Genomic DNA, 57,671 nt, shown 5'->3' with positions numbered 1-57,671 from the left:
CAGCCATTGACGAAGATCAGCACGCGATAGGCGACCGGGGAGCGCGGCTTCGACGTGTCACCGAAGGCGAGGCCGATCGTCGCGTCCTGGCCCTTGGGCACGGCAAGATCGAAGGCGGTGCGGTACCAACTGGTGCCGGCCGCGGCCTGCGCGGCGGGGACGGTGGCCGGCTTCCAGCCCCGGTCGTCGAAGGCGGGGAGAGTCCAGCCGCGGCGCTCGCCATCGAGGCCGCCATTGTTGGGCACGCCGCGGACCGGATCGAACAGGTCCTCGCTGCGGCCGTTGATCTTCCACGTGATCGGCACCGAGAAGCTGTGCCCGGCGACCGGCTCGATCGAGGCCGAGACGATGCCGCGCGCTTCCTTGTGGAAATCGTCGGCGTCGAGGTCCCAATTGTGGCCGTTGTTGCGGACCATCACCGACAGGACATGCTCGCCGGGCGCGCGGGCGGCGTCGGGCAAGGTGAAGCTCGGCGCGCCGGTGGTGAGCGGGCGGGGGAGGCCGGCGGGGATCTCGTCCTGGCCTATCAGCCTGCCATCGAGGAACACCTGCACCAGTCCCGAGCCGCCGGCGCCGTAATGGATCCTGAGCCGCTGGGCGTCGGGCGTGCCGGCGAAGCGGCCGCGATACCAGACATCGCCTTCGTGGAAGCCATAGGCGTCCATCAGCATGTTGGGCTGGCCATCGGCGCGCGCGGTGATGCTGGCATAAGCGCGATTGTCGATCTTCGCCCAGTCGCGGTCGTCGAAGCCGGGATCGGCCTCGGGCGCGCCGCCTGCGACGCGCCAGTCGGAGAGCGCGGGCAGGGCGAAGTCGGCGGGGCCGGGCAAGGTGGCGCCGGAGCCGGTCTTCGCGCCGTTCCAGGTGATGCTGCGGACGCTGGCGGGTGCCCAGACTTCGAGCGGGGTGGCTTCGCGCGTGTCGCCGGTGAGGGCGAGGTTACCCTTGCTCGTCTTGGCGCTGCGGACCAGCGCGGGGCCGCGGACGAGGACGTCGCCGCTGTGCCAGAACTTCGCGCCTTCGGCTTCGTCGCCGATGAGGAGCAGCAGATCGGGCCGGCCGCCGCCGGTGATGCGCACGCGGGTCAGGCCGCGATGGGCGTAATTGAGCTTGAGGTCGCCATTGGTGTTGAAGGTCGAGGTCGCGCCGCCTTCGAGCACCGTCACTCTGGGCTCGCTGGCATAGCGCAGCACGGTCTCGCCGGCCTCGCCGTCGCGGCCATAGAGCAAGACGATATCGCGACCGCCCTGCTTGACCAAGGTCTGCAATTCCGAGGTCGAATAGACCAGCCGCTGGCCACTGAGATTGACGCCCGCGACCAGCCACTTGGCGTCGAACCCGTCGAGCTGCATCGGCAGCGTGTAGCGGCCGTCGGGCAAGTCGGCGGTGACGGTGAAGCGGTCATTGGTCTGGCCGTTCGAGGGCTTGTGCGTCACCAGCAGGAAGCGCGCGTCGGTCTCGGGGCTCTTGTTGTGATAGACCTGGATCTTGTCGGTCGAGATCTCGACCGGGCCGGCGGGGATCATCCCGGCGAGATCGGGCACCGCCGCGATCAGCCCGCCGAGCTGCTTGAGCTCCTCGGCCTTGGGACGCACTTCGCGCGCTTCGGAGAGCGCGGCGCCATAATCATAGCTGGTGAACACCACCGGCGCGGGGAGCCAGCCCCAGCTGGTGCCGCCATAGCCCATGTAGAAGCTCTGGATGCCGATGCCGTTGGCGAGATTGGTGCCGTAGAAGACGCGCTGGAAACGCTTGCCGCGCTGAATCGCGTTGCACTCGTATCCGCCGTTCGAGCCCCAATAATCGAACCAGCCGCCGCCGAACTCGGCGAGGAAGCCCGGCGTGTTGGGCGAGGCCGAGGCGCCGCCTCTTGCGCCGCCCGGGCCGTAATAGCCCCAGTCGGGCGCCGCGCTGCCGCGAGTGGGCTTGCCGTTCACCGTGCAGGTGCCGCCGGGATAGCCGTCGAACGCATACATGTCGTTGGGACCCGCGACGGTCTTCTCGACCTTGCTATCCTCGGGCACCCAATAGCCGTTGCGGCCCTGATCGTTGTGGAAGATCGGCACATTGATCCCGTCCGCCCGCACCTTGGCATGGAGATGATCCATGTAGCGGCGCTGCGCCGGGGTGGTCAGCGCCAGCTCGTTCTCGATCTGATGGAGGATGACGTTGCCGCGATTGCCCTTGCCGTCGCCGTTGATCTGGTGGCGCGCGATGATCGCGTCGACCTTGGTCAGCCATTCATCGGCGGCGGCCATGTACTCAGGATCGTCGGTCCGCGCGCGGCCGCGCTGGTTGACCAGCCAGCCGGGGAAGCCGCCGCGGGTGAGCTCGGCGTTCACATAGGGGCCGGCGCGAGTGATGACCCACAGGCCTTCTTCCTCGGCCATGGTCAGCAGGCGATCGATGTCGCGGATGCCGCTGAAATCGTAGACGCCCTTTTTGGGGCTGTGGAAGCCCCAGTCGAAATAGAAAGCGACGGTGTTGAACCCGCTCGCCTTCATCTTCTGGAGCACGTCGCGCCACAGATCGGGCGAGGGCAGGCGGAACGCGTGCATCTCGCTCGACCAGATGATCGTGCGCTTGCCGTCGATCATCAGCGAGCGCGCGTCGTAGGAGACGCGGCCGAAGGTCTTGACCGGCGCGTTGAAGTTGGCGGTCTGCCTTGCCTCCTGCGCGGCGGCGGGGAGCGCGAGCAGCGATGCGGCGGCGAGGAGGGCGGCGCGAATCATGCGAGGTGGAACACTGGCTTGAGCGCCCATTCCTTCGGCTTGTTGCCCGGTTCGACTTCCATCAGCGGTGCCATGTAATCCCACCACTTCTTCATCACCGGATGCTCGGGCAGCGCTTCGCGACTATTGTCGTCGGTGAGCTTGAGGACGGCGAACAGCGACAGCGTCTCCTCGTCGAGGAAGATCGAATAGTCGCGGATGCCGCTGTGGTGGAGAAGCTCGGCAAGCTCGGGCCAGATCGCGTCGTGCCGCGCCTTGTATTCGTCGACGACGCCCGGCTTCAGCTGCATCTTGAATGCGTGGGTGGTCGTCATGCCCTCTCCTGAGCCCATTATGTGGGATTGTAATGCAACATTTGGATAGTCGAATGGCGTGACGGCGTCAAACCTCGGCAGGCCAATATTGCGCATCCTCGGCGCGCGCAGGCGCATCGTCGAGCAAGACCGGCGGGCGCGCATCGGCGGCTTCGCGCGACAGGCGCAGTTTCTTGACTTCGAGCCCCGTCACATGCCGTGCCCAGAAGCCCCAGGCGGGGGTGGGGCCGAACATGCTCGGCTCGGGATAGGCATCGGCCAGTTCAGGCGGGTTCGCCGGCACCTCGTCGAGACCGCCACGGAACGAGAGGTCGATGTCGCGCAGCTGGACGCATTCGATCGGATGCTCGCGAAGCCCGGCGAGGATCGCGGCGAAGCGCGGATCGATTCCGGTCGCCTTCAATCCGCGCACCTCGATGTTGCGCATCGCGCCGGGCTGCGTCCCTTCGGGTCCGCGCAGCCGCGCGCCGAGGCGGAGGAACAGCGGGGCGGTGGTGACGTCATCCATCTCGATATTCTCGGCGAGGACATCCTCGATCGTGCCGCCGTCGACCGTCTCCATCGCGAGTCCGCGGCTGCGCTCGAACCGGCAATTGGCGATGCGGATGCGGCGGAAATCGCCGTTGCTCTCGGTGCCGAGCTTGATCCGGCCGGTGACGCGGTCGCGATCGGGCGAAAGCTGCTGGGTGCGCTGGCGGGTGCCGTCGAGCATCGTGCCGAGATCATAGCCGCTGACGGTGCAATCGCGGATCGCGATGTCCTCGCAATTCGATCGCCGGCCGAGCCCGAGGCTGGTCTTGAGCACGATGGCGTCGTCATTGGGGGTGTTGACCCGGCAGCGCTCGACCCGCGCGTTGCGGACGCAGTCGAGGTCGAGTCCGTCGCGGTTGGTGTCGATGGCGAGATCGGTGATGTCGAGCCCGTCGACTTCGCTCGCCAGCAACGCGAAATGGCCGCCCTTGAAGATACTGAAGCCGTCGAGCTTCACGCGGTTGCAATGGGCGAGCGCGATCGCCTTGTTGCCCATGCCCTGCATCGCCGCGCGATTGCGCTCGAGCTTGCCGACATCGGCGGCGGGCATCGCTGCCATCGACAGCGGACGCTCGCCCGCCTGCTTGCTCCACGGCGTGCCCGGGCCGTTTCGGGTAAGGCCGAGTCCGTGGATCCGGCCCTTGCCGATGATCGCGATATCCTCGGCATGCTCGGCCCAGATCAGGCTGTTGTGCCAATGGCTGTGGCCGAAATCCTGGTAGAGCTGGGGGCCGCGCTCTTCGGGCAGGTCATAGGCACCGAGCGGGCCCTTCTCGGCGGCGATCAGCGTCGCGCCTTCTTCCAGCACCAGCGTGACGCGGCTCTTCAGGCGCAGCGAGAAGCTGAGATAGTCGCCGGGAGGGAGGATCACCATGCCGCCACCGGCCTTCTCGGCGGCGAGGATCGCGGCGTTGATCGCCGGGGAATCGAGCGCGACGCCGTCGCCGCGTGCGCCGTGATCGCGGGCGTCGAAGGTGTTGCCGGTGCGCATCTAGATCCTCCCCCGGAGGGGGAGGGGGACCGCGAAGCGGTGGAGGGGTGTTGGCCACAGGCCACGTTGCTTGGGGAGACTACCCCTCCACCAAGCTGCGCTTGGTCCCCCTCCCCCTCCGGGGGAGGATTGTGTGCGGCGCGCCATCAGCTCCCCGCGGGCCGGACGTCGCTCTCGGCGAGGCTGGGGGCGATGGCGCCTTCGTCGAGCTTGGGGTTGGCGGCGTCGAAGCGCCGCGCCGCCGGCTTGAGGTGCGCCGCGAGTTCAGGGGCCTGCGCCGCGATCTCCGCCGCCACCGCGCGGGCGAGGAACCAGGCGCCGGGGTTGTTGTGGTGCGTCCGATCCTTGCCGCCGTCGTTGAACAAGGTCGCGGCCTTTGCCTCGCCGAGCGCCTCGTAGAGCGCGACGGTGCGTTCCTGCAGATCGAGCAGCGGGATATTCTCGTCGCGCGCCACCTTGCGCGCCGCCTCGCCATATTCGGCGAGCGATCGCTTCACCTTGCCGCCGGGCGTGTAGTTGCGCCGCTCGGGCGAAGTGACCAGCACCGGGTGCGCGCCGCGCCGCCGGGCCTCGGCGATATAGGTGCGCAGCCAGGCGGGGTAGGTGACCGCGGGGTCGGCATAGGTCTGCGGCCACTGCGCCTTCTGGTCGTTATGGCCGAACTGGATCAGCAGCCAGTCGCCGGGCTTCACCTGCGAGAGCAATTTGTCGAAGCGCAGTTCGGTGACGAACGATTTGAGCGTCTCGCCCGATTCAGCGTGGTTGGCGACTGCCACGGCCGGCTCGAACAGGTTCGGCAGCATCTGGCCCCAGCTTGCCGCGGGCTCGGCGCGCTGGTCGGTGACAGTGGAATCGCCGGCGAGGAACACCGTCGGCACAGTGACCGGCTCGATGTCGATCGAGGCGACGCGCGGATCGCCGAGGAATTCGAGCGTCAGCTTGTCGTCCCAGCTATAGCTGTCCTTCTCGCGACTCTTGAGCTTGACCTGACTGCCGCCCGGCGCGTTGGCCGGGGGCGGGGCGAGCCGGGCGTTGCGGACGTTCACGATGAAGCTCGCCGTGACGTACTGGCCCGGTTTGGTCGTGACGTCGCGCAGCATCAGCCGGCGTGACTCCGCCTTCACCGTCACATGACCGCCGAGCCGGACGGTCACCCGGTAATTGCCCTCGGGCACCGCGGCGGAGAACAGGAACTCCCTGCCCCGGCGCTGCGGCTCGTAGCCATAGCCGCCGGCCTCGTACGGCCTGTCGGCCGCGACCGCGACGCGCCCCGTCGCGCGTTTGGGCGGCTCGAGATCGAAGCGGAGCGGGGCCTGCGTCATCGCCATCTGCAGCGCGATTAGCAGCATGGCGTCACTTTGCCCCGAGGAAATAGGAGGTGTGCGGCGGCTGGTTGTACGCGGTGTTCTGCCACGCCACGCCGAGGCGATAGACCGGATCGTGCATCAGCGTCACGATGCGTTCGCCCGTTGGAATCGGCGTGGTGTAGATGCGCATTTCGCTGCTGTCCGCGCTGGGAACCACCAATTCCTCGCGCCAGTCGCCGAGGATGTCGGCCGAGAGCGACGGGTTCGCCTTGGTGCCGTTGTTCGAGACCACGCCCGCCGGATCGAGCAGCACCTGCTCGCTCGCGGTGTTCCAGTCCCATTTGGTGATCTTCTTGCCGTCGAGCAGCTCGCGCAGGCGATCGCCGTCCCACCAGATGCCGAAATTGGCGGCGCGCGGGTGCCCGCCGGGGATGACATTGCCCTTCACGTCGTAGAGCTCGCGCGAATTGCTCGCCCAGGCCTCGGCGCCCGGGTGGCGCGGGTCGATGTCGATCGCGATGCCGCGACCGGTATCCTTGTCGGCCGGAGTCGACCAGAGGATCGCGCCGGTCCTGGCATCGAGCATCGCCGCGCCGCGATTGCCGCTCATCCGCATCACTTCGTGGACGCCGAACTTTTCGAGACCGGGATGGGTGGGATCGAGATCGGAGAGATGCATCGCGTCGCCGTGCCCGAGGCCCGACGACCACAGCCCCTTGCCATTGTCGTCGATCACCATCGAGCCGTAGAACACCTCGTCCCGCCCATCGCCGTCGACATCGGCGATTGAGAGCTGGTGGTTGCCATTGCCGCCATATTTCTCGTTGCCCGGCGTCGCGCTGTCGAACAGCCAGCGCATGCTGAGCTTGCCGTTCCGGTAATCCCATGCGGCGACGGTCGAGCGGGCATAATAGCCGCGGCCGAAGATCAGGTTGGGCTTGTGCCCGTCGAGATAGGCAACACCCGCGAGATAGCGTTCGGAGCGGTTGCCGTAACCGTCGCCCCAGGTCGCCTTCATCTGGTCGTAGCCAGGATTGTCGCCGCTGGGATCGCGCGCCGGGGCATAGGGCGCGGTGGCGAGCGCGCGCCCGGTCATCCCGTCGAACACGGTGAGATATTCGGGGCCCTTGAGGATGCGGCCCTTGAGCTCGGAGACCTTGCGCCCGTCGGGCAGGACCTTGGCGCCGGTGCGGTCTTGAATGTCGACTTCGCCGTCGCGGCTGGTCCAGTTGGCATGCGGATCGCCGATCATCCGGTTGGCCCCGTCGACGGTGCCGTCGGCGGTCTTCATCGCGATCTCGGCCTTGCCGTCGCCGTCGAGGTCATAGACCATGAACTGGGTGTAGTGCGCGCCCGAGCGGATGTTGGGCCCCAGGTTGATCCGCCACAGCTTCTTGCCCTCCAGCGTATAGGCGTCGATCAGCGTCGCGCCGGTATAGCCCGAAAAGGCATTGTCCTTGGCGATCGACGGATACCATTTGACGATCAGCTCGTAGCGCCCGTCGCCGTCGAGATCGCCGACCGAGGCGTCGTTGGCGGAATAGCTGTAGGCCTCGCCGTCGGCGCGGCCGTCGGCGGGCTTGTCGAGCGGGATCGAGAGATAGCCGTTGGTCCACGTGACTGCGCCGGCGTCGCGCGCGGCGAGGGCATAGCGCGAGGTCGCGGTGCCGGTCTTGTCGAGATAGCTGGTCGCCTGGGCGCCGCCGATCTTCGCGATCGCCTTGCCGTCGCGATAGAGCGTGAAGCGCGCACCTTTGCCGTCGGTGGCGAGCAGCCGCCACGACACGTGATTGCCCCCGTCCGCCGCCGGCACCGCCACGAGCCCGCGGTCGAGCCGCTCGACTTGCCGTCCCGCCACCACGGGCGCCGCGTGCGCCGCAAGCGCCGATGCGATGATGAGTGCCGTCAGCATGCAACCTCTCCCCGATCTGTTTTGCGCGACGCTGCGCCGGGACCGGGAAGGAGTCAATATCGTCCCAACAAATGACACGATGATTTACATTTCGGGATCATGTCTACGCCGGGGCGCGACGCAAAACGGGCCGCGATCGCCGATCGCGGCCCGTTTCCCCCTTGTCGGATCGTCTCAAAGAAGCGGGCCGCCGCGAACGACGGCCCACAGGGGAGGCAAGGCTCAGAACTGGAAGTTCACGCCGAAGTTGAACGTCCGTCCGATCCGGGTCTGGAACAGCGTGTCCTTGCGCTCGCTGTCGATATAGAGGTTGTTGCGCTCGTCGGTGAGGTTCTGCGCCTCGAGGATCACCTTGATGTTGTCGGTGATCGCGTAGGACGCCGAGGCATCAACGAACAGGTTCGGCGAATTGCCCTGCAGGTTGCTGCCCGGCGAGGCCGGGATGCCGCGGATATAGCGGTCGCGATAGCTCGCCGTGCCGCGGATGCTGAACTTGCTGTCTTCGTAGAACAGCGTGCCGCTGGCAGTGTTCTTCGACAGGCCGACCAGATCCGCGGTGGTGGTCACCGTCGGCACCCCGTTCACGCTCGCCAGCACATATTGGATCTGCGAGGTGACGTGCGTGTAATTGCCCAGCACGCCGAAATTGCCGAGGAAGCCGGGCAGGAAGTCGAGCTGGATCTGCGCGTTGACCTCGAAGCCCTCGAGCGGGCCGCCGGGGGTGTTGACCAGCTGGCCGACGGTGAAGATCTCGGTCGGCGTGGTGTTGGTGCCGGTGAGCAGCGCGTCGGGCAGGCCGAGCTGGTTGAACGGAATCTGGCTGGTGACGCGCTGGATGTAGGTTTTGATGTCCTTCTTGAAATAGGCGACCGACAGCAGCGAGCCCGGCTTGAAATACCATTCGAGCGCGGCGTCGAACGTGTCGGCGCGGATCGGGTCGAGATACGGATTGTTGATGTTGCCGGTGCGCGTCGTCGCGGTGATGCCGCTGGTCGGCGCGAGGTTGCCGAGCTCGGGGCGCGACAGCACCTTCGCCGCGGACAGGCGGAGGATGACGTTGTCGACCGGCTCGATCGCCACGTTGCCCGAGGGCAGCCAATCGTCATAGCCGCGCAGCACCTGGGCATATTGGCCACGCAGGTTGGTCGGAGTCGAACCCGCCGGCGCCGAGACCGAGATATAGCCGGCCGCGAGCATGTCGGTGCGGACATAGCGCACGCCGATGTCGCCGCGCAGCTTCACCGGGAGCGCATCCTCGGTGTTGAACGTGGTCATGACATAGGCGGTCTTGACGTCCTCGCGGATCCGCGAGGCGCCCGCGCCGCATTCGGTGCGGCAGAAGCGCACCGCGTCGAAGTCGAACGTCTCGTCCCATTTGTCCGGATCGATCGCCGCCCAGCTCGCCGGCGCACCGCGGCCGAACAGCTCGTCGAGCCCGCTGATCTGGCGGGTGATGCTGGCGAGGCTGGTGCCCGCCGGCAGCGCGCGGACGATCGTGTCGGCGGTGTAGGGGCTCGAGGTGAAGGCGTTATAGTCGCTGCGGCGATACTGGCCGCCGATCTTGAGCTTAAGGCCCTGATCGATATCCCAGTCGGTGTTGATCTCGGCGGTGAGATTGTCGGTCTGGTTCTTGGAAGGCTTGCCTTGGAAGCTGAACCCGCCGAGCACCGTCGTGCCGCCGCCCGTCGAGGGCGCATAGTTGAAATTGGCCGGATTGGCGACGTCGAAGCCGAAGCCGAGGATCGGCGTGGCGCCGCCGTCGCGGAAATCGATCGTGAAATTGTCGGTGTCGATCGCGTCCATGAAGGTCTGGAAGCGCTTCGGACCCCACCATACCGACTGGTTCATGCCGAAGAACAGGCTTAGCTCGAACTTGTCCGTCAGCTTACGGCGGAAATTGAAATTGCCCTGCTTGAAGTCGGAGATCCAGTGGTCGACCAGGCCTTCCGAGCGGACGTCGACGCCGTCGAACACGCCATAGACTAGCGAGCCCTTGTCGTCGAACTGGGCTTCGCGAACCGACACCACCGGCTGGCCGAGATTGGTGATGCTGCGGCCGAACGAGATACCGGCGATATAGTTGTCGCGGCGCTCGACCTCGTAGCGCGAATAGATCGCGTCGACGCTGATATCGGTATCGTCATCGGGCGAGAATTGCAGGCTCAGCGTGCCGCCGATGCGCTTGGTGTCCTGCTCGGAATTCACATAGCGCGGCAGGCGCGGCAGGAAGGCACCGCTGCCCGGGGTGTTGGGCAGATCGGCACGGCGCAGATTGAACACCGCGGCATAGGCGGCCTGGGTGCTGGTGCGCGGATTGCCGGTGCTGCAATTGGCCGCGGACGCGCCGATGTTGAAGCCGCCCTGCAGGAAGCCCGGGGTCGGGCTCACATAGGTCACGCCGTTCTGCACGAACCCGCCGACCGGGGTGCAATAGGGCAGGATCGGGCTCGGGCCGGCGGCGCCATCGGGATCGAGGCCGTTGGTGTTCGCCGACAGGACGTCGACCGCCGAATAGCCGACTTCGCGGATATGGCGCTTCTGATAGGCGATCGAGGCGAGGACGCCGAAGGTGCCGTCGGCGAACTTCTTGGCGACGAGCAGCGAAGCGCGCGGATCGACCTTCTTGCTGATCTGGTTGTAGACGCCGCGCGCAGTCGCCGAGAGCGTGAAGTCCTTGCTGAAGTCGAGCGGCTTGGGCGCCTTGAGGTCGACGGTCGCGCCGAGCGAGCCTTCCTCGACGTCGGCCGAGGTGGTCTTGCGGACGGATAGCGCCGAGAAGATCTCGGTCGGGAAGACGTTGAAGTCGAAGCTGCGGCCCGAATTGCCGGCGCCGTAGATATCCGACGAGCCGGTCTGCGAGCTGCCTTCCATGCCGTTGATGCGGACGCGGGTGAACTGCGCGCCGAGGCCGCGCACCGCGATGTTGCGGCCCTCGCCGCCGTCGCCGCGCGACAGGGCCACGCCCGGAATGCGCTGCATCGATTCAGCGAGGTTCGAATCGGGGAACTTGCCGATGTCCTCGGCGACGATCGAGTCGACCGCGGCGGTCTCTTCGCGCTTCTGGTTGAGCGCGCTGTTGAGCGATGCGCGGAAGCCCTGGACGACGATCTCGCCTTCGTCGGTTGCCGCGGGGGTGTCCTGCGCGGCGGCGTCGGCGGCGGGCGCATCCTGCGCCATCGCTACCGGTGCCCAGGCCAGCGCTACAGCCAGCGCGGACGCCGAAATCCCGGCGCCACGAACGCGCGAATACGAAACAAGCCTCATGCTAATCCCCTCCTCTGGTCCCGCGTGACCGCCGCGCTTTGCGCGCTGATCGGTCTCATTTCTTGTTCTTGTATCCCACTATATATGACGCAACTAAAGGGTCCCGCCAATCCCCCTTTTGCCATTTGTCCGACCAATGTGGGGTTTCGGTCACACTTCAGACACGAGTCGTCATACGAGAGGGTGCGCGACTATGCCACCGGTGTCAATTTGCGCGCCACCTGCGCGCCGCGTGATCGATCCGGACCGGCGCGGAGATGCGCCGGGGATCGGCTCAATGGCAGGCGAAGCTGCCGAGCGGGCGGGTGCGGACGAGGTCAGGGCGCTCGGCGAGGACCTTCTCGGCCACCGGCACCTTCAGCCCCTTCAATTCCTGCGCGACCAGATTGGCCATCGCGCGGGCGCCGAGCTCGCTGAAATGGGTGTCGTCGGCGATCCCGTTGGGGAAGGCGGTGAGCTTGTCAGCCGGGGTGTAGTGGAGATAATATTTCCTCGCGCCCGCCTCGCCGGCGCCACTGACCAGATCGAGCGAGCGCGCCTCGAGATCGATCAGCGGGGTGTTGGTGCTCGCCACCAGCTCGCGCTCGACCTGCGAATATGCCGCGAAGTCGGCCTTGGCGCGGGCGCCGTCGAATGAGCGGCGCGCGGGGGGCGTGACCAGCACCGGGATCAGTCCGTGCCCGCGCGATTCCCAGATCATCCGCAGCAGATTGTCGCGATAGAGCGTCGCCGCGGGGGCATAGCGTTCGGGGCGCGAGGCGGTCGCGTCGTTATGGCCGAACTGGATCAGCACGACATCGCCCGGCTTCGCCTCGGCGAGCAGCGCGTCCCATTTGCCTTCGGAGAGGAAGGTGCGCGTGCTCCGCCCGCCGACCGCGCGGTTGATCACCTCGACATCGGGCTGCAGTCCGCATTTGAGCATCATCCCCCAGCCGGTCTGCGGATATTTGTCCGCGCCATAGTTGGCCGCGGTCGAATCGCTGGCGATCAGGATGCGCTGCTGGGCGTGCGCGGGCAGCGCGGTGGCGAGCAGTGCCGCACCCGCGGCGAGCAGCGCCCTCACTGCAGGTTCACGAAGGCGCCGCCGTCGACGAGCAGCGCCGCACCGGTGACATAGGCGGCCATGTCCGAAGCGAGGAAGACGATCGGGCCGGCAAGATCCTCGGCCTCGCCGAGCCGGCCGAGCGGGATGCGGCCCTCCATGTACTTGCGCTTCTCCTGGTCGGCGAGATCGTCCTTGTTGATCTCGGTCAGGATCGTGCCGGGCAGCACCGAGTTGCAGCGGATATTGTGCCTGCCCAGCGCGATCGCAGTCGATTGCATCAGCGAGTGGAGCCCCGCCTTGGTCGGGGTGTAGTGCGTCTGATACTCGCCGCCGACCAGCGCCGAGATCGACGAGACCGCGATCAGCGCGCCGCCATGGCCCTGCTGCACCATCTGGTTGGCCGCGGCCTGGCACATGAAATAGCCGCCGAGCAGGTTGACCTGCATCGTCCGTTGGACCGTCTCGACCGGCATGTCGAGGAAGCTGTGGAAGGGGCAGATGCCGGCGTTGGAAACCATCACGTCGACCTTGCCGAACGCCTCGACTGCCTTGCGCACGAATTCGGTCGCGGTCTCGGGTGCGGCGACGTCGCCCTTGACCGCGAGCCCGCGCTGGCCAGCTGCCTCGATCTCGGCGACGCAGGCCGCGGCATCGGCGTCGCGGCTGTGATAGTTGATCACCACGTCCGCGCCCGCCTTCGCCGCGCCCACCGCCGCCGCGCGGCCGATGCCCGTCGATGCGCCCGTGACGAGCACGGTCTTGCCTTCCAACAGCTTCACTTCACTCTCCCGGGGTCAATTATCTGCGTGAACGGCGCGGCGGGCGCACATCGGGGCTCCAGCCCAGATCGGTGCTGATCTGCTGCGCGGTGTCGCGGACTTCCGAGCTCAGCTCGGCCATCCGCTCGTCATCCATATATTGCGCCGCGCTCGACACGCTGATCGCGGCGACGATCTTGCCGGAAACGTCGCGCACCGGCGCGGCGACGCAGCGGATCAGATCCTCATTCTCCTCGAGGTCATAGGCATGGCCCGCCTCGGCATAGCCGCGCATCCGCTCGAACCACGTCTCGCGGTCGGCGCGCGGCGCGCCCTGTGCCTGGTCGCTCTGGAAGATGCGCTCCCACTCGGCTTCGTTGCCGTCGATCAGCAGCGCCTTGCCGAGCCCGGTCGAGGTGAGCGGCTGGCGATCGCCGATCCGGCTCGAGATCTCGACGCGCCGCCGCCCGGGGATCTTGTCGAGATAGAGCGCGAGCTCGCCGTCGAGCCGGCCGAGATGCACCGTGTCCTCGGTGCGGGTGGCGAGCTCCTCCATGCGCGGGCGCGCGATCTGGACGATGTCGGCCTGGCTCTGCGCGAGGAAGCCGAGCTGAATGAGTTTCGGGCCGAGCTGATAGCCGTCGCGCGGCAGATAGGTGAGGAAGCCCCGATCGATCAGCGCGTTGGCGAGGCGGTGCGTGGTCGAGCGCGTCAGCCCCATGCGCGCCGAGAGCTCGGCGAGCTTGATCGGGCCGTCGATCACCTTGTCGAGCATGTCGAGCCCGCGGATCAGCGTTTGGCTGCCCTGCACCTTGGGCCCGGCTTTCTTCTCGGCCGGATCCGATTCAGCGTTTGACGTGTCGCGTCTCATCTCGTAACATCCTATCCCATAAAGTGAGAAAGTAAAGCATCAGGAGGGGTGCGAAGCGGCGGAGCATTTCGGCTACCACCGGACCCGTTCATCAAGGCATTGCGGCGCGGCGTATCACATGATGGTATGCGTTGCTCGCATTTTTTCACATTATCAGGCGGCGTACCCGGATGTGGTACGTTTGCTGCAAAAGGGATCAGTCGACGTGGCGGCAGCCGGCCTTTCGAAGATCAAGCACGTTCGTGCCTTCACCGTCCGCGGCGGCGGCGCCGACTATCACGATCAGGGCGAAGGCCATTGGATCGACAACCACATCGCCACGCCGATGGCGCGCTATCCCGAATATCGCCAGTCGCGGCAGAGCTTCGGGATCAACGTGCTCGGCACGCTGATCGTCGAGATCGAGGCCGAGGACGGCACGATCGGCTTCGCGGTGACCACCGGCGGCGAGCCCGCGGCGTTCATCGTCGAGAAGCATCTCGCGCGCTTCCTCGAGGGCCGCGATCCCCGCGAGGTCGAGAAGATCTGGGACCAGATGTACTTCTCGACGCAATATTATGGCCGCAAGGGGCTGGTGGTGAACGCCATCTCCGGCGTCGACCTCGCGCTGTGGGATCTGCTCGGCAAGCTGCGCGGCGAGCCGGTCTATCAGATGCTCGGCGGCGCGGTGCGCGACGAGCTGCAGTTCTACGCGACCGGGGCTCGGCCGGACGTGGCCAAGGAACTGGGCTTCATCGGCGGCAAGCTGCCGCTGCATCACGGCCCGGCCGAGGGCCTCGAGGGGCTGCACAAGAACATCGCCGAACTGGCCGACATGCGCGCCAAGGTCGGCGACGATTTCTGGCTGATGCTCGATTGCTGGATGAGCCTCGACCTCGACTACGCCACCCGGCTCGCGCACCGCGCGTACAATGAGTGCGGGCTCAAATGGATCGAGGAGGCGCTCAGCCCCGACGATTACTGGGCCTATGCCGCGCTCAAGCAGAACGCCCCCAAGGGCCTGCTCGTCACCACCGGCGAGCACGAGGCGACCCGCTGGGGCTTCCGCATGCTGATGGACATGGATTGCTGCGACATCATCCAGCCCGATGTCGGCTGGTGCGGCGGCGTCACCGAGCTGATCAAGATCGCCAATTACGCCGACAGCAAGGGCGTGCTGATGATTCCGCACGGCTCGAGCGTGTACAGCTATCACTTCGTCATCACCCGGCATAACTCGCCCTTCGCCGAGTTCCTGATGATGCACCCGGGCCCGACCGAGGTCGTCCCGATGTTCCACCCGCAATTGATCGGCGAGCCGGTGCCCGTGAACGGGCGCCTGCACGTGAGCGCGCTCGACAAGCCCGGCTTCGGGGTCGAGCTCAATCGCGATCTGCCGATGCACCGCCCTTACACGCACTAAAAGCGAGAGACCGACCCCCATGAAACTCTGCCGATTTGGACCCACCGGAAGCGAGCGCCCCGGATTGATCGACGCCGAGGGCGCGATCCGCGACCTGTCCGGCGTCATCGCCGATGTGGGCCCCGCCGAGATCTCGCCCGACGGGCTGGCCAGGCTCGCGGCGATCGATCCGGCGTCGCTGCCCAAGGTCGAGGGCAATCCGCGCTACGGCGCCTGCGTCACCGGCACGCGCCAGTTCGTCGCGATCGGGCTCAACTTCGCCGATCACGCCGCCGAATCGAACCTGCCGATCCCGGAAGAGCCGGTGGTGTTCCAGAAGTGGGTCACCTGCATCCAGGGCCCGAACGATCCGGTGACGATCCCCAGGGATTCGAAGAAGACCGACTGGGAAGTCGAGCTGGGCGTGATCATCGGCAAGCGCGCTTCCTATGTGTCGGAAGCGGACGCGCTGAGCCATGTCGCCGGCTATTGCGTGATCGACGACATCTCCGAGCGCCACTGGCAGACCGAGCGCGGCGCGACCTGGGACAAAGGCAAGGGCTTTCCGACCTTCGGCCCGATCGGCCCGTGGCTGGTCACCGCCGACGAGGTCGGCGATCCGCAGAACCTGTCGATGTGGCTCGACGTCAACGGCGAGCGCAAGCAGGACGGATCGACGAAGACGATGATCTTCACCGTCGCGCAGATCATCGCCTATCTCTCGCAGTTCATGATCCTCGAGCCGGGTGACGTGATCACCACCGGCACGCCGCCCGGCGTGGGTCTCGGCCAGAAGCCCGAGCCCTGGTATCTCAAGGCCGGCGACGTCGTGACGCTGGGCATCGAGAAGCTCGGCGAGCAGCGCCAGGAATTCGTCGCCTGGTCGGAGGCACGCGCTTGACGCTCTATCCGGATCGCTTCGCGGGCCGCACCGCGATCATCACCGGCGGCGCTTCCGGGCTCGGCCGCGCCGTCGCGAGGCGCTTCGTCGCCGAGGGCGGCAAGGTCGCCCTGTGGGATGTCAACGCTGACGCAATCGCCGAAGCAGCCGCCGAGGTCGGCGCGACGCACACCGCCGCGATCGACGTTTCGAACGCTGCCGCGGTCGCCGCTGCCGCCGACGAGACCGCCAGGGCGCTCGGCCGGGTCGACGTGCTCGTCTGTTCGGCGGGCATCACCGGCGCCACCGCGCCGGTCCACGAATACCCGCTCGACAGCTGGGCGAGCGTGATCGCGATCAACCTCAACGGCCTGTTCTATTGCTGCCGTTCGGTCGTCCCGCACATGCTGGCGAACGGCTATGGCCGCATCGTCAACGTCGCCTCGGTCGCCGGCAAGGAAGGCAATCCCAATGCCTCGGCCTATTCGGCCTCCAAGGCGGGCGTGATCGGCCTCACCAAATCGCTCGGCAAGGAGCTGGCGGGCAAGGGCATCATCGCCAACGCGCTGACCCCGGCGACCTTCGAGAGCCCGATCCTCGATCAGCTCCCCGCGAGCCAGGTCGATTACATGCGCTCGAAAATCCCGATGGGCCGCCTCGGCGAGGCCGAGGAGAGCGCCGCGATGATCCTGTTCATGGCGAGCGAGGAATGCAGCTTCACCACGGCGTCGACCTTCGACACCTCGGGGGGGCGGACGACGTACTGAACCATATCCTCCCCGAGCTTGCTCGGGGAGGGGGACCATGCGCAGCATGGTGGAGGGGCGCCGCGTAGCGGCGTATTTGCGGAGCGGGCTCCGGCGACTGCGTCGCCGCCCCTCCACCACGCCGCTGCGCGGCGCGGTCCCCCTCCCCCAGGCGAGCTGGGGGAGGAATTGGAGGACCAATGGCGCGCGATCTGCCGTTCATCGATGCCCATGCGCATCTCTGGGACCTCGATCGCATCGCCTATCCCTGGCTGACGCCGCCCTTCGCCGATGACGGCCCCAACGGCAGCGTCGCGCCGATCGCCAGGACCTATCTGCTCGACGATTATCTTGCGGATGCCGAGGGTTGGGACGTGCGCGGCATCGTCCATGTCGATGCCGGCGCCGACGCCAGTGCCGCGCTCGCCGAGACCGCGTGGCTGCAGGGCCTGCACGACGCGCGCGGCATGCCCAATGCGATCGTCGCCTTCGCCGCGCTCGACGATCCCGGCGTCGAGGCGCTGCTCGACGCGCACGCCGCGCACCACGCCGTCCGCGGCATCCGCCATATCGTCAACTGGCATGCCGATCCGCGCCGCAGCTACACGCCGCGCGACGTCACGCAGGACGAAGCCTGGGCGCGCGGCTTCGCCTTGCTCGGCAAATACCAGCTGAGCTTCGATCTCCAGGCCTATCCCGGCCAGTTTCCGGGGCTCGCGAAGCTGATCGCGCAGCACCCCGAAACGCAAATCATCATCAATCACGCCGGCATGGCGGTGCCCGGCGAATGGGAGCAATGGCGCGCCGGCATGGCCGCGCTCGCCGCGCTGCCCAATGTCGCGACCAAGCTCTCGGGAATGGGTTTCACGCACCGGCCATGGAGCGTCGATCAGGCACGGGCCTATATCCTCGAGGCGATCGACCTGTTCGGCACCGATCGCGCGATGTTCGCCAGCGATTTCCCGACCGACAAGCTATTCGGCAGCTTCGCGCAGCATCTCGATGCCTATGACGCGATCACCGCGGACTTCAGCGACGGCGAGCGCCGCGCGCTCTGGGGGCGCAACGCCGACCGCATCTACCGGCTCGGGCTGGATATCTAGGGAGGGAATGTGAGCGAGACGCAGGATCACAAGTGGCGCGATACCATCCTCGCGGGCCTCGCCAATTATATCGATGCGGGCAGCATCGTCGCGGGCTCTGTCGCGCTGGCGCTGTGGAAGGAAATCTACGGGCTTTCCGATAGCTTCATCGGGCTGATCGGCGCGTTCAGCGCCAATGCGATCTCGGCCGGCGTCGGCGCGCTGATCGGCGGCATCCTGTGCGACAAGTTCGGGCGCAAGAAGATCTACCAGTACGACATGCTGTTCTACGCGTTCGGCATGCTCTTCCTGATCTTCGCCTCGCAGCCATGGATGATCGTGCTCGGCTTCGTGCTCGTCGGCCTCGCGGTCGGCGCCGACATCCCCGCCTCATGGTCGCTGATCGCCGAGCAGGCGCCCGACGACCAGCGCGGCGCGCATTCGGGCGTCGCGCAGATGCTCTGGTATCTCGGCCCGGTCGCGGTGCTCGTCGCCGCCTATTTCCTTCAGCCCTGGGGGATCACCGGCATCCGCTGGCTGTTCGCGCACCTCGCCATCCTCGCGATCGCGCTCACCTTCCTGCGCTCGCGGATGCGTGAATCGCAGCGCTGGGAAGAGGCGCAGGCCGAGAGCGCCGGGCAGGCGCTCAGCCAGAACTGGCGCGAGCTGTTCAGCCCGCGCTATCTCGGCGCGATGCTGTTCCTCGCCGCGATGTACGGGCTGTGGAACCTCTGGGCGGGCTATAACGGCTTCTTCACGCCCTATCTGATCGCGCAGAACAATCTGCCGGCATGGACCGCGACGATGCTCCCGGCGAGTTACTTCCTGATCGGGATGATCTCGATCCTGACGATCTTCATGACGCTGTCGGATCGGGTGAACCAGCGGCTGCTGTTCGGCATCTCGGCAGCGATGCACGTCGTCGGCATGGCGCTGCTGGCGATCTTCGGGTTCAAGCTCGAGATCGTCATCCTCCATGTCATCATCATGGGCATCGCCGGCGGCTTCGGCGCGCAGAGCTTCTTCCAGCTCTGGTCGGCCGAGCTCTTCCCGACCGCGATCCGCTCGACCGCGCAGGGCGCCACCTTCGCGATCGTCCGCATCGGGCTCGGCATCTGGAGCCTCGCGGTGCCCACGCTCGCCGCGCACGACTTCACCACGCTGGCATGGATCCTCACCGGCTTCCTCGTCGCCTCGGGGGTGATCGGGCTGATCTGGGCGCCGCGCAACGAAGGCAAGTCGCTCGAGGAGATCGCAGCGGCGCGGGCGGCGGCGTGATGCGGGTAAAGCCGCTGATGGCGGCGCTGGCCGCGCTTGCGGCGGCTCCGGTCGCTGCGCAGCAAAAGCCCGTCGAGGCGTCGCTGCTGCTGCCGCAGATGCAGCTCCACGATCCGTTCATCGTCGCCGACAAGGCGTCGCAGACCTATTATCTGTTCACCCGCAACGAGGCGGCGATGACCGGCGATCGGCGGCTCGGGACGATGGTCTATACCAGCAAGGATCTGAAGCGCTGGACCCGCCCGCGCGTGGTGTTCGCGCTCCCCGAGGGGATCTGGGCCAAGGGCGGCGCCTGGGCGCCCGAAGTCCATGCATGGAAGGGGAAATGGTACCTGTTCACCACCTTCCACGACGAAGCCGCGACGCTGCCGCCCGAGGGCAAGCGCAAGCCCTATCGCCGCGGCACCATCCTCGCGGTCGCCGACAAGGTCGACGGCCCATACCGCGCGGTGCGCAACGGCGAGCCGATCGCGCCGAAGGACCTGATGACGCTCGACGGCACGCTGTACGTCGATACCGCGGGCAAGCCGTGGCTCGTCTATGCGCATGAATGGCTGCAGACCACGGTGGGGACGATCGAGGCGATCCCGCTCAACGACGATCTTTCGGCTGCGGGTGCGCCGCGAGTGCTGTTCCGTGCCAATGAGGCGGGCTGGGCGAAGGGCCAGCGCCAGGCCGATGGCGACAGCGTCTGGGTCACCGACGGCCCCGAATTCCATCGCACCGCCGCCGGCACGCTGGTGATGCTGTGGTCGAGCTATGGCGAGCGCGGCTATGTCCAGGGGATCGCGCGCTCGAAATCGGGCAACCTCGATGGGCCATGGGAGCAGCTCGATCCGCTGGTCCGGCGCGACAGCGGCCACGGCATGCTGTTCCGCGCGTTCGACGGGCGGCTGATGATGGTGCTCCACCGGCCCTTCACCATGGCGCTCGGCAAGCTCTACGAGATGAAGGATGTGGGCGACCGGGTCGAAGTGGTGCGCGAGGCGACCGAGCTCGATCTCGAAGCCTATCCGACTCATCCGTGCGTCCAGCCGCACACGCCGAGCGAGCGTCGGGTGGAGTGCTGAATCCAGATCCTCCCCCGGAGGGGGAGGGGGGACCGCGAAGCGGTGGAGGGGTAGTCGCCGCGAGCGGCGTCGCCCGGTAAGAATACCCCTCCGTCAGCCTGCGGCTGCCACCTCCCCCTCCGGGGGAGGATCGATTACTCCGGCAACGCCAGTCGCAGCACCTGCGGCTCGGGCACGGTTTCGCGCGGCACATCCCGGTTCGCCGGGAGCGTCGGCCAGGCGATGGCGATTCCCGAGGCGTCCTCGAGGGTATTGAGCTGCATCCCCACCGGCACCGCGATCCGTTCCCCCAGCCGTTTCGCCAGCGTCACGCGCGGCCGCTCGCCGATCCGCGCCAGCGTCGCGCCGTCGAGCAGCAGATCGATCGGCTTGCCGTCGCGCACCACCGGCACCACCAGCCTCTTGCCCTCGGCTAGCGGCGCCGCGACGCGCAGCCGGAAGTCGAGCGATCCCATCCCGCCGAAGTCCCAGCGAAAGCCCGGCCAGTCGCTCGCCTGCGCGACTCGCCAGCCCTTGTCCGTCCGCCGCGCGACGAAGACCTGCGTATTTCCTTCGGGGTCGAACTTGTGGAACGCGATCACCGGCCGTCCGGCGGCGTCGAAGCCGATCGGCGTGTTGTTGTTGATCATGCCGCCGCGCGCCGGAACCGGATCGATCACCTCGGCGTCGCCGAGCCGGATCGGCAGGGGCAGGGGCGTGCCGTCCGAACGCTCCCAGCGCAGCAGGTCGCGGCTGCGCGCATAGCTGAGGTCGTGGTTGGTCGCGGCGTCGGGGGTGTCGCGCCACACCCAGGCGAGGTGGAACCAGCCGTCGGCGCCCGCCACCGGGCCGACGAAATAGGCGCTGCGCTTGCCCTCGCCATCGACCAGCGGCGCATCGGTCAGCCGCCGCCACGCGCCGCCGTCGAACGCATTGTAGATCTCGCGCCCACGCCCGCTGCCGCCGTCGCGATAATGGAAGATCAGCCGGCCGCCCGCATCCTTGAGGAATACGGGATAGGTCATGCTCCGCTCGGCGGTGGCGTCGACCATCACCGGCACCCGCGCCAGCGTCCGCACGTCGCCGGCGGTGCCGGTGCGGAAATAGACCAGCGGGTCATTGTGCATATTCGCCGTGACATGGAGCTGGCCGGCCGCGTCGACGGCCATGGCGATGCTGTTGTGGCTGTCCCAGCCGACCCAGCTCGGCAGCTTCGTATAGGTCCACCACGCCGAACCCCGCAGCCGGCTGGCGACGCTCAACTGGCGCGCGGCGTCGTAATAGCCGACATAGACGCGATCCACGGTCACCACGAGCGCGTAGGGGACGTCGTGCCCCGCCCAGACCCGGTCCACCGCCTCGATCTTCTGCGCCGCCGCCGGTGCTGCGCAGACCAGCGCGAGCGGCGCCAGCAGCCGGAGCATCAATCGAGCTTCAGATCGGCGACTGCGCTCGCGGCGAGCAGGAAGGCGCCGACGCCATAATATTGGGTATCGGTGGCAAGCACCTGCTCGGGACGGTCGCTGACTTGCTGGACATAGCCGAGCCGCCCGTCGGGCTGGATCGCGCGGCCCAGTGCCGACCAGCCCTTGCGGATCGCCGGCACATATTCGGCGCGGGGCAAGAGGCCCGCCTTCACGCCCCAAGCGAGGGCATAGGTGAAGAAGCCGGTGCCGCTCGATTCGGGCGGCGAGTCCTCGGCGGCGAGCAGCGAGGGGGCCCAATAGCCGTCGGGCTTCTGCACTGCCTTCACCCTCGCCGCCATCTCGACGAACAGCGCCTCGAGCTTCTTCCGCTCGGGATCGCCCTTGGCCAGCATCGGGATCATCCGCGCGAGCCCGGCGAGGACCCAGCCATTGCCGCGGCTCCAGAACATCTTCCGGCCCTTGGTGTCGCGGCGGTCGAAGAAGCGGCTGTCGCGGTAGAACAGCCGTTCGGCGGGGTCGTAGAGGAAGTTGGTCGTCGCCCAGATCTCGCGCAGCGCATAATCGCGGTAGCGCCGATCGCCGGTCTGGTTCGACAGTTCGAGCATCGCCGGCGGCGCCATGAACAGCGCGTCGCACCAGCACCAGCGCGCGAGGCATTCGGTGGCGCCATAGCCGCCTTTCTCGGGCACGACGAAGGCGAGGGTGACGCGGGGCGCGTTGGCGATCACGTTGTCGAAGACGCGGCGCACCGCCTGCACCGGGGCCCCGCCGGCGCCGTGCTCTGCCGCCCAGAGGTAACTTTGGGTGATCGCGTGATCGTCGGCGAAGAAGGGCAGGCGGCCGGGCTGCCACTGGTTGGCGGCGCCCATCTCGAGGATCGCCTTGCCGATATCTGCCGGCGCGCCGTGATCGGCGAGTGCGGTCATGCCGACCCAGAACGCCGCCTGCTCCCATGCGCGCGGGTTGCCCGTCTCACCGCCGACGCGGGAGATGTGGCTGGTGTCGTGCATTCGCGCGAGCTGCCAGCGTGCGAGGCTGGTCGCCGTGTCGATCGCGGCGCGCGGGCGCGCGTCCGCCGGCACCTGGGCGAGCGCCGCGCCGGGCAGCGCGCCCAGGGCGGCGGCGAGCAGAAGCAATGCGGTGCGCAGCGACATTCGGATCCCCTCTTTTGAGGGGTCATAGCAAAGCCGGGCCTGAAAAGAAGAAGGCCGGAGGACTTGCGTCCTCCGGCCTCCGTCATGCCTTGCTGCGGACTTCGCTCAGAAGCGGAAGCGCACGCCGAGCGAGTAGCTGCGCTCGAGATACAGGATCTGCCGGGCAAAGCTGTCGCCGTCGAGATTGTAGGCGCGATCGCGCTGGAGCGGATTGCCGAGCACGTTCACGATGTCGAAGGCCAGCGTGATGTTCGGGATCGGGGTGATCGAGGTCGAGAAGTCGACCTGGCCGCGGCCCCGCTCGGTAATCGCGTGCGCAGTCGGATCCAGCGCTTCGAGGCTGTAATAGTTCACGAACTTCGAGCGATAATTGTAGGCGAGACGCGCCGAGAATTGCGGCTTCTCGTAGAGCGCGACGAGGTTGTACGACCATTTCGACACACCCGGGAACGGCTGCTGCTCGTTGTTCAGCGTTGCCGCGAAGTTCGGCTGAAGATCGCCCTTGGCATCGATATAGGTGCCGTTGGCCTGGAGCCCGAAGCCCTTCATCCACTCGGGCAGCCCATCGATATCGAGGAAGCTGGTGAAGGTGACTTCCGCGCCCTGCAGGCGGGTCTTGCCGAGATTCACCGGCCGCGCGATGCGCAGACCAGCCTGGCTGCGATCGTCAACCGTGGCGAGGAAGCCCTCGGCATCGTGGCGGAAGACCGCCGCCGTGACCGAGCCCGTCCGCGAGAAATAATATTCGAGGCTCACGTCGTAGTTCTTCGAGCTCAGCGGCTTCAGGTCGGGGTTACCGGCCGAACCGCCGCGGCGCAGGCGCTCGACGCAGACTGCCGAGCTGGCGTTCGCGGGATCGAGGCAGGTGTCGCCCGGCGCGAGGATGACCGGCTGGCCCAGCGAGGTGTTCGGACGAAGATCGAAGAAGTTCGGTCGGGTACGCGTCTTGGTGAAGGCGAGACGCGCCTGGAGCTTATCGGTGAGGCCGATACGCGCGCTGACGTTGGGCAGATAGTCGGTATATTCGCTCTCGGCGCTGATCGCCGGGAACGTGACCGCGCCGCCGGTTGCCTCGACACGCGAGAAGCCGTCGATGTTCAGCTTGGTCTTGACGGCGCGCAGACCGACCAGGCCGTCCACCACCGTACCGCCGAGATCGAAGCCGTACTTGATCTGCCCATAGGCAGTGTAGGTCTTCTCGTTGGCGCGGAAATTTTCGGCCGGATTATAGGGAGGCATACCAGCCGGCACCCCGAAGAACGTGCGCAGCTCGGTGATGCTGTCACGGATGCTGTCGCGCGTCGGCGTGGCGAAGAAGACGTTCGGCTGGACGTTGTTGAACTGGAAGCCGGGCTGGGTCGAACGCACGTCGAGCCCGGGCAGCGACGTCAGCGGAACGCGGGCGCCCTCGTTGTTGATGTAGAGGTTGCCGAGGTCGCGGCCGGCCTTGCGGTTGGTGTAGCGCAGGCCGACGTCGATCCGCTTCAGGAAGCCGAGGTCGAGATCGTAGGACAGGTCGGTGCGTGCCTGCCAGTCCTTGCCGTTGACCTTCAGCCGCTCCTGCCAGAGGCCGCGGCTGATATAGTTGGCGGGATCGTTGATGTTGAAGTTGACGAAGGTCTGGGTCGGGCCGCCGTCATGCGCGGCGTCGAACACGACATTGCGCACCGGCGAGCTCGCCATCGCATAGTCGACGTTCATCACGCTGGTGTGATACTCGCTCTGGGTATAGGCGACGTCGGCCGAGAGCCGCAGCCGGTCCCGCGTCCAGATCAGGCCGCCGCCGCCCTGATAGGTGTCGGTATGGCCGTTGAACGATCCGGCATAGCCGTCCGGGCGGACGGCGTTGGTGACGGTCATCGACGAGATCTGGTTGGTGCCGGGGATCTTCTCGATGTTCGACAGCGTCATGCCGCCGAAGATCGGGATGAACATCCAGCGATTGTAATCCTCCGAACGGAAGCCCTGGAACAAGCCGTCGGCATAGATCTCGAGCTCGGGGGTCGGCTTCCACTGGAAGGCGGCGTTGACCGACGGGCGCCAGCGCTTGCCATAGCCGAGGAAGTTGCCCTGTGCGTCGGGGAAGCGCAGGCCGGCATTGCCCGGCGCGTTGACTGCGTCGGTCGTGCCGATCACCAGCGACTGCTCGCGGGTCGAATCGAGGAACTCGATGCCGACATAGGAAGCGTTCACCAGCAGGCCCATCTCGCCGATGCCGGTGTTCCAGCGATCGCTGATCAGCAAATTGCCGTTCGGGGCTTCGCGCTGCGCCTGCTCCGAATGGACATAGTTGAGCGAGCCCGACAGCTCGAAGCCGTCAAAGTCGAACGGCTTGCGGCCGCGAACGTTGACCGCGCCGGCGATGCCGCCTTCGATCTGGTTCGCCATGCCCGACTTGTAGACCTCCAGCGCGGCGACGGTGCCGGCGGGGAAGTCCTGGATCTGCACGTAGCGGCCTTCGGCGGTGAAGATGTCGCGGCCATTATAGGTGGTGGTCAGATTGGGCAGACCGCGGACGGTGACGCCCGCCGATTCACCGCCCCCGCGGGTGACGTTGACGCCGGGAACGCGCTGGAGCGCCGACGAGGCGAAGGTATCGGGCAGCTTGCCGATGTCCTCGGCGACGATCGCGTCGACGATGCCTTCGGACTCGCGCTTGATCCGCTGCGAAGTCTCGAGGCTGCGACGCAGACCGGTGACGACGATGTCTTCTTCCTGCGCCGTGGTGTCGGCTGCGGTGGCCGCGGCATCCTGCGCGGCGGTCGTTGCGTCGGTCTGGGCGAAAGCCGGTGCGGCCCCCGCCAGCAGGACGAGTGAAGTAGAAGCAAGAATCATGGATTTCAGGCGCATCGCGCGTACCTCCCCTTGGCGAATTCCGAGCAGGACTCTTGGCGAGCCTCTCTGTCAGGTTGCGGCTAGCAGCCGCGTCGGGACACTGACAAGTGATTAATCATATCAATAAGACGGCGCGCGCGAATAGTCTGACAGCGTGGCGCGAAGGACACAGTGTGGACACACTATGGGAGTTGCCGCGCCCGGCATCTTGGATCGTGGCGCGCGCCGCGGGCCGGCGCAATCTTGTGAGACCGGCCCGCGAAAATGGCTAGAAAGCGAAGGGCGCGGTCACCCGGCGCTCGGCCATCATGAAGGCGTCGGCGACGATCTGCAGCGGGCGGACGTCGACATCGCTCTCGCCCGAGGCGACCAGCTCGGCGAAGCGCGCATAGAGCCGTGGATATTCGCGGTCGGGCGCCTTTTGCTCCTCGCCGCCGGGAAGCTGCAGGATGCTGCCGCCCAGTCCGAGCCGCAGCGTGCCGGCGTCGGTGTCGATCTCGATGTCCCAGGTCTGCGGGCCGGTCTGGAGAAAGTCGAACACCACGTCGACCCGGGCATTGCCGCTGCGCATCTCGAGTTCGGCGGCGAGCGGCGAGGCGCGGCCTTCGGGCACTTCCATCCACGCCGATTTGAGCAGCATCGGCTCGGGCAGGATCTTGGTCGCGATCGACAGCGCGTTGATGCCCGGATCGAACACGCCGAAGCCGCCCGCGGCGAGGATCCATTCCTGCCCGGGATGCCAGCGGCGAATGTCCTCGCGCCACGTGATGCGCACCGCGTCGATGCGCTTGCCCTGCAGCCATGCCTTGGCGGGCTCGACCCCGGCCGCCTCGCGCGAATGCCAAGTGGTGAACAGCACGACGCCCTTCGCGCTGGCCCGCGCGGCGAGCGCGGCGATCTCGGTCAGCGTCGTCGCCGGCGGCTTTTCGAGCATGACGTGAAGCCCTGCGTCGATCGCGGTGATCGCCTGTTCGTAACGGCCGTCGGGCGGAGTGCAGAGCGAGACCGCGTCGAGATCGTGCCCGCCCGCGATCATCGTGCCGATGTCGTGATAGCCGGGCACGCCGTCGAGCGTCGCGTGGCGGCTCGCGGTCGCCGCCAGTTCGAATCGGCCGTCCGCCGCCAGCGCGGGGAGATGCTGGTCGCGCGCGATCTTGCCGATCCCCACCAATCCCAGCTTTATCCGCCGCGTCCCGCTCTCCGCCATCCTCAAACTTCCTTTTATAAGATATATATGCTCTTCCTATTGCGGCGCACTGCCGGTATCAAGCCCGCACGGCGCTGCCGGGGCCAACAAAAAGCGGCGCCGCTGTTAAAGCATTACCCCCACCGGAGAGGTGAATGAGCGACGCGGAATCTGGTTCGAATGGCGGTCGTCCGCCCCTGCGGTCGCGTGCATGGTTCGATAACCCCGCCAATCCCGACATGACCGCGCTCTATGTCGAGCGCTATCTCAATTTCGGCATCAGCCTCGAGGAGATCCAGTCGGGCAAGCCGATCATCGGCATCGCCCAGACCGGCAGCGATCTCGCGCCGTGCAACCGGCACCATCTCGAGCTCGCCAAGCGCGTCAAGGAAGGCATTCGCGAGGCCGGCGGCATCGCGCTCGAATTCGGCACGCATCCGATCCAGGAGACCGGCAAGCGCCCGACCGCGGGGCTCGATCGCAACCTGCAATATCTCAGCCTCGTCGAGGCGGTCTACGGCTATCCGATGGACGGCGTCGTCTTCACCATCGGCTGCGACAAGACCACGCCCGCCTGCCTGATGGCCGCCGCCACGGTGAACATCCCGTCGATCGCGCTGTCGGTCGGCCCGATGCTCAACGGCTGGTTCAAGGGCGAGCGCACCGGCTCGGGGACGATCGTCTGGAAGGCGCGCGAGATGCTCGCCGCGGGCGAGATCGACTATCAGGGCTTCATCAAGCTCGTCGCCTCGTCGGCGCCGTCGACCGGCTGGTGCAACACGATGGGCACCGCGACGACGATGAACTCGCTGTGCGAGGCGCTCGGCATGTCGCTGCCCGGCTCGGCCGCGATCCCCGCGCCCTATCGCGACCGGCAGGAGAACGCCTATCGCACCGGTCTGCAGATCGTCGAGATGGTCCATGCCGACCGCAAGCCGTCGGACATTCTGACCCGCACCGCCTTCCTCAACGCGATCCGGGTCAATTCGGCGATCGGCGGTTCGACCAACGCGCCGATCCATCTGAACGCGATCGCCCGCCATATCGGCGTCGAGCTCAGCCTCGCCGACTGGGAAGAACATGGCGCCGATGTGCCGCTGGTGGTCAATCTCCAGCCTGCCGGCAAATATCTCGGTGAGGATTTCTACCGCGCCGGCGGGGTGCCGGTGGTGATGGGGCAGCTGCTCCGCGCCGGGATGATCGACGGCAGCGCGCTCACCGCCAACGGCCGGACGGTTGCCGACAATGTCGGCGGTGCCGAATGCGAGGATCCCGACGTGATCTTCCCGCTCGACGCGCCGATGAAGCCTGCCGCGGGCCTTACGGTCCTGTCGGGCAATCTGTTCGACAATGCCGTGATGAAGCTCAGCGTGATCTCGGACGAGTTCCGCGCGCGCTATCTCTCGAAGCCGGGCGACCCCGATGCTTTCGAGGGCAAGGCAGTCGTGTTCGACGGGCCCGAGGATTATCACCACCGTATCGACGATCCGGCGCTCGGCATCGACGAGAACACGATCCTGATCATGCGCGGGGCGGGGCCGGTCGGCTATCCGGGCGGCGCCGAGGTGGTCAACATGCGCCCGCCCGTCGCGTTGATCCGCGCCGGCGTCCATGCGCTGCCGTGCCTCGGCGATGGCCGCCAGTCGGGCACCAGCGGCTCGCCGTCGATCCTCAACGCCGCGCCCGAGGCAGCGGTCGGCGGCGGGCTCGCGCTCGTCCAGACCGGCGACCGGATCCGCATCGATCTCAACAAGCGCACGGCCGACGTGCTGGTCGACGATGCCGAGCTCGCCCGCCGGCGCGCGGCGCTCGACATCGATTATGTGCCCGAAGCGCAGACGCCGTGGCAGGAGATCCACCGCAAGCTCGTCGGCCAGTTCGATACGGGCGCGGTGTTCGAGGATGCCGTCAAGTTCCAGCGCATTGCCCAGACCCGCGGCATTCCGCGCGACAGCCATTAATCAGAACAAGCTTGGGAGGAGAGAGAGACAATGAAGACGATGATAGCGCTGGGAGTAATCGCCGCCATGGCAATCGCCGCCCCCGCCGCCGATGCCGCCACCGCGAAGCGCGGCAGCTTCGGCAAGCTGCCCGACGGCCGCACGGTCGAATCGGTGCTGCTCACCAACAATCGCGGCGTCTCGGCGAACATCATCGCCTATGGCGCGTCGATCCAGTCGCTCGTCCTGCCCGATCGCGCCGGCAAGAAGGCCGATATCGCGCTCGGCCATGACAGCATGGAGGGCTATCTCAAATTCCCGAACTTCATCGGCGCCACCGTCGGCCGCTTCGCCAATCGCATCGATGGCGGCCGTTTCACGCTGAACGGCCACCAGTATCAGACGCCGCTAAACGACAGCACCAATTCGCTCCATGGCGGCTCGATGGGCTTCGACAAGGTGCTGTGGGAAGTCGTCTCGGTCAAGAACGGCCCGACCGCGTCGGTGACGCTGCGCTATGTCAGCCCCGACGGCGATCAGGGCTATCCCGGCACGCTCACGGTCGACGCCACCTACTCGCTCGACGAAGCCAACAATCTGACGATCGAGTACACCGCGACCACCGACAAGGAGACGATCGTCAACATCTCCAACCACGCCTATTGGAATCTCTCGGGCGAGGGCGCGGCCAACGGCGCGATGGGGCATGTCGTCACCATCCCGGCCAAGACCTACACCCCGGTCAACGAGACGCTGATCCCGACCGGCGAGTTCCGCCCGGTCGCCGGCACGGTGTTCGACTTCACCCGGCCGCGCGTGATCAACGATCGCGTCCGCGATGCCCGCGACAAGCAGATCGTCTATGGCCGCGGCTATGATCACAATTGGGTGATCGGCAGCAAGGTCACCGCGACCCAGCATCTGATGGCGCGCGTCCAGGATCCGGCCTCGGGCCGCAGCTACGAGCTTTGGTCGAACCAGCCCGGCCTGCAATTCTATTCGGGCAATTTCCTCAACGGCACCTTCTCGGGCAAGGCGAAGAAGATCTATCGCGGCGGCGACGCGATCGTGATGGAGCCGCAGATCTTCCCCGATGCGATCAACCAGAAGGGCTTCCCCGAGGCGCGCCTCCAGCCCGGCCAGACCTATCGCAACGTGATGACCTACAAGTTCAGCAGCGGCGCGACCGCGGCCAAGCGCTGATCCGGGGAGAGAATAGATGATTCGTCGTACTTTGCTTCTCTCGGCGACGGCGCTCGCCCTCGTCGCAGGCGTCTCGCCCGCCAGCGCGCGCGACCAGTGGACCAAGGCGCAGGCCAATAAATGGCATGCGACCCAGCCCTGGCAGGTCGGTGCCAACTACACGCCGGCCACCGCGATCAACCAGCTCGAGATGTTCCAGGCCGAGACCTGGGATCCGCAGCGCATCGATCTCGAGCTGGGCTGGGCCGAGGCGATGGGCATGAACGTGATGCGGGTGAACCTGCATCATTTGCTCTGGGAAACCGACGCCGCCGGTCTCAAGCGCCGCATGGACGAGTTCATGACGATCGCGTCGAAGCACAAGATCAAGACCTTGTGGATCTTCTTCGACAGCTGCTGGGATCCCAATCCCGTCGCCGGCCCGCAGCATCCGCCGATTCCGGGGGTGCACAATTCGGGCTCGGTGCAGTCGCCGGGCGCCGATCGCCTCAAGGACGCGTCGCAATATGGCAAGCTGGAAGCCTATGTGAAGGACGTCGTCACCACCTTCGCCAACGACGATCGCGTCGTCGGCTGGGACGTGTGGAACGAGCCGAACAACGGTGGCGGCGGCAACTACAAGCCGACGCCGGACAAGAACAAGTACGTCGCGCTTCTGCTGCCGCGCTTCTTCGCCGCGGCGCGCAGCGCGAACCCGATCCAGCCGCTCACTTCGGGCGTGTGGATCGGCGAGCATTGGGACGACATCGACCGCGTCGACGCGGTCGAGAAGATCCAGCTGCGCGAGTCCGACGTGCTCAGCTTCCACGATTACAGCTGGGCCGAGACCTTCGAGAAGCGCGCCAAGCAGATGCTCAGCTATGGCCGTCCGGTCTGGTGCACGGAGTATATGGCGCGCGGCAACGGCTCGACGTTCGACAACAGCCTGCCGCTCGGCAAGAAGTACAACATCGCGATGTACAATTGGGGTTTCGTCGACGGGAAGATGCAGACGCGCTTCCCGTGGGACAGCTGGAAGAAGCCCTATACCTTCGAGGAGCCGACGATCTGGTTCCACGACATCCTGCACTATGACGGCAAGCCCTATCGGCAGGCCGAGGTCGATCTGATCAAGCGTCTGGCGTCTGCGCCCAAGGGCGTGGTGCCGGCGTCGGGCAAATAATGCGCGGCGCGATGCTGCTCGCGGTGCTGCTGGCGGTACTCCCGCCGGCAGCGTCCGCGCAGGAGGTCAAGTCGGTGTTCGCCGGCGCCGACCCCGACATCGCCTTCGCCGAGGACCGCTACTGGATCTACCCGACCGGGGGCGACGGGCTCTCGGTCTGGTCGTCGCCCGACAAGGCCAAATGGACCAGGGGCGAGACGCTGATCCGCCTCAGGGACATCGCCTGGGCCGATGATGATCGCGCCCCGCGGCATTTCCTCTGGGCGCCCGACATGGTCGCGGCGAATGGCGGCTGGTATTTCTATTATTCGGTCGGCCCGCAAAACCCGACCCCCAGCCGCATCGGCGTGGCGGTGTGCAAGGGGCCGGCGGGCCCCTGCACCGACAGCGGCAAGCCGCTGGTCACCGGCGGCAAGGGCTTCGAGGCGATCGACCCCGCGGTGTTCGTCGATCCGAAAACGAGGATTCCCTATCTCTATGCCGGCGGCAGCGCCGGCGCGACGCTGCGCGTCTGGGCGCTCAAGCCCGACATGGTCAGCATCGATCATGAAGTGAAGGTCGATACCCCGCCCAATTTCACCGAGGGCGCCTTCATGCATTATCGCAAGGGGATCTATTATCTGTCCTGGTCGGCCGGGCAGTGGAACGCGTCGAACTATCAGGTCCATTATGCCGTGGCGCTCTCGCCGACCGGCCCGTGGCGCTATGGCGGGCCGCTGCTGGTCGGCGACACGCGCTATCGGGGGCCCGGCCATCACGCCTTCTTCGAGGATCCGAAGGACGGCAAATGGTACATCGCCTATCATCGCTGGGAAGGGCAGACCGGCAACGGCCCCTATCAGGGCGAGCGCCGCATCGCGATCCAGCCGATCGAATATCGCGCCGACGGCGTGATCGAGACGATCAGGATGCGCTGACATTTGGATCCTCCCTCGCGAAGCGGGGGAGGTGGCGCCGAAGGCGACGGAGGGGGTCTCTCCTCAGATGAGGGCGCTTGGGGAGAGACCCCCTCCGTCATGCTGCGCATGCCACCTCCCCCGGTTCCCGAGGGAGGATCTCGAGACAATAAAAAGGGCGCCGCGGGCTGGCCGCGACGCCCTTTATCGTTGGTCGGCGGGTTTTAGAACGACGCCCAGTCGTCCCCGCCGCTGCTGGCCATCGCGGTGACGGGCAGCGCCTTGACGGGCGAGACATAGCCGCTCGACTTCGCGGCCGGGCGGGCCGGGGCGCTGGCGCGGATCGTCACCGGACGCGACGCATTGCCGACGTTGAACTTCGACGCCTGCTCGCTGAGCGCGGCGACCTCGCTCGACAGGTTGCGCGCGGCGGCCGAGGTCTCTTCGACCATCGCGGCGTTCTGCTGGGTCGACTGGTCCATCGTCCCGATCGCAACCGAGATCTGGGTGATCGCAGTCGACTGGGCCTGGTTGTCGGTGGCCATCTGGTTGAGCAGCGCATGGACCTCGCCGACGTCGCCCGAGATGTTGGCGAGCGCGCCGTCGACCTTCTGGACCATCTCCACCGCTGCGACGATGTCGGTCTGGGTGGCGGTGAGCTGGTCGCGGGCGCGGCCGGCTTCCTCTTCGGCGCGCATCGCGAGCGCCGAGACGAGGTCGGCAACGACCGCGAAGCCACGGCCTGCTTCACCGGCGCGACCGGCCTCGACCGCGGCGTTCATCGCGAGAACGCGGGTCTGGAAGGCGATCTTGTCGAGCCCCTCGATCACGCTGTCGATGCCCTTGGCCGAATCCGCGACGCGGGTCATTGCCTGCACCGCCTCGTCGGCGATGGTGCGGCCGCCCGCGACGGTGGCGATCGCGCCGTCGGCGCGTTCGACGGTGCTGCTCGCCGAGTTGGCGGTCGCCTTGAGGCGGCCGTCCATCTGGGTCACCGCGGCCGAAGTCTCCTCGAGGCTCGCGGCATTGGCTTCGGTGCGACGCGCGAGGTCCTCCGAGGCCTGGGCGATCTCGCCCGAGCCGGTGCGGATCGTCGCGGCGCTTTCCATCACGGTGCCGATCAGGCTGCGCAGCTCGTTCACCGCGGCGTTGAAGTTGACCTTCACCGACTCATAGGAAGGCGAGAAGGCTTCGGTGATCTCGCTGGTCAGGTCGCCCTGCGCCAGCTTGCCGAGATTGGTCTCGAGCGTGTCGACCACCCGCTGCTGCTCGGCGTCGGCGATCCGCTTGGCGGCATCGGACTTTTCCTTCTCGACCGCCTGCTCGCGGAAGACCAGCACGGCCTTGGCCATGTCGCCGATCTCGTCGCCGCGATCGGTGGCGGGCACGTCGACCTTGTTGTCGCCGCTGGCGAGCGTCTTCATCACGCCGGTCATCTGCGCGACGGGGGTGGCGATGCCGCGCGACAGCAGCCAGCCGAACAGCACCGAAGCCGCGAGCGCGAACACGCCGCCGAGCCAGATCGCCCATTTGGCCGATCCGACCGCTGCGTCCTCGGTGACGATGCGCTGCTGGACGCGCTCTTCCTGGACCTTGGCGATGTCCTTGATCAGCGGGCGGATCTCGCCGAGCATCTTGACGCCCGAGAGCTCGCCGGCCTGACCGCGGGTCGCCGGATTGCGCGCCAGCTCGATGATGTGATCGAGCTTGCCGCGCAGCTCCTGAACGTTGGCGGCGAGCTGTTCGACGCGCGCATGCTGCTCGTCCGAGGTCGAGAATTTCTTGAACTCGGCGACCGTGTCGCTGAATTTCTCGCCATTCTCCTGATAGGTTTTGAAGAATTCGTCCTTGCCGAGGATGGCGAAGCCGCGCGCGGCGTTCTGCTGCTCGAGCACGCCGGTCAGCAACTTCTGGCTGATCTCGAGCGCGCGCAGCGATTGCTCCTTCTCGTCGGCCGCGGTGGCGAGCGCCGACAGATTGAAGAAGACGATCGTGCCGACGCCGGCGAAGATCACGATCAACGCGGCGAAGGCCCCGGCCAGCTTTCGGGAGATGGGGAGATTCTGCAACGACATCATAGGCTCCAGTAACAAGTGCGCCGGCAGGCCCCGCCAAAGACGAAGCGCTCGCGAACCCACCCCAGGCGGGGCTCGGCGTACCGGTATCTCTGTCATCATAGGAGGCGCGCAGAGGGGCGAGGCGCCTTCGTGCCGATAAACCAGCGACTTATCCCGCGGCCATGCGGTGTGTCTGGAATATTTCTGTTTATTTTCGGTGGCTTATATCGATGGTATAAGAGACCTGAATTTTTTGGCCGGAGCGCCTCGCCGGTCGCCCGATTGCCGGCCGCCGCCGCGATCGCGCGCCGCAGCCGCGCCGGATTCAGCCCTTGGCCTCGCTCGCCTCGACATCGTCGATCAGGTCGAGCACGTCGCCGATCAGCGCGCGCATCGCGGCGCGGGCGCCTTCGGCATCGTGCGCCGCGATCGCGTCGCGCACCGCGGCGTGATCGGCGACGTTGGCGGTGCGGCCCTTGAGCCGATTGGTGAAGCGGATCGAGGTGCGGAGCGCGGTGCCCACCACGTCGCGGAACTGCGCGTAGAAGGGATTGCCCGACGCGCGCAGGATCGCGACGTGGAAGGCGATATCGGCCTCGAGCGTGTCGTCATTGCCCTGCTCGGCCAATTCCATCCGCTCGAGCCCCTGGCTGATCCGCGCCAGCTCGTCGGGGGTGCCGACGCGCGCCGCCAGTGCCGCGGCCTCGGGCTCGATCGCGACGCGCAGCTGATTGAACTGGCGGAGCAGATCGACCGAGAATTGGCGCTCGAGCAGCCAGCGCAGCACATCGGTGTCGAACAGGTTCCAGTTGGTCGCGGGCTGCACCACCGTGCCTTGGCGCGGCCGCGCGCTCAGCAGGCCCTTGGCGGTGAGCATCTTGACTGCCTCGCGCGTCACCGATCGGCTCACGCCGTGCTGCTTGGCGAGCTCGGCCTCGGTGGGAAAGGGCTCACGCTCGTAGCGCCCGGTGACGATCGCGCGGCCGAGACTGTCGAGCATCCCGTAGGTGAGGTTGCGACCCAGCTGGGGCCGTGCATCCTCCACGCCCAGTTCCGGATAGTTGTTCGCCATGGCTCCCGCCCCTTGATGTGCCCCGACAACGATGTCAGGACCCTCTCCACGTCATTCGTTCCGCATACGTTAGCGGAGTGGTGGCGCTGGACAAGTCCAATAAATAAGATAAATGAACCAACAGCGCCGGGTCAGGCGCACGGGGCGGGCACGAGAGCGCAGCATCAGCGCCGGTTCCCGCGGGGCAGGGAGGAAGCCAATGACCAGTCTCTCGCACATCGATCTGATTGTCGTGATCGTCTACGCCATAGGCATTTTCGGCCTGGCGCAATGGGTTAGCCGCGAAAAAGCGGGGCACGCCAAGGATACGTCGGACTATTTTCTCGCATCCAAGTCGCTGCCCTGGTGGGCGATCGGCGCATCGCTGATCGCAGCGAATATTTCCGCCGAACAAATCGTCGGAATGTCGGGCTCGGGCTATGCCATCGGCCTCGCGATCGCCTCCTATGAGTGGATGGCGGCGCTCACGCTGCTGATCGTCGGCAAGTTCTTCCTGCCGATCTTCCTCAAGAACCAGATCTACACGATGCCGCAGTTCCTCGAACAGCGGTTCGGCCCCACCATCCGCACGGTGATGGCGGTGTTCTGGCTCGTGCTCTACGTATTCGTGAACCTGACCTCGATCATCTGGCTCGGCTCGGTCGCCGTCACCCAGGTCGCCGGCATCAACCAGGATGTCGCGCTGATCGGTCTCGGCACCTTCGCCTTGCTCTATCAGATCCGCGGCGGCCTCAAGGCAGTTGCGCTCACCGACATCGTCCAGGTCACGTTGCTCGTCCTCGGCGGGCTCGTCGTCTCGTACCTGACGCTCACCAAGATCGGCGGCGACGCCGGCCTGATCGGCGGCTTTACCGAGCTCACGCGTCGCGTCCCCGGCCATTTCGACATGATTCTGTCGAAGGACAATCCGCACTATAAGGACCTGCCCGGCATCGCCGTGCTGGTCGGCGGCATGTGGATCGCCAACCTCTCTTATTGGGGCTTCAACCAGTACATCATCCAGCGCGCGCTGGCGGCGAAGAGCCTGCCCGAGGCGCAGAAGGGCGTGATCTTCGCGGGCTTCCTCAAGCTGCTGATGCCGGTGATCATCGTCCTGCCGGGCATCGCCGCGGTGGTGCTGGCCCCCGATCTCGCCAAGCCTGACCAGGCCTATCCGACGATGATGGCGCTGCTGCCGACCGGGCTGCTCGGCCTCGTCTTCGCGGCGCTGATCGCGGCGATCATCGCGTCGACCGCGTCGAAGATCAATTCGATCGCGACGATCTTCACGCTCGACATCTACGCCAAGATGAAGGGCGTGCAGACCCAGGCCGAAGACGCCGAGGGTAGCCGGGCGCGCGAGACCAGGTTGGTGCTCGTCGGCCGGATCGCCGCGGTGGTCTCGATCATCATTGCGATGGCGACCGCGCGGCCGCTGCTCGGCAGCCTCGATCAGGCGTTCCAGTACATCCAGGAATTCTCGGGCTTCGTGACTCCGGGCATCACCGTGATCTTCCTGCTCGGCCTGTTCTGGAAGGGCGCGACCGAGGCAGGGGCGCTGGTCGGCGCGGTGGCATCGGTGCTGCTGAGCTTCCTGTTCTGGTTCCCCGCCCAATATGGCGGCATCGAAGCGCTCAACGCCGTGCCGTTCATGAACCGCATGATGATCGTGTTCTTCGCATCGCTCGCCCTTGCGGTGATCGTGTCGCTGGCCCGGCCGGCGCGGTCGGAGAGCAATCTGATCACGATGGAAGGCGTCAGCTTCCGCACCACCACGGGCTTCAACGTGGCGGCGGTGATCATCATCCTGATCCTCATCGCACTGTACGCGACCTGGTGGTGATGGGCTTCGGCAGCACCTTCCTCGCCGTCGACTGGGGCACGACCAACCGGCGCGTGTTCCTGATCGACGGCGGCGCGGTCGTCCGCACCGAGCGTGACGACAAGGGCGTCACCTCGGTGGAGGACTTCGCCGCCGAGGCAGTGGCGATCCGCGAACGGTTCGGCGACTTGCCGATGCTGCTCGCGGGAATGGTCGGATCGAATATCGGTTGGCGGCCGGCGCCCTATGTCGCCGCGCCCGCCGGCGTCGCCGAGCTCGCGGCGGGGCTGCTGTGGATCGACGATCGCACCGCGATCGTGCCGGGGATCTCCACGCTGATCGACGGCCGGCCCGATGTAATGCGCGGCGAGGAAGTCCAGCTGCTCGGGGCCGTCGCCGCGGGACTGGTCCCGGCGGATGCGCTGCTCGCCCAGCCCGGCACGCATTGCAAATGGGTCGAGATGGCGGGTGGCAAGGTCGCCGATTTCGTCACGGCGATGACCGGCGAGCTGTTCGCATTGCTCCGCAAGCACGGCTTGCTCGCCGCGCAGCTGAGCGGCGAGGTCACGCTCGGCGATGCGTTCCTCGAGGGGGTCGAGGCCGGCAAGCGCCGTGATCTCGCGGCGTCGCTGTTCGGCATCCGTGCGGCCAAGATGCTCGGCCAGCGCGACGATGCCGATGCGGCGTCCTATGCCTCGGGGCTGCTGATCGGCACCGACGTTGCGGCCCGGCTCGCGACTTCGTCGCACGACACCGTCCATATCCTCGCCGATCCGGTGCTGGGCGGACTCTATGCCGCGGCCATTCAAGCGCATGGCCGCAATGCCCATCTGATCGACAGCCACGCCGCGTTCGTCGCGGGAATCAACGAGATCGTGAGACAATGACCCATATCGCCGCCTTCGACGCCGCCTTCGCCCGCTGCCCGCTGATCGCGATCCTGCGCGGCGTCGCGCCGCACGAGGTCGAGGGGATCGGCGATGCGCTGGTCGAGGCCGGCTTCACCCTGATCGAAGTGCCGATGAACTCGCCCGATCCGCTCGACAGTATCGCGCGGCTGGCAAAGCGGCTCGCGGGCAAGGCCGTGATCGGTGCGGGCACCGTGCTCACCGAGGCGCAGGTCGCGCAGGTCGCCGCGGCGGGCGGCACGATGATCATCTCGCCCAACGCCAATGTGAAGGTGATCGCCGCCAGCGCCGCGGCCGGGCTGGTCTCGCTGCCCGGCGTGGTCACGCCCACCGAGGCCTTCGCCGCGATCGACGCCGGCGCGACCGCGCTCAAGCTCTTCCCCGCGGAAGGGTCGAGCCCGGCGATCCTCAAGGCGATGCGCGCGGTGCTGCCCCGGGACATGCGCCTGCTGCCCGTCGGCGGGATCGCGCCCGACACCATGGGCCCGTGGCGCGCTGCGGGTGCCGAGGGCTTCGGGCTCGGCTCGGCGCTGTACAAGCCGGGCCTCACCGCGGCCGAGGTCGGCGCCAATGCGCGCGCCTTTGTTTCGGCACTGGCGAGCTGACGCGATAATCGCCTACACCCGCGCCCGGAGAGGGGGCGAGGTGAACCAGCCACGCAAGAGAGTGATCATCGTCGGCGGCGGCACCGCCGGCTGGATGGCCGCGTCCGCCATCGCGAAGCTGCTGCCGCACGCGGTCGAGGTGACGCTGATCGAATCGGCCGAGATCGGCATCGTCGGGGTCGGCGAGGCGACGCTGCCGCATCTGCGCGCCTTCATCGAGACGCTCGGGCTCGACGAGGCCGAGTTCATGGCGGCGACCCATGCCACCTGGAAGCTCGGCATCGAGTTCCGCGATTTCGGCAAGCCGGGCGATCGCTATCTCCACCCGTTCGGCGATTTCGGTCGGCCGCTCCACGACATCCCCTTCCTCCATTGGTGGCTGCGGATGCACGCGCTCGGGCAGGGCGGCGACATCGCCGACTATTCGGTCGCCAATGTGATGGCGGCGCAGCGCCGCTTCGCTCGCCCCGCCGAGGATCCCGACGCGCTGCTCGCCAGCTATGGCTATGCCTATCAATTCGACGCGACGCGCTTCGGCCCGTTCCTGCGCAGCTTCGCCGAGGAGCAGGGGGTGACGCGCATCGAGGGCCGGATCGTCTCGGTCGAGCGCGACGGCGCGACCGGCGACGTCGCTGCGCTGCTGCTCGAGAGCGGGACGCGGATCGAAGGCGATCTGTTCGTCGATTGCTCGGGCTTTCGCAGCCTGCTGCTCGGCGATGCGCTCGGCGAGGAATGGGAGGATTGGTCGCACTGGCTGCCCTGCGACCGTGCGATGGCCTTGCCCTGCGCCGCGCCGCCGGGCGAGATCGAGCCGCTCACCCGCGCCACGGCGATGCCCGCGGGATGGCGCTGGCGCATCCCGCTCCAGCACCGCGTCGGCAACGGCTATGTCTATTCGAGCGCCCACCTGTCCGATGACGCGGCATCCGCGGCGATCCTCGCCGCGGTCGAGGGCGAGCCGCTCGCCGATCCGCGCGTGCTGCGCTTCCGCGCCGGGCGTCGCAAGCGTAGCTGGTCGCACAATGTCGTCGCGGTCGGGCTCGCCTCGGGGTTTCTCGAGCCGCTCGAATCGACGAGCATCTATCTGGTCCAGGTGGCGATCCAGCAGCTGATCGCGCTGTTCCCGATCGGCGGAATCGCGGAGGTCGATCGCGACGCGTTCAATGATCAGGTCGACTATGAATATGACCGGATCCGCGACTTCCTGATCCTCCACTACCACGCCAGCACGCGCGACGATTCGGAGTTCTGGCGCGCCGTTCGCCACATGGCGATCCCGGACAGCCTCGCGGAGAAGATCGAACTCTTTCGTCGCGCCGGGCGAATCCAGCGCTACAGCCGCGGCCTGTTCTTCGCGCCGAGCTGGATCGCGGTGATGATCGGGCAGGGGCTGGTGCCCCAGGGCTGGGACCAGCGCGTCGACGCCGCCGATCCGCGCGCGCTCGGGCAGGCGCTCGATCGGCTGCGTAGCCAGATCGCCGCCGAGGTCGCGACCCTGCCCGGCCATCGTGCCGCGCTGGGGCTGCCGGCATGAGCGATCGCGCGATCCGCAGCCTCGCCATTCTCGGCGGCGGCATCGTCGGCCTGTCCGCCGCCGCCGCCTTCGCCCGCGCGTTGCCGCAGCTTGCGGTCAGCGTGATCGAGACCGCGCCCGATCCGGCCGCGCTCGCCGATCGGCTGCCAGGCAGCACCAGCACGATCCACCGCTTCCACGCGCGCATCGGGCTCGACGAGGCGACGCTGCTCCGCGCCGGCGCCGCGGTGCCGCGGCTCGGGCTCCGCTTCGAGAACTGGCCCGCCGGTGCCGCGCGCTGGTTCCACGTCCATGGCGAGCACGGCGCGCCCGCGGGCAACGTCGCGTTCCACCAGCTCTGGGCGCGGGCACGTCGCGAAGGTCGCGCCGAGGCCTGGCATCGCCACGCGGTGGCCGGCGTGCTCGCCGAGGCGGGCAAGTTCGTCCATCCCCGGCCCGGCACCCCGTTCGCCGCCTTCGACTATGCGCTGCGGCTCGTCTCCGAACGCTATTGCGCCGCCCTCGCCGCGCTGGCCGCTTCCTTGCGCGTGACTGGCCTCGCGGGGGCGTTCGGCGGAATCGAGCGGCGCGCCGATGGCGGCGTCGCGGCGCTGCTGCTCGCCGGCGGTCGGCGGATCGAGGCCGATCTCTATATCGACGCGTCCGGCCCCGCCGCGCCGCTGGCCGCCGCCCTCGCCCCCGGCTTCGAGGACTGGAGCGCGACGCTGCCGTTCGATCGGCTCGATCTCGGCGCGGCGCCCGCCAGCGCCGCCGATCCTGCCGACACGATCATCGGCGGCCAGGCGGGCTGGCAATTCGCGGCGCCGCTGCCGGGCAAGACCATCCTCGGCCGCGTCCACGGCGATCGCGGGGAGGGGCAGTCGATCGCGATACGCCCCGGCCGGCGCAGCACGCCCTGGACGCACAACGTCGTCGCGCTCGGCGACGCGGCGGTCGCGCTCGATCCGCTGCACTGGCCCAATCTCCACCTCGCCCAGAGCGGCATCATGCGCGCGATCGAGCTGCTGCCGGGGCGTGACTGCCACCCGGTCGAGATCGCCGAGTATAACCGCCGCGCCAATGCCGAGGCCGAGCGGATGCGCGACTTTCAGGCGCTCCACTATCTTCGCCTCGGCCTGCCGATCGCCGTTCCCAACAGCCTCGCGCGCATCCTCGCGCTGTTCGAGCGGCGCGGCCAGTTCGTCCACGAGGATGAGGACAGCCTGCTCGAGGAGATCTGGATCTCCGCGTTGCTCGGCCTCGGGGTGCTGCCGCAGGCGATCGATCCCTCGGCCGCCGGGGTGCCGGCCGAGGTTGCAGCGGCGGGGATGGCGGAGATGCGCGCCGGCCTCGCCGCGCTCCCGGCACGCGTGCCGGCCTATGCCGAGTATCTCGCGCGTTGCGAGATTCCGGCCGTCTAGGGCTGGGTGCTAACCGTCTCGGGCCCCTGCGGCGTCGCCTGCAGCAGCGAATCGCCGCCCAGCGTGCGGTACAGCGTCACGAGGTTGCTCGCCTGCACCAGCCGCGTGTTCACCAGCGTCCGCCGCGCCGAATAGAGCGAGCGCTGCGCGTCGAGGCTCGACAGGAAGGTGTCGATCCCGCCGCGATAGCGCGCCTCGGCCAGCCGGAAGGTATCGGCGGCGGCACTCTCCTGCGCCTGCGTCGCGCGGAGCTGCTCGGTGATCGTCCCGCGCCGCGCCAGCGCATCGGCGACTTCGCGGAACGCCGACTGGATCGCGCGCTCATAGCTCGCCACCGCGGCGTCGCGCTGCGCCTCGCTCAGTCGAACATTGGCCTTGCCGGCGCCGGCGTTGAAGATCGAATAGCTCGCGTCGCCGCCGGCCGACCAGTTGAACCCGCTGCCGCTGAACAGCCCGGTCAGCGCGTTGCTCGCCAGCCCGAGCAGCCCGGTCAGCGAGATGCGCGGGAACAGCGCCGCGCGCGCCGCCCCGATCTCGGCATTGGCGGCGCGCAGCTGATATTCGGCCTGAACCACGTCCGGCCGACGCAGCAGCACCCCCGAATCGACCCCCGCGGGCAGCTCCGCGATCGTCGGCGCCGCCTCGTCGAGCGATTTGGGCAGCAGCGCCGGATCGATCGGCGCGCCGACCAGCAGCTGGAGCGCGTTGATATCCTGCGCCAGCGCGGTGCGCTGCTCGGCGAGATCGGCGCGCGCGCCTTCGAGCACCTGCTCGGCCTGGCGCAGATCGGTGCGCGGCGCGATCCCGCCCTGCAGCCGGGCGCGGGTCAGGCGGACGCTGTTCCCGGCATTGGCCGCGGTATCCTGCGCGATCTGGAGCAGGCTGGCATCGGCGGCATAGGTCAGCCACGCGCTCGCGATATCGCCGACCAGCGTCAGATAGGTCGCCCGCGCGCCGGCTTCGGTGGCGAAATAGCGATTCTGCTCGGCGCGGGTGAGCGAGGCGACACGGCCGAACAGGTCGAGCTCGAACCCGGTGATCCCGACATCGGCGGTGAACCGCGTGCGCGGATCCGATCCCGAACTGGCCGCGGAATTGCTGCTCTGTCCGCCCGAAACGGTGGCGCCGGCGCCCGCCGAGACGTCGGGCAGGCGATCGGCGCGCTGGATGCGATATTGCTCGCGCGCCGCGCGGATGTTCGCCGCGGCAAGGCGCAGATCGCGATTCTCGGTCAGCGCCTGCTCGATCAGCTTCTGGAGCCGCGCATCGCGGAAGATGTCGCGATAGGTGACCGCGGGCAGCGCCGCTTCGCTCTGCCTGAGATAGGCATCGCCGACCGGCCAGCCCGGCGGCACCGGCGCGGCCGGCTGGATATATTTCGGCTCCATCGAGCAGCCGGCGAGCGCCAGCGCCGCCATAACCCCCATCGTCATCCCGGCCTTGTGCCGGGATCCACCGTGCGGCTGGAGGACGGACAAGCGGCGAGGGCCTTTCGATTGCGGCGAAGCGGACGCCGGCACGTCGGCCGGGGTGATGAAGGGGGGATGCCTCATGCCTGCGCCTCCCGGTTGCGCCCGAACCGCGCACGGGCGGCCTTGAGCCCGTCGCGCACGCCGCGGCGGACCAGCACGAAGAACAGCGGGATGTAGAAGATCGCGAGGATCGTCGCGGTCAGCATGCCGCCGATCACCGCGGTGCCGATCGCGATGCGGGCATTGGCGCCGGCGCCGGTCGAGATCGCCAGCGGCATCACGCCGAAGATGAAGGCGAGGCTGGTCATCAGGATCGGGCGGAGCCGGATGCGGGCCGCCTCGATCGCGGCGTCGATCACGCGCTTGCCTTCCTTCTCGGCGCGCTCGGCGAACTCGATCATCAGGATCGCGTTCTTGGCGGCGAGGCCCATGGTGGTGAGCAGGCCGATCTGCAGATAGACGTCGTTCTGCAGCCCGCGCAGCGTCACCGCGAACACCGCGCCGATCAGGCCCAGCGGGATCACCAGCAGCACCGCCACCGGGATCGACCAGCTCTCGTACAGCGCCGCGAGGCACAGGAACACGACGAGCAGTGACACCGCGTAGAGATAGGGCGCCTGGCCCGAGGACAGCCGCTCCTGGAACGACAGCCCCGACCAGGCGACGCTGGTGCCGGGGATCTGCGCCGCGAGCGTCTCCATCTTGCGCATCGCCTCGCCCGAGCTGGTGCCCGGCGCGGCCTGGCCCTGGATCTCGAAGGCGGGAATGCCCTGGAAGCGCGACATGGTGGTCGGCGCGGTCGCCCAGCTGGTCTGCGCGAACGAGGAGAAGGGCGCCATCTCCCCGCTGCGCGAGCGGACGAACCATTCGTTGATGTTCTCGGGATTAGCGCGGAACTGCGCATCGCCCTGCACATAGACGCGCTTCACGCGGCCGCGATCGATGAAGTCGTTGACGTAGCGGCCGCCCCAGGCGGTCGACAGCGTCGAGTTGACGTCGCCCTGGCTCAGCCCGAGCGCCGAGAGCTTCTGCTGGTCGATATCGACCTTGAGCGTCGCGACGTCGGGAAGGTCGGAGAGGCGGACCTGCGCGAGCTCCGGATCGGCATTCGCCGCGGCGAGCAGCTTGTCGCGCGCGGCAAGGAACTGCTCGCGCGACATGCCGCTGGCATTCTGCAGCTGCATGGTGAAGCCGCTCGACTGGCCGAGTCCGCGGATCGCCGGCGGGACCAGCGCGAAGACCTGCGCGTCGCGGAAGTTGCGGAAGGCGCCCGCGGCACGCTGGACGATCGCGTCGGCGGCATTCTCCTTGCCGTGGCGCAACGACCAGTCGGCGAGATTGATGAAGCCCTGGCCGGTGTTCTGGCCGCTCGCGCCGCCACCGCCGCCGCCGCCGGTGACGGTGAACATCACCGAGGTGTTCTTCGTCTCCTGCTCCATGAAATAGCGCTCGACCGCCTTCTGCACTTCCTGCGTGCGGCTCTGCGTCGCACCCGCGGGCAGGCGGAACTGCACCGATGCCGCGCCCTGATCCTCGGTCGGCAGGAAGCCGGTGGGCAGCCGCGTGAACATCAGCACCAGCAGCGCGCAGACCAGCGCGTAGATTAGCAGGAACAGCCATTTGCGGTCGACGACCCTCGTCACCGCGCCGGTGTAGCGCTCGACGCCGCGGTCGAAGTTGCGGTTGAACCAGTCGCGCGCCTTGCCGAAGAATTCGCCGACCGCGGGGAAGCGCCGCTCGACCCAGCCATTATGCTCCTCGCTCTTCTTCTTGAGCAAGGTCGCGGTGAGCGCCGGCGTCAGGATCAGCGCGACCAGCACCGAGAGCACCATCGCCGAGACGATCGTCACCGAGAACTGGCGATAGATCACGCCGGTCGATCCGCCGAAGAACGCCATCGGCAGGAACACCGCCGAGAGCACCAGCGCGATGCCGACCAGCGCCATCTGGATCTGCTCCATCGACTTGATCGTCGCGTCGCGCGGGGAGAGATCGGGATCCTCCTCCATCAGCCGCTCGACATTCTCGACCACGACGATCGCATCGTCGACGAGCATGCCGATCGCCAGCACCAGCCCGAACAGGGTGAGCGTGTTGATCGAGAAGCCGAGCGCGTAGAACACCGCGAAGGTGCCGAGCAGCACCACCGGCACCGCGACGAACGGGATCAGCGTCGCGCGAACGCTCTGCAGGAAGATGAACATCACGATGACGACGAGGATGATCGCCTCGATCAGCGTCTTCACCACTTCGTGGATCGAAAGCTCGATGAACGCCGTGGTGTCGTTGGCGAAGGCGTATTTGAAGCCGGCCGGGAAGCCGCGCGCGATCTGGTCGACCTTGGCCTTGACCAGGTCGGCGGTCTCGAGCGCGTCGGCGCCGGGGGCGAGGCTGATCGCGATGCCTGCGCCGGGATGGCCGTTGACCCGGCTGACCGCGTTGTAGCTCTCGGCGCCGAGCTCGACCCGCGCGACGTCCTTGAGCAGCACATTGGCGCCGCTGGTCTCGGTCTTGAGGATGATCTGCTCGAACTGCGCCGGGGTCTGGAGCCGCGACTGGGCGGTCACGGTGGCGTTGAGCATCTGCGTGGCCGGCTGCGGCTGGCCGCCGATCTCGCCCGCGGCGACTTCGGTATTCTGGTTCTGGATCGCGGTGATGACGTCGCTCGGCATCAGCGAGAAGCTGGTCAGCCGATCGGGGTTGAGCCAGATTCGCATCGCATAGGGCGCGCCGAACACATTGGTGTCGCCTACGCCCGGGACGCGCGCGAGCGGGTCCTGCAGGTTCGAGGCGAGCCAATCGGACACGTCCTGGTTGGTGCGCTTGTCGGTCTCGTCATAGACGCCGACGATCAGCAGGAAGTCGGGGTTGGACTTGGTGACGCGCAGCCCCTGCTGCTGCACTTGCTGCGGCAGGCGCGACAGCGCCTGCTGGACCTGGTTCTGGACCTGGACCTGCGCGATGTCGGGATCGGTGCCCTTCTCGAAGGTCGCCGAGATGTTGACCTGCCCGCGCGAGGTCGAGGACGAGCTGAAATAGATCAGCCCGTCGATCCCGGTGAGCTGCTGCTCGATCACCTGGGTGACCGAGTTCTGCACCGTCTCCGCCGAGGCGCCGGGATAGGAGGCGCGGATGTTGACCTGGGGCGGGGCGACGTCGGGATATTGCGCGATCGGCAGCGACAGGATCGCGCCGACGCCCATCAGCATGACGATGATCGCGATCACCCAGGCGAAGATCGGGCGATCGATGAATACGCGGGACATCTAGATCAGCCGCCCTTCTTCGCCGCGCCGCCCTGCGCGCCTTGTCCGCCCTGCGCGCCGGGCTTGGCCGGCTCGATGCGCTGCGGCTCGGTATAGGGGACGGGCCGGATCTCGGCGTCGGGGCGCAGGTTCGCAGTGCCCTGCACGATCACCTTGTCGCCCGGCGCGAGGCCTTGCGTCACCACCCAGTTCGCGCCTTCGGTGCGCGTCGCGACGACGGTGCGCGCGATCGCGCGGTTGCCCGGGCCGACCACCCACACGGTCGCGTTGCCGCGCGGATCGCGCGACAGCCCGGCCTGCGGCACGAGGAAGGCCTGATGGTCGATCGCCTGCGCGAACGACGCGCGGGCGAACATGCCGGGGAGCAAGATGCCCTCGGGATTGGGGAAGCGCGCGCGCAGCGTCACCGTCCCGGTATTCTCGTTGACCATCACTTCGGAGAATTCGACCGTCCCGGTCTGGCTATATTCGCTGCCATCCTCGAGCCGGAGCCGCACGGTTGCGCTCGCCGGCGTCAGGCCGCCCTTCGCCATCGCCTTGCGCAGCGCGAGCATCTCGGCGCTCGACTGCTGGATGTCGACGAAGATCGGGTCGAGCCGCTGGATCACCGCGAGCGGATCGGCCTGGTTGCCGGTGACCAGCGCGCCCTCGGTGACCAGCGAGCGGCCGATCCGGCCGGTGATCGGGGCGGGGACGCGGGTGAAGCGCAGGTTGATCTGCGCGGTGCGCAGCTGCGCGTTGTTCTGCGCAACCGCGGCATCGGCCTGGCGCGCCTGCGCGGCGGCGTCGGTATAGTCCTGCTGGCTCACCGCCTCCATCTTGGCGAGCGGACGATAGCGCTCGGCGCGGATCTTTGCGGCCTCGGCGCTGGCGCGGGCGCTCTGTAGATTGGCCTGCGCCTGCGACGCCTGCGCCTGATAGAGGCTCGGATCGATCTGGTAGAGCGTCTGCCCGGCGCGGACGATCGTGCCTTCGGTGAACAGCCGGCGCTGGACGATCCCGGCGACCTGCGGCCGCACCTCGGAGGTCTGGAACGCGGTGACCCGGCCCGAAAGCTCGGTGACCAGCGGCACGCTGCTCGGCTGGACGACGACATAGCCGACCTGCGCCGGCCCGCTCTGGCCGCGTCCGCCCTTTTTCTGGGCGTCGCCGCCGCCGCTGCCGCACGAGGAGATGAGAAATGCCGCAGCCACCAGCGCGGTGGCCGATCGACCGGAAAGGTTCGAGGGCTTCAGATTCAATTCGCAGACCCGCTCATAGCACACCCTCGGACAGGGGCGCGGTTCAGTTCCGAAACTCGCCCATAGGCAGGCGGTTGCGCGCCATCTAGCGAAGAAATGTATCAGATTGTGTCAGACATGATCCAGATACACGAAAGGCCGCTTCCCCTGCGGGAAACGGCCTTTCCATTGTCAGCCGCTGCGGCGAGCGACCAGATATCCAATGCCTCAGGCGGCAGTCCCGCTGGAGCGAACCGAAGCCCGAGTGCGCGCCGCAGACGGCGTGTGACAATGAGACATTCGATCACCTCCTTCCATGTTGTTGAACTTGGTAAGGAATATGGGCGTCGCGCGCGCGATTTAAAGGGGAGTGGCGCAACTGCGCGCGAGGCCCTAGAAGCGCCCGCCAAATGGCACGTATCGAAACCCCCAAGCGGATCCGGGGCACCCAGGACATTTTCGGCGAGGAGCAACGGCGCTTCGCGCAGGTGCTCGACACGTTCGAGCGCGTCCGCCGGCTCTATTGCTTCCAGCGCGTCGACATCCCGGTGTTCGAGGCGACCGGCGTGTTCGCCCGCTCGATGGGCGAGACCTCGGACGTGGTCTCGAAGGAGATGTACAGCTTCGAGGATCGCGGTGGCGATTCGCTGACGCTGCGCCCCGAATTCACCGCCGGCATCGCCCGGGCCTACATCACCGAGGGCTGGCAGCAATATGCCCCGCTCAAGCTGGTCACCGCGGGGCCGGTGTTCCGCTATGAGCGCCCGCAAAAGGGCCGCTTCCGCCAGTTCCACCAAGTCGACGCCGAGATCATCGGCGCGCCCGAGCCCGCGGCGGACGTCGAGCTGCTCGTCCTCGCCGACCAGCTGCTCCACGAGCTCGGCATCCACGAGGGCGTGACGCTCCAGCTCAACACGCTCGGCGACGCCGCGACGCGCGACGCGTGGCGCACAGCTTTGGTCGCGCATTTCGAGGCGCACCGCGAAGCGCTGTCCGAGGACAGCCAGCTCCGGCTCGACAAGAACCCGATGCGCATCCTCGATTCGAAGGACCCGCGCGACCGCCCGATCGCCGATAGCGCGCCCGATATCGACGCCTACCTCACCGAAGAGGCGGCGTCCTTCTTCAAGGCGGTCACCGACGGGCTCGATGCGGCGGGGGTGGCATGGACCCGCAACAGCCGTCTCGTCCGCGGGCTCGATTATTATCGCCACACCGCGTTCGAATTCGTCACCGATCGCCTCGGCGCGCAGGGCACCGTGCTCGCCGGCGGGCGCTATGACGGGCTGATCGGCTCGCTCGGCGGCCCCGAGACGCCGGGCGTCGGCTGGGCGGCAGGCGTCGAGCGGCTGGCGATGCTGATCGCGGAGCCGGCGAGGGAGACCGTCGACATCGCCGTGGTCGCCGAAGCCGACGAGTTCGCCCTCGCCGCGATCGCGCTCGTCGCCAAGCTCCGCCGCGCTGGCTTTTCGGCCGAGGCGGTGGTCACCGGCAGTCCGCGCAAGCGCTACGACAAGGCGCTGAAGAGCGATCCCGCCCACACGATTGCGCTGTCGCGCCGGGACGGGCAGGTGCATGTCGGCGAGCGTTCCTTGCACGCCCCGCCGCATCCGGACCAGTTCAGCGTCATCGTCGATTCCGTGACGGCGACGCTGTCATGATCTCGATCCCCGCCGACCGCATCGCCGCGATCGAGGCGCGCCGTGACGAGCTGCAGGCGCAGATGGCGACCGGCGACCTGCCGGGCGACAAGTTCGTGCAGATCTCCAAGGAATATGCCGAGCTCGAGCCGGTCGCGCTCGCCGCGGGCGAGGTCCGCCGGCTGCGCCAGGAGGCCGAATCGCTCCAGCACATGACGCAGGACGCCGATGAGGAGCTCCGCGCGATGGCGTCGGAGGAGCTGCGCGCCAATCAAGAGGCGCTCGCCGTCGCCGATCGCAAGCTGGCGCTGGCGCTGCTGCCGCGCGATGCGGCCGATCAGCGCCCCGCGATGCTCGAGATCCGCGCCGGGGTGGGCGGCGACGAGGCGGCTTTGTTCGCCGGCGATCTGCTGCGCATGTACCAGCGCTATGCCGATCGCATGGGCTGGCGGGTCGAGCTGATCTCGACCTCGGACGCGGAGTTCGGCGGCTACAAGGAGGCCGTGCTCAGCGTCACCGGCCCGGGCGTGTTCGCCAAATTGAAGTTCGAGAGCGGGGTTCACCGCGTCCAGCGCGTCCCGGTCACCGAGGCGGGCGGCCGCATCCACACCTCGGCGGCGACCGTCGCGGTGCTGCCCGAGGCCGAGGAAGCCGATATCCGGATCGACGAGAAGGATCTCCGCATCGACATCTACCGCGCCTCGGGGCCGGGCGGGCAGGGGGTCAACACCACCGATTCGGCGGTGCGCATCACCCATTTGCCGACCGGCACGATCGTGATCCAGCAGGACGAGCGCTCGCAGCTCAAGAACAAGGCCAAGGCGATGAAGGTGCTCCGCACCCGCCTCTACGAGGCCGAGCGCGAGCGGCTCAACGCCGCGCGGGCGGGCGCGCGCCAGTCGATGGTCGGCTCGGGCGATCGCTCGGAGCGCATCCGCACGTATAATTTCCCGCAGGGCCGCGTCACCGATCACCGGATCAACCTGACGCTCCACCGCCTCCCCGAGATCCTCGAAGGCGAGATGGACGAGCTGGTCGGCGCGCTGGCCGCGCAGGACGAGGCCGATCGGCTGGCGCAGCTGGATGGCTGAAAACCCCCTCCCGTTCAGGGGAGGGGTTGGGGGTGGGGCCTGGCCGTCTCACCGGGCCTTTCGCGTGCGGCACTGCCCCACCCCAACCCCTCCCCGGAACGGGAGCGGCCTATGATACGGCAAGCCCTCACCGACGCCGCCCGGCGCCTCGCCGCCGTCACCGACACCGCGCGTCTCGACGCCGAGCTGCTGATGGCGCACGCGCTCGGCGTCACCCGCAACGATCTGCTGCTCCGTCACCTCGACGACTCCGTCCCCGACAGCTTCGAAGCCCTCCTCCAGCGCCGTCTGAACCACGAGCCCGTCGCCTATATCACCGGCACCCGCGCCTTCTGGACGATCGATCTGCGGGTCGGCCCCGGCGTGCTGATCCCGCGCCCCGACAGCGAGACGCTGATCGAGGCGGCGATCGCGCATTTCGGGGGGCGCGCGCCCGCGACGATCCTCGATCTCGGCACCGGCCCCGGCACGCTGCTGCTCGCTGCGCTCGATCAATGGCCGGAGGCGCGGGGGCTGGGCGTCGACGCCTCCGAACCGGCGCTCGCTTATGCCCGCGCCAATGCCGATCGTCTCGGCATGGCTGCCCGCGCCGCATTCCGCATCGGCGACTGGACGCAGAGGATCGAGGGCCGGTTCGATCTGATCCTCGCCAACCCGCCCTATATCGGCACCGCCGAGCCGCTTCCCGCCGAGGTTCGCGATCACGAGCCGGCCGCCGCGCTGTTCGCCGGTCCGGACGGGCTCGACGACTATCGCCGCATCGTCCCAGCGCTGCCGCAGCTGCTCGCCGAGGGCGGCGCGGCGGTGCTCGAAATCGGATGGACCCAGGCCGATGCGGTCGCGGCGCTGGGGCGCGACTGCGGCCTCTCGCCCGCCATCCACCGCGATCTCGGCGGCCGTCCCCGCGTGGTACTACTTACTTGAAACCGATGGTCCGGCGTCCCATATTTCTGCTTGGAGATTGGTGCCGCACGGGCTAAGACAGCGCCGGGGCGAGGCACTTTCAACCAAGTTGTTGAAATAAGGGGCTACGGCCCACTCCATGGTCATGTGAGCCGTTGCAGTCCGACGGCCGTGGCAGGGCGGAAGCGCTGACAGGGGCGCTGTCCGCAAGTGTAACGTGCATCCGGGACCCCGAATGGATCGACGGACGGCTTAAGTAGACAGGACATACAGACCTTGATGAACAATCGTCAGGCTAACAACGGTCGCCGTCGCGGCCGTGGCGGTCAGCAGCGCCAGGGTGGCAACCCCAACCAGGGCAATGGCAACCGCATCGACAATCGCGCACGCGGCAACGCGGCGCAGCTGCTCGAGAAATACAAGAATCTCGCCCGCGACGCGCAGATGCAGGGCGATCGGGTCAACGCCGAATATTATCTTCAGTTCGCCGATCACTATTTCCGGGTGCTGAGCGAGAATCGCTCGCGCTTCGAGGAGGCGAATCCGAACCAGCGCCAGCCGCGTCCGAGCAACGACATCGACGGCGACGACGATGATTTCGACTTCGAGGCCGAAGGCAATCGTGGCGACGAGCAGCCGCAGCGCGACGACCGTCCGCAGCGCGAGCCGCGCTACGAGCGTGAGCCGCGTCAGGACCGCGAAGCGCGCCGCGACCGCGACGATCGCGAGCCGCGCCAGGAGCGCGAGCCCCGTCAGGAGCGTGAGCCCCGTCAGGATCGCGAGCCCCGCGAGGGCCGCGATCGCGATGGCCGCCGGGATCGCCGCCCCAACGGCAACACCAATGGCTATGCCAATGGCCACGCCGCCGAATCGCAGGATGCGCCCGAGCTGTTCAACGAGCAGCGCGATGCCGGCGAGGAGCGTCCCGCCCGCCCGGCGCGCGGGCGCCGTCCGCGTCGCGACGAGAGCGGCGAGGCCGAGGCAGCGCAGGGCATCGACGCCGCGGTGCTGCCGCCGGCCTTCGGTGCCGAGGCGGCCGCCGCCAATGACGCCGAGGAAGCGCCCAAGAAGCCGCGCCGCCGTCGCACCAAGAGCGACGAGGCCGAGGTTCCGCCGGCGGCCTGATCATCGATTAACCGCGATGGGCTAGCCCTACGCAATCAAACTGCTAGCATCCTTCCCTGAGAAGGCCTTGGGGGAGGATGCTTTGCGTTTGACGGCTCTCATTCTGGTCGCGCTGCCCTGCGCCGCCCAGGCCCAGACCACCGCCGATTCGCCGGCCGACAGCCGCACCGCCCAGGGCGATGTCGCGGTCACCATCTACAACAACGATCTGGCGCTGATTCAGGACAAGCGCATGCTCGCGCTGCCGTCAGGGCGCACCCGGCAGGAATTCGCCGACGTCTCCGCCGCGATCCGGCCGGAGACGGTTACGCTCGCCGCGGCCAACACCGCGATCGTCGAGCAGAATTTCGATTTCGATCTGCTTACGCCCGACAAGCTGATGGACAAGGCCGTCGGCCAGCCCGTCACGCTGGTGAAGACCAACCCCGAGACCGGCGCCGAGACCAGCGAGAGCGCCCGCGTCCTCGCCAACAATGGCGGCACCATCGTCCAGGTCGGCAATCGCATCGAGGTTCTCAACGGTTCGCGCCGCGTGGTCTTCGCTTCGCTGCCTCCCAATCTGCGTGCGCGGCCGACCTTGTCGGTGACGCTCGACAGCAGCGTCGCCGGCACGCGTGCCGCGACGCTCAACTATCTGTCGAGCGGGTTCGGCTGGAAGGCCGATTATGTCGCTTTGTTCGATGAGGGCGCGGGCAAGATCGACGTGCAGGGCTGGATCACGCTCACCAACACCACCGGCACGACCTTCGCCAATGCGTCGACTTTGCTCGTCGCCGGCGCGCCGGGCAGCGGCGGCGGGTCGCGGGCGCGCTATGGCTATAACCCGTCGCGCAGCATGCCCGGCAGCGCGCCGGGCACCGAGACCGCATCGCGCGAGCAGCTCGGCGATTTCTACGTCTATCCGCTCAAGGAACGCACCACGATCGCCAACGCGCAGCAGAAGCAGGTCGGCTTTCTCGACGTCGCGGCGGTGCCCGCGGCCAAGGCCTATTTCTATCGCAATGGTTGGCTCGATGCTTCGGACGAGGCTAAGAGCGCCGACACCGTGCTGCGCTTCTCGTCGTCGCGCGAGGGTGGGCTCGGCGATGCGCTCCCCGCCGGCACGGTGCGCGTCTATATGCGCGATGCCCGCGGCCAGCCGCAATTCATCGGTGAGAGCAATATCGATCACACCCCGATGGGATCGCGGTTGGCGCTCAAGACCGGCGAGGCGTTCGACGTCAAGGTGCAGCCGATTGTGGTCAAGCGCGAGCGCATGGGTTCCAACCGCTGGCGCACGACGATGCAGTATAAACTCACCAACGCCCGCGCGCAGCCGGTGACGGTCGAGCTCGCCCAGGCCGGGCTCGACAGCTGGTGGACCGATACCCGCATCGAGAGCGAGAGCATCAAGAGCGACCGGACCAATTCCGACGAGGCGCTGTGGAAGGTTCCGGTGCCGGCCAATGGCGAGGCGGTGGTCGACGCCGTGTTCCTCACCCGCTTCTGAGCATGAAGCTGCTTCGCCTCGTGGCGGCGTGTGCAGCGACGATGCTCGCGATCGCGCCGGCGTCGGCGCAGGTCGCGACCTCGTCGGGGCCGGACAGCGTCTCGGTCACCATCTATCGCGAGCCCGGCCGCAGCGCCGATGCGGACATCGATCTCGAGTGGCTGACCGGCTATGCGCTGGTCACCGAGCGGCGCACCGTCGCGATTCCCGCGGGCCGCGCGGTGATCCGCTTTGAAGGCGTCGCTGGCGGGATCCTTCCCGAGAGTGCGATCGTCACCGGACTGCCGGCGGGCGTGCGCGAGAAGAATCTCGATGCCGATCTGCTCGCGCCTTACAGCCTCTATGCCCGCCATGTCGGACGACCGGTGACGATCCGCCGCACGATCAGGGGGAAGAGCGTCGAGGAGCGGGCGATCATCCGCTCAGGGCCTGACGGCGCCGCGGTGCTCCAGACGAAGGAAGGGTTCGTCGCGGTCAATTGCGGCCCGTCGCGCGACGAGCTCATTTATGATTCGATCCCCGAGGGGCTCACCGCCAGGCCGACGCTGTCGATCGAGACCGATTCGCCGCGCGCGGGCAAGGTGACGCTTACGCTCTCCTATCTCGCGTGGAATTTCGACTGGCAGGCCAATTACGTCGCAACGATGCGCCCCGACGGCAAAAGCGCCGACCTGCTCGCCTGGGTGACGCTCGCCAATGGCGACGTCACCGGCTTCGCCGATGCCGGGACGATGGTCGTCGCCGGCCGGCTCAACCGCGAGGACACCGAGCGCGCCGATCCGCCCGAGGGGAAGCCACTCGACGTCAATTGCTTCGCGCAGCCCCTGCCACCCGCCGAGCCGCTACCGCTGCCGCAAGCGGCCCCGCCGCCCGTGCCGGCGCCGATGGCCGGCATCGTGGCGGAAGACGCAGAAAGTATCGTCGTCACCGGCGCGCGCATGGCGACGCAGGAGGAGCTCGGCGACCTCAAGCTCTATCGCATTCCCGATACCACCACCGTCGCTTCGATGAGCCAGAAGCAGGTGATGATGTTCGACAAGAAGGCGGTGCCCGTGGACGTGCTCTACCGCGCGCAGGTCTCGGACGGCGAGGTGGGCCACGTCCAGCTCGCGCTGCGGGCGCAGAATCGCAAGGAGAAGGGACTAGGCATCCCGCTTCCGTCGGGGCGAGTCGCGGTGTTCGAGCCGCTGGGCGAGCGCCGGCTGCTTGTCGGCGAGGCCTCGCTCGACGACAAAGCCGTCAACGAGGAAGTCCAGCTCGACATCGCCGAGGCGACTCAAGTCACCGCCGATGTCGATTATGGCGAGGACGGCAACGACTGGGAGGAACAGATCCTCACCGTCACCAATGCCAATCCCTATCCGATCCGCTTCGAGGGTGAATTCGAGCAGACCGACGAATATCGCCGTACGCGGGTCTCGGCGCGGCTCGGCCGCCACAATGGCCACGACGTCTGGGCGGTGACGGTGCCCGCCAACGGCACCGCGACGCTGCGCTACCGCAAGGTCGACATCGACTAGTCGTCGAGGTCGATCGAGTCGCGCAGCCGGTCTTCGATCCGCTCGTCGTGCCCGGTGCCCGAGCTCAGGAACATCAGCCCCATCAGCGCCGCGGCGAGCATCACCGTGGTGAACACCCCGAGAAAGGTCGCGCTCGCGGTGACGAAGTCGAGCCCGCCCAGCCAATACCACAGCACCAGCTCGGCGATTCCCGCGACGAGCAGCGCGACCAGCGCCATCCCCTTGAGGATGCGCCGATAGCGTCCCCAGGCGAAGGCGGCATATTCGGGGTCGTCGAGATCGTGCCGCGGCGTGCCCATGGCTTTGCAATTGGGTGCGAATCATGGGAGAAACAACCGCCTGAACCCGAAAGCGGAGACGAGCGATGACGATCGCGGCAATCCTTGGGGGCAAAGGCCATGACGTGGTGTCGATCGCGGGGGATCGCAGCGTGGCCGAGGCGGCGGCATTGCTCGCCGCCCGACGAATCGGCGCCGTGCCGGTGATGGACGGCGATCAGGTCGCCGGCATCTTTTCCGAGCGCGACGTGATCTACGGCCTCGAGCGCGAAGGCGCCGCGGTGCTCGAGCGCCGGGTGCGCGAGGTGATGACCGCGCCGGCGCTCACCGTCGCGCCCGACGAATCGGTGCTCGGCGCGCTCGCGCTGATGACGAAGCGGCGCGTGCGGCATCTGCCCGTGGTCGAGCGCGGCCGCTGCATCGGCTTCATCTCGATCGGCGACCTCGTCAAATATCGCATCGAGCGGATCGAGGCCGATGCCGATGCGATGCGCGCCTATATCCAGGCCGTCTAGCCGCGCCGGTTGCGGACCAGCGCGACGACTTCGCTGAGCGTCGCGCGCGCGAACAGCGCCAGCCACCCGGCATAGATCGCGGCTCCGGCGGTGCCGAGCAGCGCGAGCTCGGCCAGCGCCGGCAGCGGCGGCAGCCCCCGCGCGAGCAGCGACACCAGCACCGCCATCGCGGCGGCGGCGAGCACCGGCGGCGCGAGCCCGTCGACCAGATCGCGAAAGCGCACCCCGATCACCGGCAGCGTCCGCCAGGTCGAGACCGCGAGATAGAGCGGATAGGCGGCGAACCATGCCGCGACGAGCCCCATGATCCCCCAATGCACCCCGACCAGAAACGCGGCGGGGAGCAGGATCGCGCCGGTCACGCCGTTCCGCGCGCCGATTCCCGGCCGTCCGCAGGCGTCGCTCGCCGGCGCATAGAGCGTCTGCAGCGTCATCATCGGCATCGCCAGCGCGAGCCAGTGGACCACCGGCGCCGCCTCGTGCCATTTGGGCCCGAGCACGACGTCGACCAAAGGCTGGGCGGTCACCGCGAGCCCGAGATAGAAGGGCATCGCGACGACGAAGATGATCCGCGCCGATTTGACGAACGCCGCCGCCATCGCCGCGCGGTCGTCCTTGATCCGGGCATAGGCCGAGAAGGCGACTTCGTTGAGCGGCGGGACGAATTTCGAGACGAAGATCTGGGTGAGGAACAGGCTGGTCGTATAGATGCCGAGCCAGTGCGGGTCGAACAGCCGGCCGGCGATGAACACATCGGCCTGGCTCTGGAGGAACCAGAAGATCTGCCCCGCCGCCATCACTCCGCCATAGCGCGCGATGTCGCCGGCGCCGCGAAAGTCGAAGCTCGGCCAGACCAAAGAGCCCGCCGCCCACGTCATGCCGATCGCGCGCACGCCGAACAAGGCGATCGGCGCGGCGACGAGGGTCCACACCCCGAGCCCGCACCATGCCCCGGCGAGCGCGGTGAGCGCGCCGGCGATCCCCGAGACGAAATTGACCTTGGCCTGTTTGCGGAAATCCATCTCGCGCGACAGCAGCGCATAGGGGAGGGCGATGAACGGCGTCGCCAGATAGAGCAACGCCTGGACGCGGAGCAGCTCGGCGACCATCGGCTGGCGATAATAGGCCGCGACGAGCGGCGCGCAGGCGAGCTGGAGCGCGGCGAGCGCGCCATTGAGCAGGATCAGCATCCCGAACAATTGCCGCTGCGCCTGCCGCCCGGCGTCGCCGCGCTGGATCAGCGCGCTGGCGAGGCCATAGCCGTTGAGCATGTTGAGCAGGACCAGCACGACCTGCGTCATCGCGAACAGCCCGTAATCGGCGGGGCTGAGCACGCGAATCACGATGAAGGTCGATGCCCAGGTGAGCAGCTGGCCGAGAATCTGGGTGCCCGAACGCCAGATCACGGCGCTGCGCACCTGGTCCTTGAGCGATTCGAGCCCCTGATTCGGGGATTGGGCGGTTGATTCGGTCACGCGCACGTCATGCCCGAACACCGGTTGAGATGGCGTAAAGCGCGGTTTTCCGCGGTTTTCGGCGGGATTTCAAAAAAGTGACAGAAAGTTCCACATCGCTGTTGACCGAATCAAAAGCCGCGCATAGAAGCCACTCCACCGCAGCGGTGCTCCACACCGGACGCTGAGGCGGTCACCAAAAACCAGGCGCACAGGTCGCCCCGAGAAAAAGGGGTAGGCTGGGGCGTCGGTCTTTTGCGCTCTTTGACATAGTGATTTAGATGAAGGGACATGTGGGCGGCGGCTCCGGGTCCTGGGTCCTCAAGGCTCAGGGTGCTCGGTAAAGCTTAAGCTGCTCGTACATGTCCTTTACACGT

Annotated in this window: 42 protein-coding genes (1 of these 42 running past the window's edge); 22 read left to right on the top strand and 20 right to left on the bottom strand. The window is 67.5% G+C overall.

Annotated features, from left to right (window positions below):
* From E5A74_RS13865 to E5A74_RS13825, 9 genes are all read right to left on the bottom strand, one after another.
* Window positions 1-2,732, bottom strand: the 5' portion of a protein-coding gene (locus tag E5A74_RS13865) for a glycoside hydrolase family 35 protein (protein WP_208411888.1). 235 nt of this gene lie to the left of the window's left edge; 2,732 of the gene's 2,967 nt are visible here — the first part of the coding sequence; it begins with the start codon at window positions 2,730-2,732; its stop codon lies off the left edge, out of view.
* On the bottom strand, window positions 2,729-3,046 hold the full coding sequence (locus tag E5A74_RS13860) for an L-rhamnose mutarotase (protein ID WP_240699812.1): 318 nt from the start codon (window positions 3,044-3,046) through the stop codon (window positions 2,729-2,731). Before E5A74_RS13860 ends, E5A74_RS13865 begins: the two co-directional genes overlap by 4 nt.
* Window positions 3,047-3,113: 67 nt before the next feature.
* Window positions 3,114-4,568: a rhamnogalacturonidase gene (locus E5A74_RS13855; protein WP_135985969.1), complete on the bottom strand. Its 1,455-nt coding sequence runs from the start codon at window positions 4,566-4,568 to the stop codon at window positions 3,114-3,116.
* Window positions 4,569-4,714: 146 nt separating this feature from the next.
* Entirely contained in the window at window positions 4,715-5,917 is a 1,203-nt protein-coding gene (locus tag E5A74_RS13850; protein WP_135985967.1) for a rhamnogalacturonan acetylesterase, read from the bottom strand.
* A 4-nt stretch (window positions 5,918-5,921) separates the two neighbouring features.
* On the bottom strand, window positions 5,922-7,787 hold the full coding sequence (locus tag E5A74_RS13845; protein ID WP_166745807.1) for a rhamnogalacturonan lyase: 1,866 nt from the start codon (window positions 7,785-7,787) through the stop codon (window positions 5,922-5,924).
* A gap of 222 nt (window positions 7,788-8,009) precedes the next feature.
* A complete protein-coding gene (locus E5A74_RS13840; protein ID WP_240699811.1) occupies window positions 8,010-11,051 on the bottom strand; it encodes a TonB-dependent receptor in 3,042 nt (1,013 codons plus the stop codon).
* A 274-nt stretch (window positions 11,052-11,325) separates the two neighbouring features.
* Window positions 11,326-12,114 carry a rhamnogalacturonan acetylesterase gene (locus E5A74_RS13835; protein ID WP_135985965.1) on the bottom strand — a complete coding sequence of 263 codons (789 nt, stop codon included), beginning with the start codon at window positions 12,112-12,114 and terminating at the stop codon, window positions 11,326-11,328.
* Window positions 12,111-12,875 carry an L-rhamnose 1-dehydrogenase Lra1 gene (locus E5A74_RS13830; protein WP_135985963.1) on the bottom strand — a complete coding sequence of 255 codons (765 nt, stop codon included), beginning with the start codon at window positions 12,873-12,875 and terminating at the stop codon, window positions 12,111-12,113. The genes E5A74_RS13835 and E5A74_RS13830 overlap by 4 nt, the downstream gene beginning before the upstream one ends.
* A gap of 19 nt (window positions 12,876-12,894) precedes the next feature.
* On the bottom strand, window positions 12,895-13,725 hold the full coding sequence (locus E5A74_RS13825) for an IclR family transcriptional regulator (RefSeq protein ID WP_135985961.1): 831 nt from the start codon (window positions 13,723-13,725) through the stop codon (window positions 12,895-12,897).
* Between the two features lie 205 nt (window positions 13,726-13,930).
* Here E5A74_RS13825 and rhmD point away from each other — a divergent pair, with 205 nt between their 5' ends.
* From rhmD to E5A74_RS13795, 6 genes are all read left to right on the top strand, one after another.
* Window positions 13,931-15,127, top strand: a complete 1,197-nt coding sequence (gene rhmD, locus E5A74_RS13820) for an L-rhamnonate dehydratase (protein WP_206365866.1) — start codon at window positions 13,931-13,933, stop codon at window positions 15,125-15,127.
* Window positions 15,128-15,146: 19 nt separating this feature from the next.
* A complete protein-coding gene (locus E5A74_RS13815; RefSeq protein WP_135985959.1) occupies window positions 15,147-16,007 on the top strand; it encodes a fumarylacetoacetate hydrolase family protein in 861 nt (286 codons plus the stop codon).
* Window positions 16,004-16,753 carry an SDR family NAD(P)-dependent oxidoreductase gene (locus E5A74_RS13810; protein ID WP_135985956.1) on the top strand — a complete coding sequence of 250 codons (750 nt, stop codon included), beginning with the start codon at window positions 16,004-16,006 and terminating at the stop codon, window positions 16,751-16,753. The genes E5A74_RS13815 and E5A74_RS13810 overlap by 4 nt, the downstream gene beginning before the upstream one ends.
* Window positions 16,754-16,932: 179 nt before the next feature.
* On the top strand, window positions 16,933-17,835 hold the full coding sequence (locus E5A74_RS13805) for an amidohydrolase family protein (RefSeq protein ID WP_135985954.1): 903 nt from the start codon (window positions 16,933-16,935) through the stop codon (window positions 17,833-17,835).
* 9 nt (window positions 17,836-17,844) lie between these two features.
* Window positions 17,845-19,092 (top strand): MFS transporter, encoded by a 1,248-nt coding sequence (locus E5A74_RS13800; RefSeq protein ID WP_135985952.1) that lies wholly within the window; start codon window positions 17,845-17,847, stop codon window positions 19,090-19,092.
* Window positions 19,092-20,162 carry a glycoside hydrolase family 43 protein gene (locus E5A74_RS13795; RefSeq protein WP_135985950.1) on the top strand — a complete coding sequence of 357 codons (1,071 nt, stop codon included), beginning with the start codon at window positions 19,092-19,094 and terminating at the stop codon, window positions 20,160-20,162. Before E5A74_RS13800 ends, E5A74_RS13795 begins: the two co-directional genes overlap by 1 nt.
* A gap of 134 nt (window positions 20,163-20,296) precedes the next feature.
* Here E5A74_RS13795 and E5A74_RS13790 read toward each other — a convergent pair whose 3' ends face one another.
* The 4 genes from E5A74_RS13790 to E5A74_RS13775 all read right to left on the bottom strand — a co-directional run bounded on the left by E5A74_RS13790 (window position 20,297) and on the right by E5A74_RS13775 (window position 26,764).
* Complete coding sequence (locus E5A74_RS13790; RefSeq protein WP_135985948.1) at window positions 20,297-21,565, bottom strand: BNR repeat-containing protein; 1,269 nt, start codon at window positions 21,563-21,565, stop codon at window positions 20,297-20,299.
* On the bottom strand, window positions 21,565-22,722 hold the full coding sequence (locus E5A74_RS13785; RefSeq protein WP_135985946.1) for a glycoside hydrolase family 88/105 protein: 1,158 nt from the start codon (window positions 22,720-22,722) through the stop codon (window positions 21,565-21,567). Before E5A74_RS13785 ends, E5A74_RS13790 begins: the two co-directional genes overlap by 1 nt.
* A gap of 105 nt (window positions 22,723-22,827) precedes the next feature.
* Window positions 22,828-25,557 carry a TonB-dependent receptor gene (locus tag E5A74_RS13780; RefSeq protein ID WP_166745808.1) on the bottom strand — a complete coding sequence of 910 codons (2,730 nt, stop codon included), beginning with the start codon at window positions 25,555-25,557 and terminating at the stop codon, window positions 22,828-22,830.
* 268 nt (window positions 25,558-25,825) lie between these two features.
* Complete coding sequence (locus E5A74_RS13775) at window positions 25,826-26,764, bottom strand: Gfo/Idh/MocA family protein (RefSeq protein ID WP_135985942.1); 939 nt, start codon at window positions 26,762-26,764, stop codon at window positions 25,826-25,828.
* A 134-nt stretch (window positions 26,765-26,898) separates the two neighbouring features.
* Here E5A74_RS13775 and E5A74_RS13770 point away from each other — a divergent pair, with 134 nt between their 5' ends.
* The 4 genes from E5A74_RS13770 to E5A74_RS13755 are packed head-to-tail and all read left to right on the top strand — an operon-like array spanning window position 26,899 to window position 31,965.
* Window positions 26,899-28,704: an IlvD/Edd family dehydratase gene (locus E5A74_RS13770; RefSeq protein WP_135985940.1), complete on the top strand. Its 1,806-nt coding sequence runs from the start codon at window positions 26,899-26,901 to the stop codon at window positions 28,702-28,704.
* 30 nt (window positions 28,705-28,734) lie between these two features.
* Window positions 28,735-29,886, top strand: a complete 1,152-nt coding sequence (locus E5A74_RS13765; protein WP_420822502.1) for an aldose epimerase family protein — start codon at window positions 28,735-28,737, stop codon at window positions 29,884-29,886.
* Between the two features lie 16 nt (window positions 29,887-29,902).
* Window positions 29,903-31,048 carry a cellulase family glycosylhydrolase gene (locus E5A74_RS13760; RefSeq protein ID WP_135985938.1) on the top strand — a complete coding sequence of 382 codons (1,146 nt, stop codon included), beginning with the start codon at window positions 29,903-29,905 and terminating at the stop codon, window positions 31,046-31,048.
* Window positions 31,048-31,965: a family 43 glycosylhydrolase gene (locus tag E5A74_RS13755; protein ID WP_240699810.1), complete on the top strand. Its 918-nt coding sequence runs from the start codon at window positions 31,048-31,050 to the stop codon at window positions 31,963-31,965. Before E5A74_RS13760 ends, E5A74_RS13755 begins: the two co-directional genes overlap by 1 nt.
* A gap of 203 nt (window positions 31,966-32,168) precedes the next feature.
* Here E5A74_RS13755 and E5A74_RS13750 read toward each other — a convergent pair whose 3' ends face one another.
* On the bottom strand, window positions 32,169-34,019 hold the full coding sequence (locus tag E5A74_RS13750) for a methyl-accepting chemotaxis protein (RefSeq protein ID WP_135986465.1): 1,851 nt from the start codon (window positions 34,017-34,019) through the stop codon (window positions 32,169-32,171).
* 307 nt (window positions 34,020-34,326) lie between these two features.
* Window positions 34,327-35,073, bottom strand: a complete 747-nt coding sequence (locus E5A74_RS13745) for a FadR/GntR family transcriptional regulator (RefSeq protein WP_135985936.1) — start codon at window positions 35,071-35,073, stop codon at window positions 34,327-34,329.
* 199 nt (window positions 35,074-35,272) lie between these two features.
* Between E5A74_RS13745 and E5A74_RS13740 the strand changes: the two genes are divergently transcribed.
* From E5A74_RS13740 to E5A74_RS13720, 5 genes are read left to right on the top strand one after another with little or no spacing between them, the layout of a single operon-like run.
* Window positions 35,273-36,895, top strand: a complete 1,623-nt coding sequence (locus E5A74_RS13740) for a sodium/sugar symporter (RefSeq protein ID WP_135985935.1) — start codon at window positions 35,273-35,275, stop codon at window positions 36,893-36,895.
* A complete protein-coding gene (locus E5A74_RS13735; RefSeq protein WP_135985933.1) occupies window positions 36,895-37,761 on the top strand; it encodes a 2-dehydro-3-deoxygalactonokinase in 867 nt (288 codons plus the stop codon). Before E5A74_RS13740 ends, E5A74_RS13735 begins: the two co-directional genes overlap by 1 nt.
* The gene (locus tag E5A74_RS13730) at window positions 37,758-38,387 is read left to right on the top strand and encodes a 2-dehydro-3-deoxy-6-phosphogalactonate aldolase (protein ID WP_135985931.1); all 630 of its coding nucleotides are present in this window, start codon (window positions 37,758-37,760) and stop codon (window positions 38,385-38,387) included. Before E5A74_RS13735 ends, E5A74_RS13730 begins: the two co-directional genes overlap by 4 nt.
* Window positions 38,388-38,427: 40 nt before the next feature.
* A complete protein-coding gene (locus tag E5A74_RS13725; RefSeq protein WP_276469526.1) occupies window positions 38,428-39,921 on the top strand; it encodes a tryptophan halogenase family protein in 1,494 nt (497 codons plus the stop codon).
* Entirely contained in the window at window positions 39,918-41,321 is a 1,404-nt protein-coding gene (locus E5A74_RS13720) for a tryptophan 7-halogenase (RefSeq protein ID WP_135985927.1), read from the top strand. The genes E5A74_RS13725 and E5A74_RS13720 overlap by 4 nt, the downstream gene beginning before the upstream one ends.
* On the opposite strand, the gene E5A74_RS13715 is transcribed toward E5A74_RS13720, so the two are convergent.
* From E5A74_RS13715 to E5A74_RS13705, 3 genes are all read right to left on the bottom strand, one after another.
* Window positions 41,318-42,754, bottom strand: coding sequence for an efflux transporter outer membrane subunit (locus E5A74_RS13715; protein WP_135985925.1), 1,437 nt, complete (start codon window positions 42,752-42,754; stop codon window positions 41,318-41,320). The two genes, E5A74_RS13720 and E5A74_RS13715, sit on opposite strands and share 4 nt — an antisense overlap.
* A 116-nt stretch (window positions 42,755-42,870) precedes the next feature.
* Entirely contained in the window at window positions 42,871-46,059 is a 3,189-nt protein-coding gene (locus E5A74_RS13710; protein ID WP_135985923.1) for an efflux RND transporter permease subunit, read from the bottom strand.
* A 5-nt stretch (window positions 46,060-46,064) separates the two neighbouring features.
* Window positions 46,065-47,294 carry an efflux RND transporter periplasmic adaptor subunit gene (locus tag E5A74_RS13705; RefSeq protein WP_240699832.1) on the bottom strand — a complete coding sequence of 410 codons (1,230 nt, stop codon included), beginning with the start codon at window positions 47,292-47,294 and terminating at the stop codon, window positions 46,065-46,067.
* 395 nt (window positions 47,295-47,689) lie between these two features.
* Here E5A74_RS13705 and hisS point away from each other — a divergent pair, with 395 nt between their 5' ends.
* From hisS to E5A74_RS13675, 6 genes are all read left to right on the top strand, one after another.
* Complete coding sequence (gene hisS, locus E5A74_RS13700; protein ID WP_135985920.1) at window positions 47,690-48,940, top strand: histidine--tRNA ligase; 1,251 nt, start codon at window positions 47,690-47,692, stop codon at window positions 48,938-48,940.
* The gene (gene prfA / locus E5A74_RS13695) at window positions 48,937-50,010 is read left to right on the top strand and encodes a peptide chain release factor 1 (protein ID WP_135985919.1); all 1,074 of its coding nucleotides are present in this window, start codon (window positions 48,937-48,939) and stop codon (window positions 50,008-50,010) included. The genes hisS and prfA overlap by 4 nt, the downstream gene beginning before the upstream one ends.
* Window positions 50,011-50,121: 111 nt before the next feature.
* The gene (gene prmC, locus E5A74_RS13690) at window positions 50,122-50,934 is read left to right on the top strand and encodes a peptide chain release factor N(5)-glutamine methyltransferase (protein ID WP_135985917.1); all 813 of its coding nucleotides are present in this window, start codon (window positions 50,122-50,124) and stop codon (window positions 50,932-50,934) included.
* A 258-nt stretch (window positions 50,935-51,192) separates the two neighbouring features.
* Window positions 51,193-52,038 carry a DUF4167 domain-containing protein gene (locus E5A74_RS13685; RefSeq protein ID WP_206365865.1) on the top strand — a complete coding sequence of 282 codons (846 nt, stop codon included), beginning with the start codon at window positions 51,193-51,195 and terminating at the stop codon, window positions 52,036-52,038.
* Between the two features lie 82 nt (window positions 52,039-52,120).
* Complete coding sequence (locus tag E5A74_RS13680) at window positions 52,121-53,527, top strand: DUF4139 domain-containing protein (RefSeq protein ID WP_135985913.1); 1,407 nt, start codon at window positions 52,121-52,123, stop codon at window positions 53,525-53,527.
* 2 nt (window positions 53,528-53,529) lie between these two features.
* A complete protein-coding gene (locus E5A74_RS13675; protein WP_135985912.1) occupies window positions 53,530-55,047 on the top strand; it encodes a DUF4139 domain-containing protein in 1,518 nt (505 codons plus the stop codon).
* Here E5A74_RS13675 and E5A74_RS13670 read toward each other — a convergent pair.
* Window positions 55,044-55,346, bottom strand: a complete 303-nt coding sequence (locus E5A74_RS13670) for a hypothetical protein (RefSeq protein ID WP_135985910.1) — start codon at window positions 55,344-55,346, stop codon at window positions 55,044-55,046. The genes E5A74_RS13675 and E5A74_RS13670 overlap by 4 nt on opposite strands.
* A gap of 65 nt (window positions 55,347-55,411) precedes the next feature.
* On the opposite strand from E5A74_RS13670, the gene E5A74_RS13665 reads away from it, so the two are divergent.
* Entirely contained in the window at window positions 55,412-55,840 is a 429-nt protein-coding gene (locus tag E5A74_RS13665) for a CBS domain-containing protein (RefSeq protein ID WP_135985908.1), read from the top strand.
* On the opposite strand, the gene E5A74_RS13660 is transcribed toward E5A74_RS13665, so the two are convergent.
* A complete protein-coding gene (locus tag E5A74_RS13660) occupies window positions 55,837-57,315 on the bottom strand; it encodes a lipopolysaccharide biosynthesis protein (RefSeq protein ID WP_240699809.1) in 1,479 nt (492 codons plus the stop codon). The two genes, E5A74_RS13665 and E5A74_RS13660, sit on opposite strands and share 4 nt — an antisense overlap.
* Window positions 57,316-57,671: the final 356 nt, after the last annotated feature.

It is taken from the genome of Sphingomonas naasensis, assembly GCF_004792695.1.
In the GTDB taxonomy this organism is placed as follows: Bacteria; Pseudomonadota; Alphaproteobacteria; order Sphingomonadales; family Sphingomonadaceae; genus Sphingomonas; species Sphingomonas naasensis.
The sequence above is the reverse complement of the archived record's forward strand: the minus strand, read 5'-3'. Positions and strand labels throughout refer to the sequence as shown.

Bases quoted from the DNA above. Each gene is read 5' to 3' on its own strand.
- E5A74_RS13860 (WP_240699812.1), bottom strand. From the start codon at position 3,046: ATGACGACCACCCACGCATTCAAGATGCAGCTGAAGCCGGGCGTCGTC.
- E5A74_RS13855 (WP_135985969.1), bottom strand. From the start codon at position 4,568: ATGCGCACCGGCAACACCTTCGACGCCCGCGATCACGGCGCACGCGGC.
- E5A74_RS13850 (WP_135985967.1), bottom strand. From the start codon at position 5,917: ATGCTGCTAATCGCGCTGCAGATGGCGATGACGCAGGCCCCGCTCCGC.
- E5A74_RS13845 (WP_166745807.1), bottom strand. From the start codon at position 7,787: ATGCTGACGGCACTCATCATCGCATCGGCGCTTGCGGCGCACGCGGCG.
- E5A74_RS13840 (WP_240699811.1), bottom strand. From the start codon at position 11,051: ATGAGGCTTGTTTCGTATTCGCGCGTTCGTGGCGCCGGGATTTCGGCG.
- E5A74_RS13825 (WP_135985961.1), bottom strand. From the start codon at position 13,725: ATGAGACGCGACACGTCAAACGCTGAATCGGATCCGGCCGAGAAGAAA.
- E5A74_RS13815 (WP_135985959.1), top strand. From the start codon at position 15,147: ATGAAACTCTGCCGATTTGGACCCACCGGAAGCGAGCGCCCCGGATTG.
- E5A74_RS13805 (WP_135985954.1), top strand. From the start codon at position 16,933: ATGGCGCGCGATCTGCCGTTCATCGATGCCCATGCGCATCTCTGGGAC.
- E5A74_RS13795 (WP_135985950.1), top strand. From the start codon at position 19,092: ATGCGGGTAAAGCCGCTGATGGCGGCGCTGGCCGCGCTTGCGGCGGCT.
- E5A74_RS13790 (WP_135985948.1), bottom strand. From the start codon at position 21,565: ATGCTCCGGCTGCTGGCGCCGCTCGCGCTGGTCTGCGCAGCACCGGCG.
- E5A74_RS13785 (WP_135985946.1), bottom strand. From the start codon at position 22,722: ATGTCGCTGCGCACCGCATTGCTTCTGCTCGCCGCCGCCCTGGGCGCG.
- E5A74_RS13780 (WP_166745808.1), bottom strand. From the start codon at position 25,557: ATGATTCTTGCTTCTACTTCACTCGTCCTGCTGGCGGGGGCCGCACCG.
- E5A74_RS13775 (WP_135985942.1), bottom strand. From the start codon at position 26,764: ATGGCGGAGAGCGGGACGCGGCGGATAAAGCTGGGATTGGTGGGGATC.
- E5A74_RS13770 (WP_135985940.1), top strand. From the start codon at position 26,899: ATGAGCGACGCGGAATCTGGTTCGAATGGCGGTCGTCCGCCCCTGCGG.
- E5A74_RS13765 (WP_420822502.1), top strand. From the start codon at position 28,735: ATGAAGACGATGATAGCGCTGGGAGTAATCGCCGCCATGGCAATCGCC.
- E5A74_RS13760 (WP_135985938.1), top strand. From the start codon at position 29,903: ATGATTCGTCGTACTTTGCTTCTCTCGGCGACGGCGCTCGCCCTCGTC.
- E5A74_RS13755 (WP_240699810.1), top strand. From the start codon at position 31,048: ATGCGCGGCGCGATGCTGCTCGCGGTGCTGCTGGCGGTACTCCCGCCG.
- E5A74_RS13750 (WP_135986465.1), bottom strand. From the start codon at position 34,019: ATGTCGTTGCAGAATCTCCCCATCTCCCGAAAGCTGGCCGGGGCCTTC.
- E5A74_RS13745 (WP_135985936.1), bottom strand. From the start codon at position 35,073: ATGGCGAACAACTATCCGGAACTGGGCGTGGAGGATGCACGGCCCCAG.
- E5A74_RS13740 (WP_135985935.1), top strand. From the start codon at position 35,273: ATGACCAGTCTCTCGCACATCGATCTGATTGTCGTGATCGTCTACGCC.
- E5A74_RS13735 (WP_135985933.1), top strand. From the start codon at position 36,895: ATGGGCTTCGGCAGCACCTTCCTCGCCGTCGACTGGGGCACGACCAAC.
- E5A74_RS13730 (WP_135985931.1), top strand. From the start codon at position 37,758: ATGACCCATATCGCCGCCTTCGACGCCGCCTTCGCCCGCTGCCCGCTG.
- E5A74_RS13720 (WP_135985927.1), top strand. From the start codon at position 39,918: ATGAGCGATCGCGCGATCCGCAGCCTCGCCATTCTCGGCGGCGGCATC.
- E5A74_RS13715 (WP_135985925.1), bottom strand. From the start codon at position 42,754: ATGACGATGGGGGTTATGGCGGCGCTGGCGCTCGCCGGCTGCTCGATG.
- E5A74_RS13710 (WP_135985923.1), bottom strand. From the start codon at position 46,059: ATGTCCCGCGTATTCATCGATCGCCCGATCTTCGCCTGGGTGATCGCG.
- hisS (WP_135985920.1), top strand. From the start codon at position 47,690: ATGGCACGTATCGAAACCCCCAAGCGGATCCGGGGCACCCAGGACATT.
- prfA (WP_135985919.1), top strand. From the start codon at position 48,937: ATGATCTCGATCCCCGCCGACCGCATCGCCGCGATCGAGGCGCGCCGT.
- prmC (WP_135985917.1), top strand. From the start codon at position 50,122: ATGATACGGCAAGCCCTCACCGACGCCGCCCGGCGCCTCGCCGCCGTC.
- E5A74_RS13685 (WP_206365865.1), top strand. From the start codon at position 51,193: ATGAACAATCGTCAGGCTAACAACGGTCGCCGTCGCGGCCGTGGCGGT.
- E5A74_RS13675 (WP_135985912.1), top strand. From the start codon at position 53,530: ATGAAGCTGCTTCGCCTCGTGGCGGCGTGTGCAGCGACGATGCTCGCG.
- E5A74_RS13670 (WP_135985910.1), bottom strand. From the start codon at position 55,346: ATGGGCACGCCGCGGCACGATCTCGACGACCCCGAATATGCCGCCTTC.
- E5A74_RS13665 (WP_135985908.1), top strand. From the start codon at position 55,412: ATGACGATCGCGGCAATCCTTGGGGGCAAAGGCCATGACGTGGTGTCG.